Origin of the sequence: Staphylococcus canis, from assembly GCF_016238445.1 — a bacterium.
GTDB classification, from domain to species: Bacteria; Bacillota; Bacilli; order Staphylococcales; family Staphylococcaceae; genus Staphylococcus; species Staphylococcus canis.
Genome location: NZ_JABANU010000008.1, coordinates 1 through 57671 on the forward strand (window position 1 = coordinate 1; position 57671 = coordinate 57671).

Annotated in this window: 50 protein-coding genes, 1 tRNA gene and 2 pseudogenes (1 of these 53 running past the window's edge); 32 read left to right on the forward strand and 21 right to left on the reverse strand. The window is 33.6% G+C overall.

Going from position 1 to position 57671, the window contains the following annotated elements:
* Positions 1 to 349: transposase (locus tag HHH54_RS04190; protein ID WP_198617589.1), on the forward strand; the 349-nt coding region annotated here is incomplete at its 5' end.
* Between the two features lie 91 nt (positions 350 to 440).
* On the opposite strand, the pseudogene cch1 reads toward HHH54_RS04190, so the two are convergent.
* Positions 441 to 2223 (reverse strand): annotated as a pseudogene (gene cch1, locus HHH54_RS04195) (cassette chromosome replicative helicase).
* A gap of 124 nt (positions 2224 to 2347) precedes the next feature.
* Positions 2348 to 3775, reverse strand: coding sequence for a DUF6038 family protein (locus HHH54_RS04200; protein WP_198617590.1), 1428 nt, complete (start codon positions 3773 to 3775; stop codon positions 2348 to 2350).
* 116 nt (positions 3776 to 3891) lie between these two features.
* On the opposite strand from HHH54_RS04200, the gene HHH54_RS04205 reads away from it, so the two are divergent.
* From HHH54_RS04205 to HHH54_RS04250, 10 genes are all read left to right on the forward strand, one after another.
* Positions 3892 to 4656, forward strand: coding sequence for a DUF6414 family protein (locus HHH54_RS04205; RefSeq protein ID WP_198617591.1), 765 nt, complete (start codon positions 3892 to 3894; stop codon positions 4654 to 4656).
* Entirely contained in the window at positions 4646 to 5761 is a 1116-nt protein-coding gene (locus tag HHH54_RS04210) for an AAA family ATPase (protein ID WP_031590860.1), read from the forward strand. Before HHH54_RS04205 ends, HHH54_RS04210 begins: the two co-directional genes overlap by 11 nt.
* 161 nt (positions 5762 to 5922) lie before the next feature.
* On the forward strand, positions 5923 to 7146 hold the full coding sequence (locus HHH54_RS04215) for a hypothetical protein (protein ID WP_198617592.1): 1224 nt from the start codon (positions 5923 to 5925) through the stop codon (positions 7144 to 7146).
* Complete coding sequence (locus HHH54_RS04220) at positions 7118 to 7654, forward strand: helicase C-terminal domain-containing protein (RefSeq protein ID WP_198617593.1); 537 nt, start codon at positions 7118 to 7120, stop codon at positions 7652 to 7654. Before HHH54_RS04215 ends, HHH54_RS04220 begins: the two co-directional genes overlap by 29 nt.
* Before the next feature lie 37 nt (positions 7655 to 7691).
* Positions 7692 to 7880: a helicase C-terminal domain-containing protein gene (locus HHH54_RS11390; RefSeq protein WP_198617594.1), complete on the forward strand. Its 189-nt coding sequence runs from the start codon at positions 7692 to 7694 to the stop codon at positions 7878 to 7880.
* Between the two features lie 147 nt (positions 7881 to 8027).
* Positions 8028 to 8807 (forward strand): hypothetical protein, encoded by a 780-nt coding sequence (locus HHH54_RS04230; RefSeq protein WP_198617595.1) that lies wholly within the window; start codon positions 8028 to 8030, stop codon positions 8805 to 8807.
* Positions 8808 to 9390: 583 nt separating this feature from the next.
* Positions 9391 to 10365 (forward strand): DNA cytosine methyltransferase, encoded by a 975-nt coding sequence (locus tag HHH54_RS04235; protein WP_232796243.1) that lies wholly within the window; start codon positions 9391 to 9393, stop codon positions 10363 to 10365.
* Between the two features lie 9 nt (positions 10366 to 10374).
* Entirely contained in the window at positions 10375 to 11403 is a 1029-nt protein-coding gene (locus HHH54_RS04240) for a DNA adenine methylase (RefSeq protein WP_198617597.1), read from the forward strand.
* A gap of 88 nt (positions 11404 to 11491) precedes the next feature.
* Positions 11492 to 12607: an HNH endonuclease signature motif containing protein gene (locus HHH54_RS04245; protein WP_198617598.1), complete on the forward strand. Its 1116-nt coding sequence runs from the start codon at positions 11492 to 11494 to the stop codon at positions 12605 to 12607.
* 232 nt (positions 12608 to 12839) lie between these two features.
* The gene (locus tag HHH54_RS04250; RefSeq protein ID WP_198617599.1) at positions 12840 to 13358 is read left to right on the forward strand and encodes a transposase family protein; all 519 of its coding nucleotides are present in this window, start codon (positions 12840 to 12842) and stop codon (positions 13356 to 13358) included.
* A gap of 228 nt (positions 13359 to 13586) precedes the next feature.
* On the opposite strand, the gene HHH54_RS04255 is transcribed toward HHH54_RS04250, so the two are convergent.
* The 3 genes from HHH54_RS04255 to HHH54_RS04265 form a co-directional block, all read right to left on the reverse strand.
* On the reverse strand, positions 13587 to 14567 hold the full coding sequence (locus HHH54_RS04255; RefSeq protein WP_198617600.1) for a LacI family DNA-binding transcriptional regulator: 981 nt from the start codon (positions 14565 to 14567) through the stop codon (positions 13587 to 13589).
* A 121-nt stretch (positions 14568 to 14688) separates the two neighbouring features.
* Positions 14689 to 16101, reverse strand: a complete 1413-nt coding sequence (locus HHH54_RS04260) for a sucrose-6-phosphate hydrolase (protein ID WP_198617601.1) — start codon at positions 16099 to 16101, stop codon at positions 14689 to 14691.
* A 25-nt stretch (positions 16102 to 16126) separates the two neighbouring features.
* Positions 16127 to 17404 carry an MFS transporter gene (locus tag HHH54_RS04265; RefSeq protein ID WP_198617602.1) on the reverse strand — a complete coding sequence of 426 codons (1278 nt, stop codon included), beginning with the start codon at positions 17402 to 17404 and terminating at the stop codon, positions 16127 to 16129.
* 601 nt (positions 17405 to 18005) lie between these two features.
* Between HHH54_RS04265 and HHH54_RS04270 the strand changes: the two genes are divergently transcribed.
* The 5 genes from HHH54_RS04270 to HHH54_RS04290 all read left to right on the forward strand — a co-directional run bounded on the left by HHH54_RS04270 (position 18006) and on the right by HHH54_RS04290 (position 23632).
* Entirely contained in the window at positions 18006 to 18284 is a 279-nt protein-coding gene (locus HHH54_RS04270; protein WP_198617603.1) for a hypothetical protein, read from the forward strand.
* Positions 18285 to 18745: 461 nt separating this feature from the next.
* Complete coding sequence (locus HHH54_RS04275; protein WP_198617604.1) at positions 18746 to 20107, forward strand: SLC45 family MFS transporter; 1362 nt, start codon at positions 18746 to 18748, stop codon at positions 20105 to 20107.
* Between the two features lie 192 nt (positions 20108 to 20299).
* Positions 20300 to 21226 carry an ABC transporter ATP-binding protein gene (locus HHH54_RS04280; RefSeq protein WP_198617605.1) on the forward strand — a complete coding sequence of 309 codons (927 nt, stop codon included), beginning with the start codon at positions 20300 to 20302 and terminating at the stop codon, positions 21224 to 21226.
* Positions 21210 to 22025 carry an ABC transporter permease gene (locus HHH54_RS04285; RefSeq protein WP_198617606.1) on the forward strand — a complete coding sequence of 272 codons (816 nt, stop codon included), beginning with the start codon at positions 21210 to 21212 and terminating at the stop codon, positions 22023 to 22025. Before HHH54_RS04280 ends, HHH54_RS04285 begins: the two co-directional genes overlap by 17 nt.
* Positions 22026 to 22261: 236 nt before the next feature.
* Positions 22262 to 23632 carry a CitMHS family transporter gene (locus HHH54_RS04290; protein WP_198617607.1) on the forward strand — a complete coding sequence of 457 codons (1371 nt, stop codon included), beginning with the start codon at positions 22262 to 22264 and terminating at the stop codon, positions 23630 to 23632.
* A gap of 149 nt (positions 23633 to 23781) precedes the next feature.
* Here the strand turns inward: HHH54_RS04290 and HHH54_RS04295 are convergent, their stop codons facing one another.
* From HHH54_RS04295 to HHH54_RS04305, 3 genes are all read right to left on the reverse strand, one after another.
* Positions 23782 to 24714: a ketopantoate reductase family protein gene (locus HHH54_RS04295; protein WP_198617608.1), complete on the reverse strand. Its 933-nt coding sequence runs from the start codon at positions 24712 to 24714 to the stop codon at positions 23782 to 23784.
* A 27-nt stretch (positions 24715 to 24741) separates the two neighbouring features.
* A complete protein-coding gene (locus HHH54_RS04300; RefSeq protein WP_198617609.1) occupies positions 24742 to 25800 on the reverse strand; it encodes a PTS sugar transporter subunit IIC in 1059 nt (352 codons plus the stop codon).
* Between the two features lie 178 nt (positions 25801 to 25978).
* The gene (locus HHH54_RS04305) at positions 25979 to 26188 is read right to left on the reverse strand and encodes a hypothetical protein (RefSeq protein ID WP_198617610.1); all 210 of its coding nucleotides are present in this window, start codon (positions 26186 to 26188) and stop codon (positions 25979 to 25981) included.
* Positions 26189 to 26393: 205 nt separating this feature from the next.
* Between HHH54_RS04305 and HHH54_RS04310 the strand changes: the two genes are divergently transcribed.
* Entirely contained in the window at positions 26394 to 27356 is a 963-nt protein-coding gene (locus HHH54_RS04310) for a carbohydrate kinase family protein (protein WP_198617611.1), read from the forward strand.
* A gap of 292 nt (positions 27357 to 27648) precedes the next feature.
* Entirely contained in the window at positions 27649 to 29028 is a 1380-nt protein-coding gene (uhpT, locus tag HHH54_RS04315) for a hexose-6-phosphate:phosphate antiporter UhpT (protein WP_198617612.1), read from the forward strand.
* A gap of 90 nt (positions 29029 to 29118) precedes the next feature.
* Here the strand turns inward: uhpT and hptR are convergent, their stop codons facing one another.
* The 3 genes from hptR to HHH54_RS04330 are packed head-to-tail and all read right to left on the reverse strand — an operon-like array spanning position 29119 to position 32394.
* Positions 29119 to 29877 carry a response regulator transcription factor HptR gene (hptR, locus tag HHH54_RS04320; RefSeq protein WP_198617613.1) on the reverse strand — a complete coding sequence of 253 codons (759 nt, stop codon included), beginning with the start codon at positions 29875 to 29877 and terminating at the stop codon, positions 29119 to 29121.
* Positions 29870 to 31426 (reverse strand): sensor histidine kinase, encoded by a 1557-nt coding sequence (locus HHH54_RS04325; RefSeq protein ID WP_198617614.1) that lies wholly within the window; start codon positions 31424 to 31426, stop codon positions 29870 to 29872. The genes hptR and HHH54_RS04325 overlap by 8 nt, the downstream gene beginning before the upstream one ends.
* Entirely contained in the window at positions 31423 to 32394 is a 972-nt protein-coding gene (locus HHH54_RS04330) for an extracellular solute-binding protein (RefSeq protein ID WP_198617615.1), read from the reverse strand. The genes HHH54_RS04325 and HHH54_RS04330 overlap by 4 nt, the downstream gene beginning before the upstream one ends.
* Positions 32395 to 32599: 205 nt before the next feature.
* Between HHH54_RS04330 and HHH54_RS04335 the strand changes: the two genes are divergently transcribed.
* A tRNA-Lys gene (locus HHH54_RS04335) sits at positions 32600 to 32689 on the forward strand.
* 95 nt (positions 32690 to 32784) lie between these two features.
* On the opposite strand, the gene HHH54_RS04340 is transcribed toward HHH54_RS04335, so the two are convergent.
* Complete coding sequence (locus HHH54_RS04340) at positions 32785 to 34023, reverse strand: aminoacyltransferase (protein ID WP_198617616.1); 1239 nt, start codon at positions 34021 to 34023, stop codon at positions 32785 to 32787.
* Between the two features lie 467 nt (positions 34024 to 34490).
* Here HHH54_RS04340 and HHH54_RS04345 point away from each other — a divergent pair, with 467 nt between their 5' ends.
* Entirely contained in the window at positions 34491 to 34637 is a 147-nt protein-coding gene (locus HHH54_RS04345; RefSeq protein WP_269814013.1) for an SH3 domain-containing protein, read from the forward strand.
* Positions 34638 to 34696: 59 nt separating this feature from the next.
* Positions 34697 to 34843: pseudogene (locus HHH54_RS04350) on the forward strand (DUF1440 domain-containing protein); the annotation flags it as partial.
* Between the two features lie 52 nt (positions 34844 to 34895).
* On the opposite strand, the gene HHH54_RS04355 reads toward HHH54_RS04350, so the two are convergent.
* The 4 genes from HHH54_RS04355 to HHH54_RS04370 all read right to left on the reverse strand — a co-directional run bounded on the left by HHH54_RS04355 (position 34896) and on the right by HHH54_RS04370 (position 39589).
* Entirely contained in the window at positions 34896 to 35201 is a 306-nt protein-coding gene (locus HHH54_RS04355) for a monooxygenase (protein ID WP_198617619.1), read from the reverse strand.
* A gap of 101 nt (positions 35202 to 35302) precedes the next feature.
* Positions 35303 to 36694 (reverse strand): MFS transporter, encoded by a 1392-nt coding sequence (locus HHH54_RS04360; protein ID WP_198617620.1) that lies wholly within the window; start codon positions 36692 to 36694, stop codon positions 35303 to 35305.
* Between the two features lies 1 nt (position 36695).
* Positions 36696 to 37868, reverse strand: coding sequence for a M20 family metallopeptidase (locus HHH54_RS04365; protein WP_198617621.1), 1173 nt, complete (start codon positions 37866 to 37868; stop codon positions 36696 to 36698).
* 536 nt (positions 37869 to 38404) lie between these two features.
* Positions 38405 to 39589, reverse strand: coding sequence for an MFS transporter (locus HHH54_RS04370; protein WP_198617622.1), 1185 nt, complete (start codon positions 39587 to 39589; stop codon positions 38405 to 38407).
* A gap of 333 nt (positions 39590 to 39922) precedes the next feature.
* Here HHH54_RS04370 and HHH54_RS04375 point away from each other — a divergent pair, with 333 nt between their 5' ends.
* A complete protein-coding gene (locus tag HHH54_RS04375; protein WP_198617623.1) occupies positions 39923 to 41425 on the forward strand; it encodes an NAD-dependent epimerase/dehydratase family protein in 1503 nt (500 codons plus the stop codon).
* Between the two features lie 68 nt (positions 41426 to 41493).
* On the forward strand, positions 41494 to 41985 hold the full coding sequence (locus HHH54_RS04380) for a TspO/MBR family protein (RefSeq protein ID WP_198617624.1): 492 nt from the start codon (positions 41494 to 41496) through the stop codon (positions 41983 to 41985).
* Between the two features lie 960 nt (positions 41986 to 42945).
* On the opposite strand, the gene uptA is transcribed toward HHH54_RS04380, so the two are convergent.
* Positions 42946 to 43560: an undecaprenyl phosphate transporter UptA gene (gene uptA, locus HHH54_RS04385; protein WP_198617625.1), complete on the reverse strand. Its 615-nt coding sequence runs from the start codon at positions 43558 to 43560 to the stop codon at positions 42946 to 42948.
* A gap of 158 nt (positions 43561 to 43718) precedes the next feature.
* Between uptA and rbsR the strand changes: the two genes are divergently transcribed.
* From rbsR to rbsK, 4 genes are all read left to right on the forward strand, one after another.
* Positions 43719 to 44708, forward strand: coding sequence for a ribose utilization transcriptional repressor RbsR (rbsR, locus tag HHH54_RS04390; protein ID WP_198617626.1), 990 nt, complete (start codon positions 43719 to 43721; stop codon positions 44706 to 44708).
* 142 nt (positions 44709 to 44850) lie between these two features.
* On the forward strand, positions 44851 to 45732 hold the full coding sequence (rbsU, locus tag HHH54_RS04395; protein ID WP_198617627.1) for a ribose/proton symporter RbsU: 882 nt from the start codon (positions 44851 to 44853) through the stop codon (positions 45730 to 45732).
* Positions 45733 to 45744: 12 nt separating this feature from the next.
* The gene (gene rbsD, locus HHH54_RS04400; protein WP_198617628.1) at positions 45745 to 46149 is read left to right on the forward strand and encodes a D-ribose pyranase; all 405 of its coding nucleotides are present in this window, start codon (positions 45745 to 45747) and stop codon (positions 46147 to 46149) included.
* Between the two features lie 15 nt (positions 46150 to 46164).
* The gene (gene rbsK / locus HHH54_RS04405) at positions 46165 to 47073 is read left to right on the forward strand and encodes a ribokinase (protein ID WP_198617629.1); all 909 of its coding nucleotides are present in this window, start codon (positions 46165 to 46167) and stop codon (positions 47071 to 47073) included.
* Between the two features lie 77 nt (positions 47074 to 47150).
* On the opposite strand, the gene HHH54_RS04410 is transcribed toward rbsK, so the two are convergent.
* Positions 47151 to 47954, reverse strand: coding sequence for an SDR family NAD(P)-dependent oxidoreductase (locus tag HHH54_RS04410; RefSeq protein ID WP_198617630.1), 804 nt, complete (start codon positions 47952 to 47954; stop codon positions 47151 to 47153).
* Positions 47955 to 49143: 1189 nt separating this feature from the next.
* Here HHH54_RS04410 and HHH54_RS04415 point away from each other — a divergent pair.
* The 5 genes from HHH54_RS04415 to HHH54_RS04435 all read left to right on the forward strand — a co-directional run bounded on the left by HHH54_RS04415 (position 49144) and on the right by HHH54_RS04435 (position 55056).
* Positions 49144 to 50124, forward strand: a complete 981-nt coding sequence (locus HHH54_RS04415; protein ID WP_198617631.1) for a LacI family DNA-binding transcriptional regulator — start codon at positions 49144 to 49146, stop codon at positions 50122 to 50124.
* Between the two features lie 137 nt (positions 50125 to 50261).
* Positions 50262 to 51353, forward strand: coding sequence for a Gfo/Idh/MocA family protein (locus HHH54_RS04420; RefSeq protein WP_198617632.1), 1092 nt, complete (start codon positions 50262 to 50264; stop codon positions 51351 to 51353).
* Between the two features lie 5 nt (positions 51354 to 51358).
* The gene (locus tag HHH54_RS04425; protein WP_198617633.1) at positions 51359 to 52393 is read left to right on the forward strand and encodes a Gfo/Idh/MocA family protein; all 1035 of its coding nucleotides are present in this window, start codon (positions 51359 to 51361) and stop codon (positions 52391 to 52393) included.
* A 24-nt stretch (positions 52394 to 52417) separates the two neighbouring features.
* Positions 52418 to 53386 carry a sugar phosphate isomerase/epimerase family protein gene (locus tag HHH54_RS04430; RefSeq protein WP_198617634.1) on the forward strand — a complete coding sequence of 323 codons (969 nt, stop codon included), beginning with the start codon at positions 52418 to 52420 and terminating at the stop codon, positions 53384 to 53386.
* Positions 53387 to 53397: 11 nt separating this feature from the next.
* Positions 53398 to 55056, forward strand: a complete 1659-nt coding sequence (locus HHH54_RS04435) for a glycoside hydrolase family 13 protein (protein WP_198617635.1) — start codon at positions 53398 to 53400, stop codon at positions 55054 to 55056.
* Positions 55057 to 55122: 66 nt separating this feature from the next.
* Here HHH54_RS04435 and HHH54_RS04440 read toward each other — a convergent pair whose 3' ends face one another.
* The 3 genes in view from HHH54_RS04440 to HHH54_RS04450 are tightly spaced (at most 14 nt apart) and all read right to left on the reverse strand, a layout consistent with a single transcriptional unit that may run on beyond the window.
* Entirely contained in the window at positions 55123 to 55962 is an 840-nt protein-coding gene (locus HHH54_RS04440) for a sugar ABC transporter permease (RefSeq protein WP_198617636.1), read from the reverse strand.
* A 2-nt stretch (positions 55963 to 55964) separates the two neighbouring features.
* Positions 55965 to 57233, reverse strand: a complete 1269-nt coding sequence (locus HHH54_RS04445) for a sugar ABC transporter permease (RefSeq protein WP_198617637.1) — start codon at positions 57231 to 57233, stop codon at positions 55965 to 55967.
* Positions 57234 to 57247: 14 nt separating this feature from the next.
* Positions 57248 to 57671, reverse strand: partial view of an extracellular solute-binding protein gene (locus HHH54_RS04450; RefSeq protein ID WP_198617638.1) — the 3' end only. It continues 836 nt past the right edge of the window; 424 of the gene's 1260 nt are visible here — the last part of the coding sequence; its start codon lies off the right edge, out of view; the stop codon is at positions 57248 to 57250.

The window sequence follows — 57671 nt, forward strand, 5'->3', positions numbered from 1 at the left end:
GAAAAAAATTAGGAAGAACTTAAAGTGGGAGTACTTCAAAAATAACACTAAAAAATTGCTTTCAGATCCGGAAACTTCAAAAATCTACAGTCAAAGAAAAAATGACGTAGAAACATTTTTCGGAAACTTGAAGGCTAATTTAAGTTTCACTCGAATGTCTCTTCGGGGCAAAGAAAAAGTTGAAACCGAAATTGGAATTGCATTTATGGCAGTTAATATCAAAAAACTATCAACTCTACAAGTTGATAAGTTTTATTTAAAATTAAAACAGGAAGATTTTTCATTTTTCATCATGAAAATCTTCCTGTTTTCGGTTCTGAGACACATTAATGTCCCAGCCCCGATGTGATTAGTCATCAGTGCGATTGATTTCTTCAATCACTAAATCAGCGAGTAATGTGATGAATTCGTCCATATGAATAAACCTCCAAATATTTAATTTATAATTCTAAATCATCGTTAGCTTCTATTTCTCTGGCTTGATTAACAAAGTCATTAAGCAAATTTTTATTTGTATTATCAACGAATGGTGGTGGTATGCTAGGTTCTGTTTTAGAACTCAAACCAAACATTGAAGCATAAGTCATATCTAGCTTAAGATGGTAAAAGACAATAGTCTTCTTTTTACCATTAGAATCTGGGACACTACGTTTTGTTGTTTTACGGTTGCGGTCAGATTGGATATAACCTTTGTCTCGTAAAGCATCAATTACAATATTTACATCTTGGAATTGATTTTCATTCAACATATTTTTAAATACATTTTTCAGGATTTTAACTTGTATGTGGTCTTCTTTGAGTTCAATAAGTCCATAATTCTCAATCATTGTTGATAGCTTGGCATCCTCAGAGAATTTCCCCCGGTTTTGCGCTACAAACTGAACAATGACCTCGATAGATTTCTCTGCTAGTGAGCGTTCTGAAACTGACTCCAAGTGATAACTAACCAAGTATTCTCTTACTGCATCTATATCAATAGGTACTGCAATAACACGTTCGAATATCCGAGCAGATGTCGCAATCACTGCATAGCGTTTGAACATACGAATACCAGTATTACTCGTTTCATTTTTTAGTTGGTTTTTGAACCAATCATGTTCCGCATGAAACCATTTAATTACTTCGTCTTCACGTTTTAAAAGATATTCAGCTACTAATGGCATGATATGGCCATAATTGACCGATGTAGCCCTTTTAATTGCATCTGCATTGTCAGCACTCGTCGTAAAAGCTTCTGATATTTCAATGGTACGAACATTTAATCCATCATTACGTGCACTATTATTTAAAACACTGTGTTCTGCCGTACTTATTACTGACCCAATTTTTGAGTGCTTTGACATTACCATCAATATTAGAGCGTTGTCGGCCCTGTCCCTCTGCCAAACTGTACAACAATCCAGTATTGTCTTTGAAGGTTGCAGCTGACAATTCATCTAATACGATAGGCACACCAAAGTTACTACTTAAATATCCTTCAAGCGCGTTTCTAGTACCATTCCATGATCTAAACAGGGTATTACTGCCTTTAGTAGGGTTGCCGGCTATTGAAACAGCTAAAGCAGCTGCAGTCGATTTACCTGTGCTTGAATTTCCCATAAATGAGAAGATGGTTCCCGCAAACTCGACCTCATGTCTTGTTTTTAGGAACGCAGTAACTAATGAAGAAGCAGCAAATACTACTGCAAGTTCTAGTAGTAAGTTTCCTTTAACTTGTTTTAAGTACATCTCCCACCAGTCTTTGAAAGTACCTTTTGGTTGTAAATCATAGTGTGTTTCACAAATGATTTCATTAGCTTGAGATTGCTCTATTTCTTTTGAAAAGTATGGTTTATCCAATGAAATGACCATACCTTCATCAGACTGTAATACACCTACGCCGGTATATAATTTAGATAATGGAAGTGACTGGCGCATCGATTGTAACGCATAGCTTAATGATTTAATGTATCGTTCATTGATGTTGAAGCCGTACTTAATTAATCCAGGTAGCTTGAAAGATGTTAAGATATCTGATGCCTCAATACGTTCAATATTTTTTCCATCTGTAATAATCAATTTCTCAACCCCTGTAGACGGGTCGAGAAATTTATTTTCAATAATGATGGGACTAGACAATTGAATGATTTTTTCTACATCATTGTTACTTTTAGGTGGAATCACTTCATAAAAGCCATTTGAATTTAAAAAATATGGATATTGCTTGAATATGTTGTTAGTCATAAAAATCTCTCCTTTGCTATATAAGCATTAAATTTGTGTTGCTAAATACATTTTAAAGGAGAATTAAACGCAAATAAGGAGGTCGTCCATAAACAAAAAAAATGGACGACCTCCTTTGATAGTGCTATTCAAATTTTAAATTGTCTAAGGTTTCACTTAGAGTTTTTGCGATAGACCAACTAGATAAATCATTGACTTGTTTACTGACGATTTCGTCTTTAATTTGAGTAGATTTTATTTCTTCAAATAAGTGGAAAGCGTTCGTTAAATCGGTAATGTTTATTTTTGAAAGTGGCTCAATATCTTCATTAAATGAATATTTATCTAATAAAAGATGAATTCGATACAAGTCATTTAAGAAGCTCTCTACTTGATTTGGACTCATACCATCATCAATATAAGATTGGCGATTAGTATAAAATAGATTAGAAAATTTAGATAATGATAAATAAAATTCTTTATAAATATGGAAAAACTTATCGTTTGATATTAATGCCTTGGAGCTATTTATTATATTGTCTAGACGTGATTCAAAATTTTGTAAATCAAAAGTACTATTTTTATATTGATTTATAGTATTAATAATTCTTTGATAGTTAGAAAATAAGTCGTTTTCAATACTGAGAAAGTATCCATTAACGTTGAATGGGTATTTTACAATTTCTTTTTTTCTTAATTTTTCACGGATTTTCGATTCATCATTTTGTATATCATCAGTCACAATTTTATGATTGATTCTTTTATTCAAACTTGGAAGGTAGAGTTTGTTTAATATATCAATAATGAAAAAATCTAATAATTTGTTATCAGTACGTTCACTATACTCATCTATAGTTGGCTCATTTGATATATATCTAGCTACTTCATGATTTACATTTGAATACTTGGAATCATCAGGTTCTACTTGGTTGTATATAATAAAATTTTCGGGATTGTTTTCTTTATTATATTGATGAACTTTATATAGTTGCTTGAAGTTAAAATCATTATCAAATGTCATATTATCTTCCATTAATGTTTCAAACAGTAACTCGTCAATTCTATGTGCTAATTTTCTATATAATTTTGAACTCTTATCTAAATCTAGAGAATTTGTATAATTAAAAAATGAAGACAATGCATCATTACACTTTGACTGAGCACTAAGCCATTCTAAAGTGAAAGAATAGTTTTCAGATGCATAAATTTGCGCTTTTAATGCATCATTTTTAATATTATCAATTGAATCGCTGATATTAGTAATATAGCTAATAAATTGACTATTATTTTTCTTTAATGCCTCCTCTCTTAAATCTATGTCATCAAATTTTTTAGCAGATGTAGGAACAGGAAAGTCCTCAATAGTGTTTAGCAAAATTTTAAATAACTCTAATTCAAATAAGTTAAAACTGTAACCGCTATTGGTTGCTGATGGATTTGATTTGTACCTATTTATATCTAATTTATAAACGCGTTCGAGCTTATCCATACTATTCTTAAACATTTTTTCACTCAAGTTACATTCCTTCATTAAATCTTTTCCAGTAAAATATTTGTAATTTTCAAAATTCAATTTAATTCTCCTTTTTATCGTTATCATGCATGGATAATATGTACTTTACCAATATTATAAAGTACAATTAGAATTAACGATAATAGGAACATATGTTCTTTGGAGAGGGAGATTATATGAAACTTATTTATTTTGATGAAAGTACTGCAAGCGACTACTTGAAAATTATTCAAAATGGCAAAGAATCAAAACAAACAGTTGAAAAAAAGAAAAATCAAAATCAAACAAGTTTAGGAGGTAAATTTGGAATAGGACCTATGTTTTCTAAATTGTTTGAAAGTCTTTTTTCTGTAGAGGGACATATGGGAGGAAATTTAAATCGTACTTCCGAGAAATATATTGAAAAAACTTTAACCAATGCAATTTTAAGTGATTTTAAAAATTTAGCAGAAAATGAAGAAATAGGTATCACAAAATTTTCTGAGTATAAATTGAGTTATGTTGAGAATTCAATTGCACATTTTCAAACTATTTCACCATATTTAAGTATGGTAGAGGGAGATATAGTGTTAGATGAAGAAGTGTCAATTAATATTAATAAAATGCATGAGACTTTAAAATTAGGTAAGGGTTATTATGAGATTCTTGCTAAGAAGAACGATAATGAATACATCGTTAGATTTAATAATAAAGCTTTTGTAAATAATTATAACTTAACTGATTTGTCTCAAATGCAACTCACTTTATACGGTGTAAAAGTTGGACTAATTGATAAAAATCAACTTAATTTTCAAAATGCGATAAATTCACTTGGTTTTAAAAATGAGGTAGTAACTTCTATTTCAGAAGAACCAGTGAATTCTTCTTTTAATAATGAACAATCGATATTAGAAATGTACGATATTATATTGGCAGGGGTCGAGGTTGAAAATGAGTTATAAAATTAAGATAGTTATGGGACCAAAGTCATATTTAAATGAATTTCTTAATAAACCATATATAACTTTGGAAGATTACGTAATAAAAATAGACTCACTTACTAGAAATTTGGTTGAAAAATTTACAGATAATGATTATGAAGAAATCTTAAAAGATAAAATTATTCTTGCTAAAACTGAATCATATTCTGGAATTACTTCAGCTGCATTAAGCAATTTTATACAAATCGTTAACAAATCTATTGAATTTGGAAACGGAATTATTCTACAGAATCCTCCAAAATCTGTTATTAATCAGATTAAAAGTCATTTTGATGAAAATCAATATGCTTTTTGTGAATATAAGTATCCAAAACTAGATTTAGAGGTATTGTTAAATATTAAAGAGAGGTCAACTGAACAATTATTTGGTCAAGTTAATGCAATAAAGAGAATTTTAGCTTCACTATACAAACTTACTAAAGAATCTAGAAAACCAATTGTTTTGATGTTATACGGTCCATCAGGAGTCGGTAAGACTGAAATGAGCAAAATTATTAGTGAATGTATAGGCGGAGAATTATTTAGAAAACAGATGTCAATGAATAAAACCAATTATATGTTTGACTACATATTTGGTAATAATCACGGTGAGCCTAGTTTAGCTAGAGATTTATTAGAGCGGGAGAGCAATATTGTATTATTTGATGAATTTGATAAGGGAGTTAATGAAATAAATAGTGCTTTTTACCAATTGTTTGATGAAGGAATTTTTGAGGATTCTCAGTATGAAGTCAAAATGGGGAATTCAATAATTATATGTACGTCTAATTTTAAGGGAGAACTTCAAATAAGAAGAGAGCTAGGTGATCCAATTTATTACAGGTTTGATGATTTTATTGAATTTTCTGAGTTAAATAAAGAAGCTAAAAAAAGTATATTAACAAAAATTTTAAGTGATGAATTTATTAAGTTATCGGATAATGAAAAGTCTTTATTACCTAGTGAAGAAAGTTTATTGGAACAATATGTGATTAAGATAAATCAATTTACTAATTATAGACATATGCAGAAATTAGTTGAAAATGACATCAATTTAAGGTTAATAAGTACTTTGATGGGTTTTTAGTAACTTGCAAAGATATTTTATTAGGGTGAATGTACAATAAGGTATTGAATATATAAAGATATGGATAGACAAAAGAAATTAATGGAAAAAGAAAGTTCGACTTTTTATATACTCACATGCTACATTTATTGTAATAATACAATATGGTAGGAGTGTGAAACATGGAAATGAATCGCTTTGATATTTATAGAGAGTTATGGACAAAGTCTCGTACCGCATTTGCTGAGGAACATAATATCGATTTTAATGATTTGAAGAAAATCATTGAAATCCATAAGATTCCCTTACCTAATTCTAAGTATTTGTATGATTACAGAAGAGGTATTATTGGTCAGCTAGAACCTATAGAAGGTGAAGATTATTCAATTAAACTTGATGAGAAACTGAGCGAAAAAACTAAAATAACAAATAAATGGTCATACTTTGATGATGATAAAAAAGAAAAAATTTACAATGTATATACCGAATTAAAGATACCAGATAAGGTTAAACGTCATCATAAAATCATCACTAAACATAAAAACTACCTTACATCTGAAAGAAGAAGACAGAGGGAAGCGGAAATGAAGCCTTGGGGTTATTATCGCTCAGAGCCACAGAAGGTTTTGAATGCCTCTCATATCTCAAAAGAAGCATTAACAGACTTTTACAGACTTTGTGATACTTTATTTAAAGCTATAGATTGTTTAAATTATCAGATTACTGTTGATGAAGAATATATTTGTATTCATATACCTCGTAGAGACAAACAAGTGAAGAAAAGTGACTTGATGTACCTAAAGTTGAATGTATTTCATATAAAATTAAGGTTTAAAGAAAAGAAGAAAAGAGTCAAAAGAGATGATGATCGTTATTCTTCTTATGATTATCTCAATACTGGCTATTTCAAGGCTGAACTCATTGGAGTCTATCCTTGGAGTAATAACGTCTATGGTATTAATCGAGACTATCCTGGTACAGATGACCATAACACATTGATTAAGAAAATTTTTGAGAGAATATTTGAATTACCACAGTTATTGAATGATGCAGAGATTGAATATATTGAAAAGCAGAAAGAAGAGGAACGCAAACGAAAAGAAGCAGAACAATTAAGAAAAAGTAGGGAATCTGAATTTAATAATATCAAAACACTAATCAGTGATTACAAGTTACATAAAGAAATAAAAGCGTTAAGCGAGTATATTAATGAGTATAAGCTAAAGAATGCAACAATTGAAGAGACGATGTGGTATAAAGAGATACTTACATGGTTGAAAGACTCCAGTAAAGTTGAAAAAGCATTAGGAGATAGAAACCATGAACAAATAGTAAAATATTTATTAAATGAAATGAAAGAAAGCGATGTTGATTTCCATGATCCATCGAGTTATAGATGGTGGTGAGACAGTAATCATTGAAACAATTACAAATAAAACTGATAATGAAAATAGCTATGAATACATTAAAGAGATAATTGGTTTTAAAGGCTACGAGGAAGATATAAAGTATAAAGATTTTCCATATAAGGAAAGCAGACTCTACATACCTTCAAATTTACCAAAATTTAATAAACGTGATGATAAATATTATGAAGAAATAGGTAGACATATTTATGAATTGGCATACCAAAATAATGGAGGTACTTTGGTGTTATTTACTGCTAAAGACGATATTAATGGTGTATATCACGATTTATTGAAAAGAAAGTTTAGTAAAACTATTTATGTAGATAATGGTAGTAAAAGTCAAAATGAAATTATTGAATCATTTAAGAAAACTAAAGGTGTAATATTGGGCACGGGAGTATTTTGGGAAGGGATAGACTTAAAGAAAGAATTATTGACATTATTAATTATTGTCAGATTACCTTTTCCTACGATTGATCCAATCACAAAATATAAAAATCGCTAAATTAAATGATGATAATGAGACAGTTATAGTTCCTGAAATGATAATTAAGCTGAAACAAGGTGTAGGAAGGTTAATTAGAACGAAACAGGATAAAGGTTTATTAGTGTTATTAAATTCAAGAATGAATAAACCCATTTATAAGCATAAAAAAGCAGTATTGGATGCGTTACCAATTATAAATATGATCGATGAAGATGAAGTCAAAGATTTCTTGAATAACATTTAATGTAAGTAGCAATAGTCATTTATTATTTTTTAATACATAAAAAACCGCATCATTAACTGATACGCAAAAGTACCTAACAAAAGTAACAAAAAAATAGATTGCATGATATATTATAAACTTACTTATTAAATAAAGGAGAAATGGATAATGACGATGTTTCGTGAAGCACTCATATGGATAGTGCTTCTCATATTCAACTTAATAAACACGTTTTTAGCGTTTGTAGGAAAAACATCATTGTTCAAGGTTCCGCTTTGGAGTACATGGTTAGTTTGGGGAATAGTTACTATAATTGTAATAGGCGTTTTGCTTTTTAGAAAACATTTACAAAAAAAGCATCCACTCATTAATGAAAGTCTCAATAATAAAGATTTTGAAGCGGGAGAATTCTTTGTACAAATGCCTTTATATATCATTGAGAATCAAAGCAATGTGATATACGGTAACGAAACAATAACGTATAAACCCGTTTTTGTTAATATATTTCATAAATTATTGAGTCTCTTTGGTGTTCAAACAAAATATAGTCTATATATGACTTCTAGTGAGAACGATGTAAAAGTAATTCGTAAACATGTGGTAGCGAATAGACATCAATATACAATGTATTTGAATAATGAAGAAGTAGGTACACTTGAGATGAAACAGTTCTTCAAAAGTGGAGGAAAGCAACAACTTCCCTATACGTTTAATTACAATTCTGAGGTGTTTGATGTAAGCAATCCATTTTTTAGTAATGAAACCAAAATTACATTTGAGAATGACGTATTATTAACCGCAAAGCGTAGTTTTTTAGATATTTCAAAAAGTAAACTGACTAAAAAACGAGGAGAAAAACACACTATACACATTCACAGCACTAGAGTAGAGAAAGAAATATTAATAGCCATTTACTTACAATGCATGATCAATAAGCAAACACAATAAATTAAGTATAGCTATAGTATAAGTTGACCAGTATATTAGCGAATAAAGATTTTAGTACAAATATACCCTATTATCATAACGGCTAAAAAAGATAGTGAAGGTAATAAAACAAACCATATTGACATAACTATCTCTCCTTACTCATCATATTTTGTATTGAAAATCTAAACTTATAAGTAAAAGTGATAGATGATTTTAAATATAGTTTAACAAAAATAGTTTAAAATGAAATAACTCACAAAGGCAAATGATTTTGCTTGTTTAGTAATTCTTTAAGACTTATAACAAAAAGACGTTAATTAAAAAACCGCATCATTAACCGATACGCAGAAGCGTATCATAAATGAGAAAATATAAAATTGTCGTATTTTATTTTTAATTAAATAAATTATTAGAAAATAGTAAGAATTAAAAATAAATTTATTAGACAAGAGCGTATTAGAAAAGTAAACTTTTCTGAATAAAATTTAAGGTTGTCTCATTTCCAATTACTATGGGTTAATTTAAAGATTAATTAATAATTAGGTGATATTCACACACATTTGTGATAATATGGTATTTAATGGAATTAGGAGGCTTGTTAATGAACTATATTGAATTATTTGCTGGAGCAGGTGGTTTTAGCTTAGGCTTTGAGCAAGCAGGATTTGAAAATATATTTTCAATAGAATACGATGAAAAAATTGCTCAAACTTATTTATTAAATTTTCCTGAAAACCATTTAATAATTGATGATGTGAAAAACATAGATAACAATAAAATTTTGGAACTAATTCAAGGTAAAGAGGTTGATGTTGTAATAGGTGGTCCACCTTGCCAAGGTTTTAGTATGGCAGGTAAAAATGGTAGAACTTTTATCGAAGATGAAAGAAATGAATTGTTTAAAGAATTTGTAAGATTTGTTTCTATAATAAAGCCAAAAATGTTTGTAATGGAAAATGTAGCAAGAATGTTAAGTCATAATAAAGGGAAAACTGTTACTGAAATAAAAAACGCATTTAACGAGCTAGGTTATGATGTGAAATTTAAGGTGTTGAATTCTGAAAAATATGGGATCCCACAAAAGAGACAAAGAATCTTTTTTGTAGGAACTAAGGGACAAAAATTTAATTTTCCAGATTCTTATGAAAAAGAAATTACAATTAAAGAGGCTATCCATGATTTACCTTCATTAAAAAGCGGTGAAAAATCTAATATTCCAAATCATTTTGCGATGAATCATAGTAAACAAATGCTTGAAAAAATGTCCTATATTTCAGATGGTGGAGATCGATCTGAGATCCCAATTGAAATTCGTCCAAAAAGTGGAGATATAAGAAAATATATCAGATATAATAGTAATAAACCTTCAATTACAGTTACAGGAGATATGAGAAAGGTATTTCATTACGAACAGAATAGAGCGTTGACGTCTAGAGAACTTGCAAGGTTACAATCATTTCCTGATTCGTTCGTTTTTGTAGGGACAAGTATTATTATTCAACAACAAATTGGAAATGCTGTTCCCCCAAAATTAGGATTTGTAGTTGCAAATGAAGTGAGAAAAAGTTTGGAGTGAAAGTACTTTATGAAAGAATTCGAATTACAACCTAATATAAAGTTTCCTAAAATAAATTATATAGGAAATAAAGAAAAATTAACTCAATGGATAGTTGATAACTTTCCAACTGGAAGTGGTAGTGTGTTAGATTTATTCTCAGGAGGAAGTTCAGTTTCGTTTGAGTGTAAATTAAGAGGTTATAAAGTAATAAGTAATGATGTATTATATGCTTCCTTTGTTGTAGCAAAAGCCATAATTGAAAACCAAGCTCAAACTTTAAATTATAGACATATAGATGAAGCCTTAAAGATGAGTTTAAGCGTTGAAGATAAAGAAAAGTATGCTTGGTTAGATAATAAGTTGTATTTTTCCAATGAATTAAATGAATTAATAAAACTAATAGAATACTCTAAAAAATTGTGTAACTATGAAAAATATATATTTCAATCTTTGATACGTAGGGCTATGATTAGAAAATTACCTTATTCTAGAATGAATGTTCCTTGGGCTAGTATAGTGAAACTTAGAGATGAAAATTATTCATATAAAAAGTATGGAAGAAAGAGAGCTTATCATAACGAAAGTTTTTCTTATCATATGAAACAAAATATAGAGAATTATAATTTATCTATTTTTAATAATGGAAAAGATAACATAGCCATTCAGAAAGATGCACTAGATGCAATTGAAGTGATTGATTCTGTTGATGTTATTTATCTAGACCCGCCCTATCCAGGTACAATGAATAACTATGATAAATTTTACGGAGATTTTGATGAAATTTTTGATAAAAAGAAAGAGCATCTAGATTTAACTAACAAAAATAATTTTATAGAATCTTTAGAAACTATTATTATTAAAGCAAAAAGTAAAGCAGAATATATAGTTTTAAGTATTAACTCCAATTCAATACCTGGAATCTCGGAAGTTTCTCAAATGTTATCTAAGTATGGAAAAATAGAAATTAAAAAGAAAAAACATAATTATCAGGTAAGCGGAAAAGTTAATAAAAATAGCAATAATGAAAACTTACTAATATTACGTATAGAAAAATAAATTCACAAAAATACACTTATTTTTAATAAATTCCCCCTATTTTTTGATTATTTGATATAATATTGATAAAAAATAGGGAGATGTAATTATGAGTGCTGATAAAACTGTAAGTTCAATAAAAAAGCAACAATATGAAGATTATTGGAAATTAACTGTTGAGTATACAGATATACACAAAATGCGTTTTCGTAATACTTTAGAAATGATAGTTAATTATATAGATAATCATCCTGACTTAAAAATCGGATATGACAAAAAGTTTTATAAAGAGTTACAGCAATTAGTTGCATCAGTTTACCAAAAGGCAGATTTAGGATCAGTTAGAAAATCGATTAATCAAATGGTTAAGTTAGGTTTTGTAAAACCTTTTCTAACTGGTTATCATTCGGAAACAAGAAAGTTTTTAAAAGCTTCTTCTAATGAAGAAAGAGAAGTAATATTTTCAAGTGTGTATTATTCATCTGCTAATTTCCAATCATCAGTTACTAAAGATAATAGTCATTTGAAGCATATTAATTTCTTCTTAAAGACCTTAATGTATAAGAGAAATAAAGAATTGAATAAGGAAGAAATAGCAGCTTTAATGAGCTCAGATATACAAGCGTATAAAAATAAAGGATATATGAATGAAAAAGAGCTAAATGAACAAATTAAATTTGTTAACTTTAATAAATTTAAAGAAAGAAAATATAATCAAATTTCATATTTTTTGGATTTTTTAAAGTATGTCCCTGGAATTACAGTAGCAAAAAATAAGTCTGTTGTTTATTATACTGAAGATGCAAGTATACATTTATCTAATACTATCGACGTAAAAAGGGACCCCACTTTATTTAGATTGATGAAAGAAAAGATAAAACAAGAAAGTATAAATGTTTACGGAAGAGTACAATGTTACTTTACGAAAAAAGAACAAAAAGGTTTAGTGGTATCTCACATAATTAGATCTGAAGATGCCCTAAGAAATTTGGATATTGAAACAGCGTATGATTATAAAAATGCGTTACTATTAGATCCCAACTCAGATGCTTATTTCGATAAATATGATTTGACTTTTAATAATATCGGAGAGCCAAAATTTGGAAAATCGGTTCCCCAAGAATTTAAAGAAGAGAAAAGAGATTTAGTATTAGATGGTATAATATTAGAAGGTAGACAGGAATACTTAAAAAAACATAAGGATAAATTCCTAGAAAAAAATTAGAGTAACTTTTAAAAAGATATGATAAGAGAGTTTTCGTAATACACAGTAGAATTACTTTGGTACTAATTTATTATTAAAATTTTCAATAATAAATGGTTCTATAATAAATCGGACTGGTGGCATTTAAATTATAAATGTTGCTTGTCCGATTTTTTACTTTTTAGATGCAAAAAGACGCAATGACCTCTATTATTAAAAGTGCCTAAACCCAAATAAAGGAGATCATGCGTCCATGAATTATTTTATATTAAAAACACTTAACATTAAAGATGAAAACATACAATTTGAGGAAAAAGTTGAAAAATCGAAGTTTAAAGGTCGATTAAGCCTTTTCTATTACGGTGAACTTAGCTACACACCAAGCCATTGTGAGTGTTGTGGGGAGGAAAATGAACACCATACAGTTATTAAAGCAGGTAAAAAGCAATCTAGGATTACACTCCCTCACATATCTGAGTTACCTGCTTATCTCATACTTAAAAAACAACGTTTTTATTGTAAAGCTTGTAATACGTACTTTACAGCTCAGTCTCCTGTCGTTGATAAGTTTTGTTTTATCTCTAAAAATACTAAAATGGCTATTCTCAATAAGGCAACGGATATACGCTCTGAAGCTTCTATAGCGCAGGATTGTTCTGTATCACCTACAACTGTAGCACGTTTTATTGATGAAGCTGCAGAAAGTCTCTATCAGTCGCCACATCGACCATTACCGAAACATTTAATAATGGATAGATTTAAAAATATATAAGGTCATATGAGCTTTATATATGCTATTTCACTCATGCATCGTATAGAGGTAATTAATAATAGATCAATTTCATAAAAAGAGTCTTCTTTGGTTATAGAAATTAAGATTACTTTCGTAATGAAATACTTTTAAGTTCAAAACTATTCGCATCTAAAAAGATGTTAAGTAACAGCAAGTATTGCCTAACCTCTTTAATTGAGCTAACCCGTTCTACTTGATAAAGAGTCTTTATTTACAACTTTCCCTTAAAGATATGTGTATGGGTAAAACATATTCTTTCTTTGTTTTTTCATTATTTATACGTTTTACTAGAATTTCAATAGCCTTTTCAGCAATATCTTCGATTGGTTGAACGATTGTCGAAAGCTGAGGATTTAAATTACGTACTAAAGATGTACCATCATAGCCAATAATTTTTAAATCATCCGGTATTTTATAGCCAAGAGATTGAGCTAATTGATATATTTGAAGTGCATCTGTGTCATTTGAAGCGAATATGCCATCTAAATCCTCATATTCATCAAATATTTTTTTAAAGATATCTAGTTTAAGATTGTAATTCAAACTAAAGTCAACAGTATAAACAATAGGTTGTAGTCCGTGTTCTTTCATTGTATCTTCGTACGCCGTATTTCTTAAATGAGCAGGTGTATTTACGTCTACAGGACCATTGGTATGAATGATTTTTTTACAACCAAGATTAATTAATTTTTTAGTGGCTATCTTTCCTCCATTGTAATTATCTGATCGAATAGTAGGTATGTCCTCATTCATAACTCTATCTATAGCGACTATTGATAAATTTCGATTGTTATATTGTTCAATACCGAAATTATGTGTCCCAACGATTAATCCATCTATTTGATTCGATAATAACTGGTTAATGTAATGGGTTTCTTTTTCAGGGTCATTCATAGAATTTCCAATTATTACAATATATCCTTTTTCATAGAGTTTTTTTTCTAATTGAAAGGTAAGTTCACCAAAAAAGGGATTTTCAACTGTAGGAAATAATAATCCTATAATATTTGTTTTCTGTTTGAAAAGTTGTCTAGCAGCTGAATTTGGTTGGTAATTGAGGGTATTCATAGCACTATAAACTTTATTTTTTGTTTTTTGACTAATGTAGCCGCGATTATTTAATACTCTCGAAACGGTTGTTTTAGAAACTTCAGCTAATTTAGCGACATCATCGAGTTTTGGTTTCATGATATACTACTCCCCTATAATTTTTATACTTTAGATTTATTATGAGCTATTTTATATAGGAATGCGAATTAAAAAGTCAGACTAATTACCATTGAATATTAGACTGACTTTTTGATATTTGTTAGTCAAAAGTGATTACATTATTTTTTAATTCGAATACTTCAATCTCTGAATTGATAACATCTTTGTCTTTAATAAAAATTTCAGGAATTTCTTCGGTATAGTATCTTTCTGTGAAAACGGATTCACCATCATTAATAAATATTTCTATAGAACTTGTATCAACGTATATTTGAAGTTTGAGTTTATTTGAGTTCATAATAGTTGAATAACGGTAACTATTTAAATCGTTACGATATAATATAAATTTATTTTTATCATGATTGAAATTTAATGAAATAAGTTCGTCTTTAGAATCTTTCATCGCAAAAGTGAAATTTCTGTATGGAATACTTATATTGATTTCAAGATTTTTAGAATCACTTGAAATTATATAATGTTGAGTGTTTTTAACCTCATATTTGATCCCAGTATTTATGCGTAACTTTTTTAGCTCATCTACTGGCTTCATATATAAGTGATTATTTTTTAGTATTAATTCTCTAGGCAAAGTGAGCGCACCAGACCATCCGTCTTTCTTTTCAGGCATATGACTCTCCCACATTGCCATCCATCCGATAAGTATTCGACGATTATCTGGTGAAAGCATTGTTTGTGGAGCATAAAAATCATGGCCATGATCTAGTTCTTTAAATTCGCCTCTTGTGAACACTGTATTTTGATAATCTAAGTTTCCTATGAAATAACCATTTTGAAATAAGTTTAAATATTTTTCTTCTTTAGTTTGGATTCCCTGAGGTGAAAATAGCAACACATGGTGGCCATTAAGGTCAAATAAATCTGGACATTCCCACATATAACCCTCAGCACTTTGGTCTTTAGACTCGCTAACGGGACCTAAATACTCCCAATTTATTAAATCTTTAGATTTATACATGATTATACGACCAAGTTCTCTATTATTCTGACTTCCTATAATCATATAGTACGTATCTTGGTATTTCCAAACTTTTGGATCTCTAAAATGATGTGTGTTATCTTCTGGTGGTTTAGAGATGACAGCATTTTCACTATATTTCTTAAAATGAATGCCATCATTACTATAAGCTAGGTTCTGATTTTGCCAAAAATGGTCAGGATTATTATCTCCATAGTAATGATGACCGGTATAAAATAAGTATAAGAGACCATCTTTTTCAATAGCTGTGCCAGAAAAGCATCCGTCTTTATCTTCTAGACCCCCAGGTGTTAAAGCGATCGGTAACGTTTCCCAGTTCACAAGATCTTTACTTCGCGCATGTCCCCAATGCATTGGACCCCATTCGGGTTTAAAAGGATAGTGCTGATAAAAAATGTGGTAATAACCATCAAAATATGAAAAGCCATTGGGGTCGTTTATCCAACCTGATTTTGGCATAATATGATATCCTAATCTATAGCGATTATTTGTAACCTTTGCGTATTTCTGTGACATATAGCTAACTCCTTCTTTTTTAATTTTATTCTTTAACAAAAGGATCTCCGTTCACTTTTTCATTGTCTTTACGTAGAGTAAAGAATGCGAAAATTCCAGCTAATAACACAATGAATGAAATTATAAAAAATGTGGGTTGATAACCAATGTTATCTCTTAATATTCCAAGTGGACTTGAAAGTAAAACTTGACCTACTTGAGCAGAGACACAAAACCCTACCATATAAATAGTTGCTGATAATTTTGTATCGAAATGTAGTGTTATATATCGAAATATTGGTAGTATAAATAAAGGTACTTCTAAAGCGTGAAACATTTTGACAAAAGATACACTAACAGGACCTTGAGCGATACCACATAATCCTATACGTAGAAACATCACAGTAGCTCCTAAAAGAAGTGTGTTTCTAACACCTATTTTTGACATGATAACAGGTACAATCCCCATCATTAATGCTTCTAAAAAAACTTGTACTGAATTGAGTGTGCCATATGTTTGTTGACCAACACTAGGTGATGAAAACAACTTTGTGTAGAATTCTGGGAACATTTGTTGGTCGAAAATAGTATAGAAAGACCATGAAAATACAATGAAAATCACTATAGTCCATAAATCTTTTACTTTTATTATAGATATCATACTTGTAAAAGAAGGAACTGACTCTTCTTGATGATGATTAAGATTTTCTTTAATATTAATCTCTTCTTCTGATTTCCAAAAAACTAATGTAATTAATAAAATCAACCCGATTAATGAACCTAGCCAAAAATTTAAATGAGGATTGATAACAAATATAAACCCTGCAAATAATGCTAATAATGCATAACCAAATGACCCCCATGCTCTTGCTTGTCCATATTTAAAATAAAAAAGTCGACTGAATCGCTCTCCAACTGCTTCATAAACACCAACTGCTGCGAGAAAACCAAACGAGAGGAATATAGAGCCTAGTATAACACCTAACCAAAACATTGTTTGAATTAAAGGAGTATATATCCAAATGAAAAAAGGCCCTACAAAAGCTGAGCAAATTGAACAAAAGATAAGTAGTGATTTTTTAATTACCAGTTTATCCTGAATAAATCCAAAAATAAACATCAATATAAGTGTTGCAAAAGAATTAGCTGAAAATATAGAGCCTACTTGACTACCATTTAAGCCTAAACCATTTTCTTCTGAAGTAAGCCAAATTTGAAAAAAGGACCACCAAATACTCCATGATGCAAAAAATAGCATAAAAATTAAAGAACTTTGTAAATAATGTTTATTACTAAGGGTATTTAATAATACATTCTTTTTCATAAAAAAGCTCCTTTGTATTTTTTTGAAAGCGATTTCATTTAGTATTCTAAAATATTGTAGTTCTTTTACCAAATTATGTCAACCGGATGACATAAAAATGTAAAACAAAAAGCAAAGTCAAAAGATATTTAATATCCTTAAAAAAGATAATATATGAAAAATTCTAGATGTAAATTATATTAAGAGAGCCGTTAAAAATTATTTCATTTGATATTAGTGGCTATTTTAACTTATATTATTTCGAGTTGACGTCACAAAGTAAGGCACAGGTAATGCATTTGTTGAGAATGAATGAGTTAATAGAGGTCTTAGTATTTATAAAATGATATCGTTTGAACGTTTAACTAAAACTAAATATATTAAATAATAATTTTTCTTTTCATATGTTCATGAGGGTTACATCATTGATACTGTGATTCATATAGGAAAATAATTCAAGAATAAAACTAATTAAGTCTCTGAAGTTATTGAACATATTTCAATAGTATATGTGATAAATAAGGAAACAAAAATACTAGTTTAAGAGGCAGATAAAATCTTATCTGAGTTTTCTAACTTGTTCTTTGAGGTGAAAAATGTAAGTAAGAATGGTGTATTCTAAATGAGTGATATTCACTTTAATCATGCGGTTGTCCCTTTGAAGAATAGCATCAACCGAACGTTGAATACAGGTGTTGTGGTTTCTATGGACAGGAGAAGAACAAGATTAATAAAGCATAATATATATTGTTGGAATCTTGTCGTTTGTGATGAGGAAATGATTGTTCCGATTTCTGTACCTGTTAATATGGATAATTTATCGATAAACGATGAGAATAGAGCTTTAAATCATTACATTGAAGAAAGAAATGCAAAATATCATACGAAAATATTGATATAATGATGGTCTTTCATAACGTTGTAGATAATTATTTTGAGTTGCAAGTTAAAGCCACTTCTAATATTAATAAGAAATTAGAAGTGGATTCAAGAATGATTAACTGCACGATAAAGTATTGCTTAGAAAATGAAAAAAGATGTTTAGATTTTTATACCACTTTGGTCATCCTGTGGTAAAGATACACGAATATAAAGTCTTAGTGAATAAAAGTGAATTATTTTCTGAATCATAAAGTTATCGTATCCTTACTATCCTTGTTAAGATTTTGAGTCGTCTTAACAAGGATTTTTCATTTTTTACTGTTGTAAAAAAATGATGTCTATAAATAAAAATTAAACCTTGCTTAAAAATTAAGGAATGCTAAAATTATAAATGTAAACGATTACAATATTGATATTGGGAGTAACTATGTAATGATGAAATCAATTGACTATACCAAGTCATAAATGGGAGAGATAGAAATGAAAGGTACAGATAGCACGTATAATGTAAATAAGGGAGAACAAGGTATTACATTACCTTTTTTAAAAAAAGCAGTTATTTTTTCGATCACATTTGGTTTTTTTGGTGTAAATATGGCTTTTGCACTTCAATCCGCTATGATGGGGAGAATATTTCAAACGTTAGGGGCTAACCCTAATAATTTAGGATGGTTCTTTATTTTACCACCTTTAGCCGGAATCATTGTGCAACCAATTATTGGATACTATTCTGACAGAACTTGGACGAGATTTGGACGTCGTATGCCGTATCTGTTAGTTGCGGGTCCTATCGGCGCACTTGTATTAGTGCTATTACCTAATGCAGGGTCATTTGGGTTTGGATATGCGTCACTTATGGCTTTAGCTTTTGGCGCAATTATGACTTTATTTATGGATTTAACAGCAAATGCATGTATGCAACCGTATAAAATGATCATTGGGGATATGGTTAATGAAAAGCAAAGAGATATGGCATGGTCTTGGCAACAAATTTTCTCAAATTTAGGTGGTATTATTGCGACAATACTTCCATTTGTATTAACAGTAATTGGAATAAGTAACGTCGCGCCTAAAGGTGAAGTGCCAATGACTGTCAAAATAGCATATTATATTGCGGCAGCAGTGTTATTAATCGCTTCGATATGGACGGTTCTTTCTGTTAAAGAATATGAGCCTAAAACTTATAATTATTATCACGGTATTACAGAGAAAGATAAGCATGATAAATTAAACTTTTTACAATTATTAAAGATAGCACCTAAGCAATTTTGGCAAATTAGTGTCGTTCAATTTTTTAACTGGTTTGCTTTGATGTATCTTTGGACATATTCAACAGGTGCCATCGCAAAGAATGTGTGGAATGTGACAGATCCTTCTTCAGCAGGATATCAAGCAGCAGGAAATTGGTACGGGGTTTTATTCTGTATACAATTCTTAACTTCAGTAGCTTTTGGTTTTGTTATCGCAAAATCTAAACCATCTCAACGAAAATTTTGGTATAGCTTTGGTTTAGTTTTCGGAGGATTAGGTCTTATGTCCATATTCTTTATCCATAATCAATGGTTACTTATTATTTCATTTATGTTTATCGGAATTAATAATTTAACGATGAATACGCAACCATTTACATTGTTAACTGAAGCCATCGATGGAGAAAATTCAGGTGCATATTTAGGGTTATTTAACACAAGTATTTGTTTACCACAAATCGTAGCCTCTGTAGTCAGCTTTGGACTTTTCCCATTACTAGGAAGTTCAATGCCTGCCATGTTACTGTTTGCGGGTATAATGATGCTTTTAGGTGCAATTTCAGTTAAGTTTATTGATGCAAAATATGAGTAGTGTATTTGACTAAATATCTATATACATCATTATTTATTCTTAGCGTATTGGAAAAGATATGTTTGTTCGACTATACTATAAAATAAGAGCAATAATGTATGATTAAAGTGTTTTATAAGTAAGATTGTTTTTTATTTTATTTGTATCGTAACAAACCGTAAAAGGTAAAAACAAAACGTAAGGAATGATACGATGATTGCCAGATTATCAAATGTCAAAAAGGAAATCAAAGGCCGGCATATCATTGATGATATCACGTTTGAGTTAGAAGCGGGTTCGATTCATGTGATTTTAGGGCCTAATGGAGTCGGGAAAACGACAACGATTCGTTTAATGACGGGCTTACTTAAGCCAGATAGTGGAGACATCGAAGTATTACAACATAATAGTAAGCATCATGATTTTGATCGTGTGAGAAAGCATATCGGGGTACAAAATGATGGGAATCTTTATGAGAATTTGACTGTGCTCGATAATTTAAACTTGTGGGCTGAGTTCTATGAGGTCCCTAAAGACAAAAGAGATCGAAATATCAAAGAGTTATTAACATTATTCGACTTAGACGATAGAAAAGATTCTCAAGTCGGAACGTTGAGTAAAGGGATGAAACAAAAAGTCTCTATCATTAGAGCGTTAATTCATGAACCACAATTGCTCATTTTAGACGAACCGACGTCTGGTCTAGATCCGTCGACGTCAGAATTGTTAATCACACATATTCAAAAGATAGTGAGAGAAAAAGGAACGACTGTGTTCATGTGTACGCATCATTTACATGGACTTGAAGAAATTGCGGACCATATTTACATCATGTCTAAAGGGAACTTTATCGCTGATGGAGCGCCTAACGCTTTATTAAGAGAAGCATGGCCATATCACGAATTCGATATTGAAACGAGTGACATTCAAAAGACTGTCGACGCTCTTAAAGATACATACACATTAGACGCTAATGAGAAATCCATTCGAATTCGACTAGACCAATATCGTGATATTTCCCAAGTGATTCGATACGTATTAAACCAAAACATTGAAGTCTATACGGCTATTCCAGTACAACATTCTATCAAAGAATACTATTTGAAAAAGTTAGGTGATCTCAATGCGCATCAAGTTTAACCATGTCAAAACTATCATCAAAAAAGATTTATTGGAGATGAAAAAGGATACTGGCACGTTGGCACCACTCTTAGTTATTCCATTTATATTTAGTGTGGTACTCCCGCTTTTAATCATTTTAGGAGGAAGTAGTAATGCGATGCTGAATTTTATCGGCGGTGTACGCTTATTTACTGAAAAAGTTCCTAGTAGTATCTTACCAGCGGGATTAGATAGTAATGACAAAATTGTTTATGCGATTTTGATGTATTTCTTTGTCCCTTTCTTTTTGTTAATTCCGGTTATTATCTCAACGGTATTAGCGGCATCAAGTTTAACAGGAGAAAAAGAACGTAAAACTTTAGAGGGGCTATTGTATACGCCAATTAATAATAAAGAATTGATGCTCGGTAAAATTTTAGCTGCAATGTTGCCAGCAGTTATAATCACTTGGATAGCATTAATTGTGTACGGCATAATCCTTAATAGCTATTCATTTAAAAGCTTTGATCAACTGATATTTCCAAATACAAATTGGATCATTATTGGGGTATTACTAGCGCCTTTAATTACATTTCTTTCAATCACGTTAGTATTATTCATATCTCACAAAGTCAAAACAAGTAAATCTGCACAATCTGTATCAATGTTATTAATGTTGCCTATCATTGGGGCGTTAATCTCACAAGCAAGTGGTGCGATTTTATTCGGTTACAAATTATCGCTCATTTTATTTATCTGCTTACTGATTATTGATTTAATCGCATATGTGCTGGTTTCTAAACAATTTAATAAAGAAAAGTTTCTGACTAATATGTAAAGGGAGGCTTGAGCTACATTATTTGATAGATGCTGAATTAAAGCATATCAATAATGTAGCTTTTTTAGGTTGTGAAGTGTTTGTATCAATATATCGTTAAAATGATTATTTTCTAACAAGAAGAATTATGATAAAATATATAAAGCGCTTTCATTTAACTGAAAATTAGAATAATTTAAAAGGGGTGATTGTTAAATATACTGTGTGATTTTTCATCATTTAAGGGGGATTTTATAATGCAAGGGGATAGTGTTTGGTTAACAATTGTAGGTTTAATCATTATTCTTTCAATTGTTGGTTTATTAATTACTAAAAAAATTAGTCCAGTAGTGGGTATGGTATTGATTCCATCTATTGGTGCACTGATTTTAGGCTTTAGTGTTACGGATTTAGTGGATTTTTTTGATAAAGGTTTAATGCAAGTTATAAATGTTGTAATTATGTTCATTTTTGCCATTATTTTCTTTGGGATTATGAATGATAGTGGTCTGTTTAAACCACTTGTAAAGCGTTTGTTACTCTTAACGCGTGGAAACGTCGTTATAGTATGTATTATGACAGCGTTACTTGGAACAATCGCACAGCTCGATGGCGCAGGTGCGGTGACATTTTTGCTCTGTATACCTGCATTATTACCGCTTTATAAAGCTTTGAATATGAGTCGATACTTATTGATTTTACTATTAGCGTTGAGTGCTGCGGTAATGAACATGGTACCATGGGGCGGCCCTATGGCGCGTGTTGCAGCAGTATTAAAAACGGAAACGGTCAATGAGTTATGGTATGGATTAATTCCTGTACAAATTATAGGTTTCTTATTAGTCATGCTCCTTTCAGTATATCTAGGCTTTAGGGAAAAAAGACGTATCAAAAAACGTATTGAAAAAGGAGAAATTGAAGAAACACAGAATATTAATATACATAAATTAGTTCAAAACTATGTTTACGATCAAGAAGTTAAATTTCCAGTTCGAGGGCGCGCTAAAACGTATCCGTTTATCAGATGGATTAATACGATTTTAATATTAGTAGTAATATTTTTGATGTTAACGAATATAGCACCACCTGAATTTGCGTTTATGATGGGGACTGCGATAGCGTTATTAGTCAACTTCAAAAGTGTAGATGAACAAATGAATCGTTTAAAAGCGCACGCTCCGAATGCGTTAATGATGGCAATTGTGATTATCGGTGCAGGTATGTTTTTAGGTATACTTGATGAAACAGGTATGCTTGAAGCCATTTCAAAGAGTTTTATTTATGTGATTCCGCCTGTATTAGGTCCATATATTCATATTATTGTAGGGATCTTTGGTGTACCGCTTGATCTAGTTACAAGTACAGATGCTTATTATTTTGCAGTTTTACCGATTGTGAAGCAGATTGCTGCAGAATTTGGCGTATCACAAGTTTCTACGGCTTACTCTATGGTTATCGGTAATATTATTGGTACGTTCGTAAGTCCGTTTGCACCTGCTGTATGGTTAGCATTAGGGCTAGCAGAAGCAAATATGGGTACATATATTAAATACGCATTTTTCTGGATATGGGGATTTGCGATTACGCTTTTAATTATTGCGATATTAATAGGTACAGTAGCATTTTAATGTTTAACTAATAATATTACATTTAATATTTATTTTATTTTGCTATTTGCGTTTTATTTTGTAATTTATCTCGTTTTTCACTAATCTCATTAAGCACATTGTATCCATCATAAAAAGGGCCTGAGATGTTCAGACCCTTTTATTTCATATTATTGAATTTTCATTTCTAATTGGTGGATAAGGTGTGTAATCATTTCGTTTAATGGTGTAGGTACATTCACTTCTTTACCATAAGCAGCAATTTGACCGTTAAGGTAGTCGATTTCTGTTAAGCGACCTTTATTAAAGTCTTGGTGCATTGATGGGTAGTGAAGACCTTGTGTTTCTTTTGGATAAGTTGCTTCGATTTTGTCTAATAATGCAGTGCGATCAAGATTAATGTTTTTCGCTTTAGCTACTGCAACGATTTCATCGATAAGTGGTACAATCATATCTCTAGATTCTGAATAGCTGCCGAATTCATAAATTGTTTTATCTAAAATTGTACATAATGGGTTAAGTACACTATTTACTGTCGCTTTAGACCAGATTGATTTAAATACGTCGTCACTGATTTGTGCGTTTAATCCAGCTTCGTTAAGTACGTTTAAGATATATTCAGTACGCTCGTCTTTTTCACCATCAGCGCGTTGTAAGTCGATTGAACCTTCACCTTCTAATAATAGTTGACCAGGTCCACGTAAACCAGCTGTCCACATTGTTACAGCAAGATAAATTTGTGACATTGGTACATATTGAGATAAGCGTTCTTCATGACCTAAACCGTTCATCATACTTAAAATTGCTGTACCTTCGTGAATTGAACCTTGGTTTTGAAGTTGTTCTAACATTTTTTCTGAATGCATTGATTTTGTAAGAATAACAATTAAATCAAATGGTTCTGAAACGTCTTTTGTTAATACAGCTGGAACTTCTACAGTGTATGTTTTTGTTTCTGTTTGAATTTCCATACCTTTTTCATTAATGCGATTAACATGGTCTTCCCAGTTATCGATTAACGTTACATCATAACCAGCTTGTTTAATGTAAGTTCCAATACGTCCGCCCATTGCACCTGCGCCTGCGATTCCAATTTTAAACATAAATATACACCTCTCAAAAATTTTAAATTAATTATCTGGATCGAAAACAAAGATTTCCGAACTATATACTTTTAATACCCTAGAACATACATAATGAACAACTAAAGCTGAAATGAGCGGTACAACCACATATGCGATAAGACTAATGACTAAATTACCTATCACGCTGCCATCAAGTAGTCCCATTGATCTAATTGGCCCAATTAAACCAACTAAACCAAAACCTGCTGAGTCCGGTGTACCTTGAATATTTAACAAGGCACTCGCTAAACCAGAAATTGCAGCGGTAATTGTAATGGGTAATAAAAGGATAGGATAGCGAATCATATTTGGCATCATCATTTTCATAGCACCAAGCAATACCGCAATAGGTACACCAACTTTATTCACGCGCCAAGTCCCAACTGTTAACATAATGGCACTTGCTGCTACACCAATCGCAGCCGAACCTGCCGCAAGTCCTGATATCCCAATCGCAATACCAATGGCTACTGTTGAAACAGGGGAGATGATAATAATAGAGAATAGCACTGAAATAATAATTGACATGAGAATAGGTTGTGTATTCGTTACACTATTAATCAACTCACCCAGTCCAAGCGTAATCCATTTTGTATAAGGTAAGAGTAACAGTCCTGCTAAACCAGCCAATCCACCTGCAATAATCGGTAATAAAATAATATTTAAACTACCGAGTTTGTCTTTAATGATTAACATAATACCAACTGCAATCGCAGCAGTAATCATTGTGTTAATCAAGTCACCAATACCTAGTAATACCCATTGATTTTCCTTAAACACCGCAGCACCTGAACCAACAAAAGCAGCTGTCCCAGTAATAACCGTCTGCATAGGATTTAACTTAAACTGCATCGCAATTAAAACACCAGTAATAATCGGAATCGTAAATTGAATCCCTTGCACCACATATAACAGTGTGATGAAAAAATCGTGATATTGGCCTAAATATTTAAACAGGCCTCCTAAAATAGCGTTGGGAATCAATCCCACAACAATTGCTAAAGCAACCCCATTTAAAACATTAAATAAAAACGTTTTGGGCGTTAATCTCTTTGTAGCTCCCATAATACATCCTCCTAATTGTGAATACATTCACATTATCATAATAATTATAACTTAATTACTATGATTGTCAAACATATTTCGCAATTCATTAGAGGAAAATTTAATTAGCTTACAATAGATATTTTGAAAATTTAAATAATTTAAATTCAAAGATAAAGCAATGAGTAATGCACCAATCTTAACGATTGATACGCGATTCAATCAAACTCACCAATGATGCGTCAAGCATTGACATCATATTATCATTATCTAAATACTCAAGATAAAGTTCATCAAGAATGTCATCATCGTGAATATCATGAAAATAAGATACAATGGCTTTGAATACTGTTTCATCAGATGATTGATGGAGTGTTGATTGAATAGCATACCAAGATGACTGTGACATGGAGACCGCTCCTATATTAATTATTTTTAGGATATAATTAAAGTACATGTTCATAACAAAGTCTTTCGTTTTAAATCACAATAAAATCAAAGACTTTAGTATATAAATATTATACCACGATATTTAATGAAATTATATCATAAGAAACTATAGGCAATATATTTATTTAAGGAGAAAGCAATATACATTGAAAGAAGGGGTTTAAATGGCAAAGTTATATGCAATTGGAGAAGCGCTGATTGATTTTATTCCAACCACAAGAGATGTAGCACTGAAAGATGTAAAAGGATTCGAACCACAAGTAGGCGGTGCCCCAACGAATGTTGCGAGTAGGGTCGCAAAGCTTGGTGCTCCGTCAGCTTTGATTACACAATTAGGTCAAGATGCATTTGGTGATCGTATTCTTGAAACTTTAGAACATGAAAGTGTGGATACGACACTAATTAAGCGAACAACAGAAGCGAATACTGGGCTTGCGTTTGTCAGCCTTACAGCATCAGGAGAACGAGATTTTGCTTTTTATCGTAAACCATCAGCAGATATGTTGTTAGAACCACAAGCAGTTCAAGTCGACTTTCAACCAGAAGATATTCTCCATTTTTGTTCAGTAGATCTCGTACCGTCTCCAATGAAAGCAACACATGAGAAAGTGATTCAGCAGATGGAAGAAGCAAAAGGTACGATTATATTTGATCCAAATTTAAGATTTCCGCTATGGCCATCGAAAGACGAACTGAAAGAAACAGTATTAGAATTTCTACCTAAAGCGCATATTGTGAAGATTTCAGATGAAGAATTGTCATTTTTAACAGGAAGTGAAGATGAGTCATCTATCCAAAACTTAATACAAGGTAATACTGAAATCATCATTTATACAAAAGGCGCAAAAGGTGCTTCGATTTATACAAAAGAAGGAGAAATCGCGCATCACAAAGGCTATAAAGTAGAGGTTCAAGATACAACAGGAGCAGGCGATGCGTTCACAGGCGCTTTCATTTATCAATTGTTAGAAGCGCAAGATACTATGATGCCTTTTGAGTATATTCAAGAAAATGCTGAAAAAATGTTGTCTTTCAGTAATGCAGTTGCCGCGCTATCAACAACACGAAAAGGTGCGATTGAGAGCCTACCAATATTAGATGAAATTTCAAAATTAATAGATGAATAGATATCTTTTTCATTTTCAGCATGTAGCTTTTTGACTACATGCTTTTTTAGTATTCATTCTATTGATAAACCCTATTATAACAAGGTTTGAATATAACGGGGTAAGTGTGAGGGTTGTCTGAGGTTAGACATGCGGTATGGTTAAAATGTTATAGAGTGAACATGGTTTTAAACTAATTTTGGTGTTTAAAATTCTTGTTCAGTTTTTGGGATGATTTGATATTTTTAAGGATATTAAGCGCTTTCACTATCGTGTTATATTAATCGTAATCATAACGATAGAGGTGATTCAGATGAACTTTTTTAATATCCATAAGATTCCGAATCAAGGTATTCCGCTTTCGGTACAACGTAAATTATGGTTACGCAATTTTATGAAGGCTTTCTTTGTTGTGTTTTTTGCTTACATGGCAATGTATTTGATTCGCAATAACTTCAAAGCGGCGCAACCGTTATTGAAAGAAGATATTGGTTTAACGACGCTTGAGCTTGGTTACATTGGTTTAGCATTTAGTATTACATATGGTTTAGGGAAAACGTTGCTTGGTTATTTTGTTGATGGACGTAATACGAAGCGTATTATATCGTTCTTATTAATATTATCTGCAATTATAGTACTGATTATGGGTTTTGTGCTCAGTTATTTCGGTTCTGTAATGGGATTATTAATTGTGCTATGGGGACTTAATGGTGTGTTCCAGTCTGTTGGCGGCCCTGCGAGTTATTCTACCATTTCGAGATGGGCACCACGTACGAAGAGTGGTCGTTATTTAGGCCTTTGGAATACGTCTCATAATATCGGTGGTGCAATTGCAGGGGGTGTTGCACTTTGGGGTGCGAATATGTTTTTCCATGGTAACGTGGTCGGCATGTTCATTTTTCCATCTGTTATCGCACTAATTATTGGGGTTGTTACGTTATTTATTGGTAAAGACGATCCTGAAGAGTTGGGATGGAATCGTGCTGAAGAAATTTGGGAAGAGCCTGTTGATAAAGAAAATATCGACTCACAAGGTATGACGAAATGGGAAATTTTCAAAACGTACATATTGAAAAATCCTGTGATATGGATTTTATGTGTTTCTAACGTTTTCGTGTATATTGTGCGTATCGGTATTGATAACTGGGCGCCACTCTACGTGTCAGAGCATTTACATTTTAGTAAAGGTGATGCGGTCAATACTATATTTTATTTTGAAATTGGCGCATTAGTCGCAAGTTTACTATGGGGTTATGTTTCTGATTTACTAAAAGGACGCCGTGCGATTGTTGCGATTGGATGTATGTTTATGATTACGTTTGTTGTTTTATTTTATACGAATGCGACAAGTGTATTAATGGTTAATATTGCACTATTCGCGCTAGGTGCGTTAATTTTCGGACCGCAGTTACTGATTGGTGTGTCACTTACAGGATTTGTGCCTAAAAATGCAATCAGTGTTGCGAATGGTATGACGGGCTCATTTGCGTATTTATTCGGAGACTCAATGGCTAAAGTAGGGCTTGCGGCGATTGCTGATCCAACGCGAAATGGGTTAAACGTTTTTGGCTATACTTTAAGTGGTTGGACGGATGTTTTCATTGTCTTTTATGTTGCGTTATTCCTAGGCATGATTTTATTAGCAATCGTTGCGTATTATGAAGAGAAGAAAATTCGCAGTATGAACGTATAGAAAGGAAAAAGGTTCGGACATAATAGGGGTTCCAACAATCTCTATTTTTAATGTCCGAACCACTTTGTTTTTCAATCAATGCGGTGTTCTTCAATGATGTTGATGTATATAATCACTTGGGGACATGTGTAAATATTTTTTAAAGTGATAGCTGAACATTTTATATTCTGAAAAGCCGACTTGTTCAGCGATTTCGTAATGCTTAAAGTGTTGGTCTAAAAGTCTCAGAGATTGTAAAATGCGATACCGATTTAAATAATCAACAATTGAAATACCAACGTGTGCTTTAAACGTACGCATCGCATACGATTCACTGATATTGATATCTTGAATTAAGTCACTTATCGTTATTTTTTCATGATACTGTTGTTGAATCTGTTGAATGATTTGATTAACATAATATGCGCTATATTCTATTTTTAAGAGCGGTGTAAAGATATCGCTATGAGCTAAATCGCGTGTTTGAATGTGTGACGATTGCGCATGTAAACGTTTGGATAAGTTACTTAATAAAGCTTCCAATTGTGTATGGTCTACAGGTTTTAATAAATAATCTAAGACGTGATGTTGAATACCTGCTTTCATATATTCAAAGTCATCATAACTGGATAAAATGATGACTTCGCAGTCTAAATCCGCAATATCATCCAGTAAATCGACTCCATTTTTTCGAGGCATCCGAATGTCTGTAATGACTAGTTCTGGACGGTATTGTCGTATGAGTGAAAGGGCTTCAATGCCATCTTTAGCCGTGTAAATCGTATTAAATTGATATGCATCCCACGGTATCATGTGTTTGAGTCCTTCTCGTATAATACGCTCGTCATCACAAATAATCGCTTTAAACATCTTCATCCCTCCTTGAAATTGGAATACGATAGCAAATCAGTGTCCCGTGTTGTGATTTTGAAAACACATGCAAACGAGATTGTGTGCCATATTGCATCATAGCTCGGTGATGTAAGTGATTTAAACCCAAGTGCGCAGTCTCAAAGACATCTGTATATAAAGACGCACGCACGTCTTGTAATCGAGAAGCTGACATGCCTAATCCATTATCACAGACCGTGATGAAAAGGTTGTGACGGTTTGGTGTGAGGCGTATCGTGATATGTAAAGTCCCTTCATCTCTACCATGTTTTATCGCATTTTCGACTAAAGGTTGTAACATCATTTTGCCAATGGTATAGTGTAGCGTCTTTTCAGAAGCTTCTATTTTCAGCTGTATCATATCATCAAAACGAATATTTTGTATGGCTACGTATTGTTGAATATACTTCAACTCTTCCGCTATAGTGACTGTACGCGATTTCGTGCGTAACACGTAACGCAACATTTGAGATAATTGTTGAACCACGTTTTGTGCTGCTTTAGGTGATAACGGAATTAAATATTGTATGGTTTGCATTGTATTAAATAAGAAATGCGGTTGAAACTGACGCTCGATTTCTTTTAATTGAATATCACGTAAACGATGCTCAGTGTGCGCAATTGACTTTATGAGTTGTTCATTAGAATCAAATAAATCATAAATATAATGATTTATCGCTTCAAGTTCACTATGATGTTTTAGTGGTGTGTAATGCCCTAACTTTCGATGTTGTGCCGCATCAATTTTTTGAATAATCGCTTCGATATCTTCTGTTTGTCGTTGAGCCATTTTATTCGCACTGACATAGCCTAAAAGGACTAGAAGTATCAGAACAATACTCATGATTAGGAGTAAAGTCATTCCATCTTCAAGCGTTTCGTGTATATCTTTATAAATGATAAATTGATGTTGATGATTATTTAATGTTACAGCTTCATTTAAAAACCCAAATTGTGGACGTTCAAACTTGTCTCCTACGTTAAAACGATCGTCATTAGTGTACACAATATTATCGTAAGCATCGATAATTAAGGCGAACTGGCGCTCTTCTTTTTTCATCTTTTTGAATAAAGGCGTATGTGCCATATAGAGATTCAATTCATATATACCATTTTTAAAAGAAAGTCGTTGATGCTTAAGTAAATACATGTGTTGTGTATTGAACTGTTCATAATTGTTCGTGAAGCTTTGTTGATCGTTTGATAAATCATAATACAGCGTAACAGGTTGTTGATGAATAAAGTCTAATAATTCACGTTTTACAACGGTAATATCTTGATTGTCATTTAAATCTAAATGCTCAAAAATTGAGCGTTCTTTTTCGAAAAATGTATCAATTTGTTGCGTTGTATGTTGGATGTCCATTTGACTGGTATGAATATGGTGATGCATCGTGCGATGTTCAATCCAAATATAGACCGCATAAAAACTCACTAATCCAATAATGAGCACTAAAAACACTGGAAAGATGGTCGACGCGTATAATGAGCGTCTTAACTGACGTCTGTATGGTTTGTAAGGGGTCATTGAATCATCTCCAAAAACTGATCGTGCGGTTGAGAGGGTAATTTGGACTTAGGTAATAAAGGGATTTTATCAAATTGTGCTACTGCATCATTACGTGATTCAGAAATATCTTGTCGAATAGATTTGATGCCGAATTCAGAGACAAGTCGCTGTTGAATCGGACGACTGGTTAAGTAATGCACCAATTGTTCCCGCTTAGGGTGTGGATGTGCGTTATTAATTAAAGCAATACCATCAACATTCAACAACGTGCCTTCACGTGGGTAAATTATCGATATGGGATAACCTTTATCTTGCCACGTTCGTGCTTCTTGTTCATAACTTAACCCTGCATAATATTTACCTTTAGCGACATCATTAATGACTTTTGATGTTTTATCCAGTCGTACCGCTTGATTTTGAAAATGATGGACGTCTTGAATTTCATTAGACATACTATAAATCGCACGCATATGTTGGTAGCCTGTCGTTGTCGTATTCGGGTTTGAGTAAGCGACACGCGTGTTTAGAGCAGGATGATGCATTAAATCAGTGTATCCACGAATTGGAATATCTCCTTTTAAATCTTCATTCACTACAATAACAATTGGCATCAAAATAAAACTAGTCACGTAATCATCCTGTGATCGATATGATACGTATTGATGTGAAGCGGACGGCTCATGATAAGGCACAAAATCTTTTGGATGATCAATCATATCAGATAAGACCCCGCCTAGAAACACATCCCCACGTGTCATCGGACTTTCTTGATGTACACGTGATAATAACGTTTGAGTAGAGCCTTGTATAACCTCAACCTTCACATTTTCTTGTCGCTCAAAATCATTTAAAATGGGACGAATGAGATGCATCGGATACGGTGAATACACCTTCAAAACCTCTGACTGAACTTGACGCTGTTCAGTCGATGTACACCCACTCAAAATAATGAGAACACATAGCACCGCATAAATTTTATATTTCATAATATCTCATCATTTCTATGTATTTTTTTGTACTATAATTTTACCAATAATTGAGATATAAGTAATGTTAAAAATTAAGGACATTTTGAGGAACGGATTAATAGGAGAAGGAAAAACATTTAAAGTACGATGATGCAATAGATTTAAATGCAAAGTAATGTAGACATTTTAATAATAAAATGATACAATCAAAATAAACAAACGTGGAGGGATACCCAAGTCTGGCTTAAGGGGATTAATTTTTTAATTAATTAGGAGCTTATGGCTCGCGTTGGTTCAAATCCTTCTCCCTCCGTATCACTACAATAATATAACTTGAACATATATGGCCCTGTATTTTGACAATCAGTGAATTCAACATTGATTATTGACAATACAGGGCTTTAGTTATTATTTTTGTAAACGATGTATTTTATATAGTAGGGGATGAATCGGTTTGATAAAATCTCCTATAAATTCTTCGACGTGAGCGTTGAAACCTTCTTTAAATCTTTGTACGCCAAAGTCTTCAGCGTCTTCACTGAAATCACCAGTAATACCGTAGAAGTTATAACGGTTAATATGATTTTCCTTCGCAAATTTTATCATTTCCCATTGTAATCTATAGGCTCCCATATATGCATTATATTTAGGATTTGAACCACTAGAGAGGTAATACACTTCATGGTTATTGTATATGTAGAAAGCCGCAGCTAAATCTAGTTGTTTCCCATCTGTTTTTATTAGTTCTTGTGTTTTTTTAATTTTACGTTCTTGAGCTTCATATTGTTGAAGTTTTTGCTTATATTTATTTTTATTTTTCTTAGAATTCGGATTTTGCTCTAGACTAATCTCTATATTATGTAGTCGTTCTTTTAAGGTTTTTAAATGATCTTGTTGTTTTTTAAGTAAGTTATCTAGATTAATGTAGGCTAATTTAAGCATGCTATTATTTTTATACATTTTTTGCATTTCTTCAAAGTAAGCTTTACCTCTAAATGTAAATCCGTGTTTTTCCTCTGCCATTTTAAACAACTTAAAAAATCTATCAGTTTCTTCAATAGGTAAGGTTTTAACTTGTACATCCATTTCGTATGTTTTTTTGATATTACGTCTAGTTTGATAATCCATTTCTTCGAGTAACTTTTCTTCTGATTTATCTTTTAAATTTAAAACAGATAGCCAACGAATTTGGCTCATAGAGGAGTAACCTACAGAGTAACCTTGATGTCTGAATCCTAATACCTTTAATGTATTATATAATAATTTATTGTCATAAGAAGTTAAAATATTTCCTTTTGCATCTCTTATGTTCTCATGAACATAAGGATCTACTAATACATAGACACATCTATTTTTTCTTAAATATATTGATAATTGTTCGAAAAAAAACCTTACTAAATTAAGATCATGATAATTCATGACAGGACCGCGGTGCGTATAAAAATATTTAAAAAATTTAAGGCATCGTGCTTCTGTTAATAAGCAAGCAGCTAAAATATCACCATTTTCATTTTTAACACCCACTAAATGAACATCTTTTTTTACTAGATTCCTATACTTGTAATGATTGGAACTTTGAGTGTAATGTGAAAAGTTATTTTTAGTAAAAAATGAAAACTCTTCAACACTTAAATTAGTAAAATACATACAATACCAACTTTCTGAATGATTGTCTAACAGTAATATACTAAAAAATAAAGTATTTTTCAAAGTAATATTAATATCAATAATGACAAAATAACGAACTTTATATCACTATGTTTAATATCATAATACATTGTGTTATGCTACATATATAATTTTATATATTAGGAGGAGCTATAAATGAATAAAAACGATATATTTAGAAAGCTTTCAATAGGAGTATGTGCATTAAGTTTTGGAGTTTTTATATACACATATTGAAAATAACGTCGAAGCTTCAGAAGTTGATAAAATTAAGAGAGTAAGTATGTATAATACTTCATATGAAGTAATAGAAAGTAATATGAATGGTGAAAGCTTTTCTAAGACTATTGAGTAAGGGTCGAAATTAGAAAATAATTCATTAAAAAATGAAGCATCCCCAATTCAAGTAAAACCTCCAATAGAAAAAGATATTGATGAAAATAGTAATGATTTATTACGATGAAGTTATGAAGCAAGATGGACATGATTGGGTAGGGTATACGGCGTATAGTGGTAAGAGGATATACTTATCTGTGAGAACATGGAATAAATCTACTGGGGAATTAGGCCCTCTTTGGGGAGTAATTCATTAATAGATAATTGACTAAAATACCTTCATTAATTTGTATTTACATTTATCATTCGTTTAATTATTGTGATTATGCCTATTACTCATACTGTGCCAGCAATGTGGAATCAGCCTTTTCAAGAACACCTTTCTGAATTATTCGGCCATATTGTGTGGATGATTACAATTGATTATGTGCGACAATTATTTTTATTCAAATATCAAAATTAATACCAAAATCGCACTTTTATTGGAAATACTGTTCCATAAAAGTGCGGTTGGTTTAATTAAACTTAAATTGATTGATTTCAGAGAGTGGTATGTTAATGTTGAAAATTTTACCTTCTACATTGTGAATGCCGAATGAAGCGAGGCGTTCTGTATGCATGTTGAGGTATTTTTCTGCGTTTTCAACAGTGTCAAAGGCATAAATGCCGCCAGCTTCATGTGTTTCTTCATTTTCTGTCCAAATTTTCCATTGAAAGCCGTCTTCTTGGTTGATAGATTCTGCGATGTCTTTGAAACTAGAAGCCATCTCCTTACCAAATGGGCCTTCAAAAGGGAATGTTACTTGTAAAATCACTGACATATTGTCACTCCTCATTTTATGATCCTTATTTAAGTTTAAGTAATTTTACATGTTATAACAAATAAAACGAATAAATTATATATCTCAATTAATCATTATGTTTAATGATTGCGAGCGCGTGGGTTAGTTTTAGGGATAGCGATAAGAATTGCTGTGAAAGCAAATAAGCCGACGAAAATATTAATCCACAATGCATACATCGCGCCTTGATGGACATTTGTCGCAGCTACTGCTAAACCGTAAACGGTACCACTAATCGCAATACCAAATGCACCACCTAAAGATGACGCCATTTTATAAATACCAGAAGCTACACCAACTTTATCTTCTGGCGCATTAGCAACAGCTGTGTCTGTAGAAGGTGTCGCATAAAGCCCTAAACCAAGACCGAAACAGAGATAACCGATAATACAGCTGATAACGTAAAATGTCTCAGGTAAGAATGTCAGTGAAATTAATGCTACACCAATCACTACAATTAAAGTTCCGAGTAACATTGGTTTTTTGGCTCCCATTTTTTGAAGGAATTTTTCACCAACACGAATCATTAATAGCACCATAATAAGGTATGTAATAGATAACATTCCTGCTTGTAATGATGTATAGCCCAATCCTTGTTGGACATATGTGTTCGCAACAATTAAAGTTCCGGCCACACTATTGAGTAAAAAGTTAGAAATGACTGCCCCTGTATAAGGTCTGTTTTTAAATAATTTAAAGTCAATTAATGGATGACTTTCATGCTTTTCAACTTTAAGAAATAAAACGAGTGTCGCGATAAAGAGTAACAATAAACCATAAAAATAAATTGATGTATAGCCAATCGCCGAACCTTTTGTGATAAGAACGTTTAGACTTAATAACATTACGACTAAAATGATGAGTCCTTTAACATCAAATTTTGATGGTGATACATTTTCAGATTTAGATTCAGGTGTCCCTTTGATTAATAATAAAGAGAGTATCGCAACGATGATTGAGAAAATGAAAATCCAACGCCAACCTAATGTCGTCGCAACTGCACCACCAAAGAAAGAACAAATACCGCTACCACCCCAAGAACCGATTGACCAGAAACTTAGAGCGCGTTGACGTGCTTCGTCTTTATAATACGCTTTAACAATCGCGAGTGTGGACGGCATAATACATGCTGCAGATAACCCTTGAATAATACGACCAATAATTAGAAGTATCGGCCAGTTTGAAATGATAATTAAAAATGAACCGATAATACTCAGTACGAGCCCAATATTAGTCAATTTCACACGACCCATTGTATCGGCAAGCCCACCTGCACCGACGACAAACATTCCTGAGAATAGTGCAGTGATGGAAATCGCAATACTGATGGTACTAATATCTGTGTTAAAACTTTTTTGAAGCGGTGGAACAACATTCAATAGTGACTGAGCGAAAAGCCAAAATGTAATAACCCCAAGGACGATACCTAAAAGTAATTTATTATCACCATGATAATTTTGAGTCTCCTGCATATTATTTCTCCCCTTTTAAATAATCCAATACTACTGTACCAACAGCTTGTGCGGATGTGAGTAAGGACTTTTCACTAATATTAAATTTTGGATGATGATGTGGGTATGCTTTACCATCTTCTGGTGCAGCACCAACATAAATAAATGCGCTAGGTCGTTCTTTCGCATAGTACGCAAAGTCTTCAGATGGCGGTTGTGGTTCGCACTGTTCCACATCAAAATTGGCCTGTTGTAATGTCTCTGCTACTTTATTTGTAAAGTCTGGATCATTATATAAAGCCGGATAATCATCTTGATAATCAAGTTCACACGTCACACCGTACAATGCTTCGATACCGTGTGCAGTTGTTTTGAGTTCTTGTTCAATTTTAGCTTTAGTTTCATCTGTTAAGCCTCGTACGTCTCCTTCGATTTCAACACGATCTTTAATCACATTGAATTGCCCCTTACCATCGAAGGAACCGATCGTAATAACCCCTGTTTCAAAAGGACTTAACCGTCTAGAAACAATCGTTTGTACTGCGGTCACAAATTGTGCACCGGCAACAATTGCGTCGTTTGCAGTATGTGGAGAAGATCCATGTCCTCCTTGCCCAATGACATTTAATTTAAAGTAAGCACGTCCGGTTTGAACAAAACCAGGACGATAGAACACTTTACCAGTTTCCATCGTACTCATCACATGTACACCTAACACGTGATCAGCACCGTCTAATACACCGTCTTGAATCATACCAATCGCTCCACCAGGCGGTACTTCTTCAGCAGGTTGATGGATTACGACGATTTTACCTTTTAATTGATCTTTTATTTCCGCTAACGATTCTGCAAGTACTAACATATAAGCGGTGTGTGCATCATGACCACAAGCATGCATGACCCCTTTATTTTGAGAAGCATATGGAAGCCCTGTATCTTCCTCAATCGGCAATGCATCAAAATCAGCACGTATCGCAAGTGTTGGACCCGGATGACCAGAATCAATCGTTACTTTGATGCCTCGTTCTCCAACATTCGTTTCAACAGATACATCTTTATCTTTGTAAAAGTCGGCGATGTATTGAGCTGTTTGTGTTTCATGAAAAGAAAGTTCAGGATGCTGATGTAAATAGCGCCTAATTTCAATCATTTTTGACTCTTTTTCCCGTAAAACATTCATAAGTTGTTTATGCATGACAATCATCTCCTTACACATATAGTATAGAATATTTTGAGAATTTGTGTATAAGAAGTATACTAATAATCAAATATGAAGCGATACGTTAAAAAAATAATGAAACTCAATCAAAAATATATGTAAAAATGCAAAAAATAAGTGGAGAAAGAAAGCATTTATATATCACTCGTTAAAAGTTATAAGTAGGTTTGGTTTTATAAAGTGAAATAAGGAGCTGTGGTATTTTAGAAGGAAGATTTTCAGTAGAACTTTCGCTAAGTGCAAGTGTTAAATGAACAAATGCGCTCGCACGCATTTGTAAGAACCACTAACGTCTGGAGGCTTAATATGGTTGATAACCTTTAGATAAGAGACTCCATCCGAAGTGGTTCTTTAGAATTCATAGCGCTCTCTCAATGACCTTGTGCCATATGTGGTGGGAGGCTATAGACGGCATTTCGGAAGTAGGATTCTCGACAGAATTACATAATACGCTAAAATTAAAAACCAATTTTTGCGCATTATTCCATTCTGCTTGAATCCTAAACACTTCCTCAATGACCTTGTTTGAGATGTACGCCTTTTGGGATGAGTGTGGAGATGATGAAGGCGAGGATGGCGATGATTGTGAGTGTGCTGAACATGTAAAAGTAGTGTGTGAGTTTCTCGAGTTGTAGGGAGAGAATAGGTGCGATGGCTGTGCCTAGGAATAGGATGAATGTGTTGACTGAGATGTAAAAGCCTCTGTTTGAATCTGCGAGCATGCCAATTTTTGAGATAACGGAAGGGATCGCAATCGCTATACCTCCTACAAAAATAATACTTAATACGGTGATGATAATAATGTTAGATGTTAATGCCATGAATGGTAATGTGATGATTTGTGCGACGATTGATGCTTGTAAAACACGTTTTACACTGAATTTATCACTTAAACGTCCTGCTAATAAGGCCATTAACATGCCAATAATACCTAATAATTTCACTATAAAGTTCGTTGTAATATCGCCTTGAACGATTGACGATTCGATGTAGTCACTGAGTAACGTATACATACTAATAAAGTTTGTAAGTAATGTGAGTGAAACAAAAAAACAGCCGAGAATCGCTGTCTCTCTTTGAATGCCTTTAAAGTTGCCTAAAAAACGTGTAATTTTTACATTAGGATCACGATGCGGGCTTTCAGGCACTTGTTTAAATATAATAGCAACAAGGATGACGTATAAAATACTTAATACAAGGTAAGTAACACGCCAACTGTAAAATTCAGCTAAAATCTCACTTAAGTTTTGCCCGATAATCCCTGACAGCATAAAACTTGTACTGATGAAGCTAATTGCTGTAATTCGTTTTACAGGGGGATACATTTCTGTCGTATATGCGAGTGAAACAGGTGAGAATGCCGCCGCAAAAATTCCCTGTAAAATACGTAGCACAATAAATAATGTAAAAGTTTGTACAAAAAATAATAAACCAGAAATGATAAATAGACCTAATAATCCAATTAAGATGATTTTAATTCTACCAAATTTATCTGAAATCACGCCATATAGTAAACAACTGATAGAATAAGCAAGCGAAAACGCTACACCATTTAACGTTGCTGTAGATTCTGATATCCCAAAGTCTTTTGCGATAAAAGGTGCCATGGGAATGGCTGTATATAAACTACACATGACAACGATACCAGTAATGAAGAAAATCGTTGTTACACGATTATATTTGAATGTCTCTTCCATAACGTGCACCTCCATAAAACATACTATAGTAGTATGACATATTTTATTATTTATCTAAATGAATTTGCTTAAAATTTTATATTATATATATTTGATTATTAAGAATTGAAACACAATTAGCACAACGGTGTGAAAGCAGGTAGAAGACATTATTTATATAAATGGTTAAATAATTATTGATTTTGATTATTTCATTTATTATTTTTTTGAAATGGTTATGATTAAGAGTGCTCGGGTATACTAAATGCAAGGGTTGAGCACGTGAGTTATAAACTGAAATAAATTTGAGAGATGAATGCCGAGTGGAATCCATCTTTTATGGAGGCGACATTGATGCAAAAGGTATTGTTAACCGGGGCTTCTGGATATATCGGAAGTCACTTGATGCAGAAATTGAAAGATGACTATGAAATTATAGCGATTTCGAGAAATATTGAAAATAAACAAAATGAAGAGCATGTAACATGGAAATCTGCGGATCTTTTTGATTTGAGTGAGATTACAGAAGTGATGGAAGACGTGGATACTGCGATATATCTTGTACACTCAATGATGCCTTCAGCGAAATTAACGCAAGCTAATTTTGAAGATATGGATGCGATTTTGGCGGATAATTTTGCACGCGCAGCTCAAACAAATCATGTTAAACATATTGTCTTTTTAAGTGGTCTGATTCCAGAAACGGATACGTTATCTCCGCATTTAAGAAGCCGTTTAGAGTGTGAATCAATTTTAGGATCGTACGGTGTACCTGTAAGTACGTTACGTGCGGGATTAATTATTGGCGCAAAAGGAAGTTCTTATCCAATTTTGAAGCGACTCGTGGAACGTTTGCCGATACTTGCTTTGCCAAAATGGGCTTACAATAAAACGTTACCTGTCTCGATTAAAGATGTTATTCATGGATTATATCAAGTTGTAGCACGTCAACCTGAGGATAATGAATCGATTGATATCGGTGGGCCAAGACATATGACGTATAAAGCGTTATTTGACGAGACAGCTGAAGTACTCAATAAACGCCTTCCATCAATAGATGTACCAGTCATTCCGATTTGGTTAAGTAAGTTTTGGGTGAAACTCATATCAGGAGTACCTAAAGAAATGGTTTATCCGTTAATGGACAGTCTTATTCATGATATGGTACGTCGTGAATCTAAAATAGTCGATGGGATTTCAGTTGGTGAAGTGAGTTTTAAAGAGAGCGTACGTGTCGCACTTGAAGAGGAAGAAGCACATACGTCTCGTAAGCAATCGAAAAAACAATCGAAACGTGAAATTAAAGATGTCCGAGCTATTTCTCGAGTAGCGTTACCTCAAGATATGACGATGCATGATTTAGCTGAAATATATGCTAGATTTTTAAATACAATAACGTTAAATGTCGTTAATAGTCAATTTGATGAAGATAATTTCATCATTGCCGTTCCATTTTTGAATAAAGACTTATTACGCCTTCAAAAAGATCGTCGACTATCAGATCGTGAGCGTATTTTATATCGTATTGTTGGTGGAGATTTTGCATGTGATTCCAATGGTGGCAACGCAAGACTTGAATTCAGACGCTTACCTAATAGCGATGAATGTATTATCGCACTTCAAGAGTATGAACCTACATTACCATGGTGGTTATATAAATTAACACAAGCCAAAGTGCACAAAAGTGTGATGAATTTATTTAAATATAAAATTGAACACATGCATCAATCGAAAGGAGGGGATTCCATGAGAAAAATCATCGTACCTATTATCATCATTAGTGGTGTGATTTACCGTTTATATAACAGAAAAAAGGAAATCGCACGTGAAAACAACATGTCTAGCGCAGAATTATAATCATCCAGAACGATAATAAAAAGGCGACGATCTTTCGTCGTCTTATTTTAATATAAAGGAGGAAAAGTATGTCATTACGAACAAAACTCACTCAAACTGTGCGCACCCTTACCCCATTAATTGGCGGGCAACTCATTGGTAAATTCGCCGTACAAAACGCACGCGAGGATTATCAAAAGAACGTGAAACCACCATTATCACCACCAGGGTATGTCTTTCCAATTGTTTGGACATTACTTTATACAGGCATGGGTGTGGCGTACATGTTAGTCAGAAGGCAGTCTCAACGTCGCTCTATTAAAATATGGCACTATAGTCATCTTACGTTAAACTATGCATGGACTATTTTATATTTTAGATTGAAACTACGCTTTAGCGCACTCATTGAAAGCATTGCTTTACTCGGAACAGTGGTTGCTACAACCGTTTCATTCTTCAAAGTGCACAAACTTGCTGGGATATTATTAATACCTTATGCATTGTGGTGTGCTTTTGCGACATACTTAACAGCAGGAAACTGGTATCTTAATAAAGATAATCCAAAGTTCTCAGAAGATTAAATTTAAGACTACCGGTAGGCTAAATATATAGTAAATTAGAAAGTATAGCATAACAGTAATCCAGGAAGATAATTATTGATAATATATAAGTAAAAAAAGATTCCGAATGGCTCGGGATCTTTTTTACTTAACAACCATAAAATGATTACTTGTTTTTGTTAAAATACATTATCGTAATTACAATAGAATATATAAAAAGAAATAGCATTAAAAATGTTACCATGCAATCACCTTGCTTTCTTAAATGATTTTTAATTTAACTTTATTAAAGTTTAAGGAGTTTTAAAAATGAAAAATGCTTCGATTTTGTCAGGGGTAATTGTCTTGTTATTAATAGTTTGTGGTATATTGTTGAATTTGACCAATATATCTAGTGATGCCAACATTATCTATTCAACAATAAGTATAATAATTATTATCTTATTATTTTTTATCATTCCCAAAAATAAGTCTAAATAATAGTCTAATGTCTTAATTTTTATAATGACGTTTTAGTTTTCTATCACTACAAAATAAATATTTAAATATCGACTTAAATTAGGATACTCCAAATGTCTTTTCATAATATAGTTGTATTCTAATTTTTATTACTTGACCCTTTGATAACAAAGTAAAACGAGATCATTAATAATGCGTAAAACAGTGAGGAGACCAGATTTATGTATATATCAAACTGCAAAGGTGACACTAAAGCGAGGAAAGCACTAAGCACAAAATATAAGATGAAAAAACATACAAAAATAAAAAATCTTAAAATAACCCTCCCTTTCAAAGCTATCAATACAATTTTCACTTTACGTTACTGTATTCAAAATAACATTTGATATCTTATCATTCAATAATAACCCTAATGCACCCTCGTCTATAGTGATGTAAAATCCCCTCAATTCAATTTTTTCAAATCGTAATTAGAGGGGATATCGTCAAAAATATATGTTTTTATTTATGTGAATTCAATTATTACTTCACGCGTTGTCTGTTTTTAAAGAATATTCGATAGGCGATGTAAAGTGCGGCAATAATGATGACCACATACATCACGTAAGCGTACGTGTGTAAGCCTGCCATCAGTGCGTCGAAACTGTCACTTAATAAACGTCCTAATAAGATTAACCCGAAGTTCCAAATTGTTGTACCGAGCATCGATAAGATTAAAAATTGAAAGACGTTCATTTTATTGATACCAGCTGGAATAGTGATGAGGACACGAAGGACTGGGATAAAGCGACACAGTAATACTGCCCATGCGCCATAACGTTTGAACCAGTCGTTGGCACGTTTGACGTCTTTACTTTTGATTTTCATCCATTTCCCGCGATGATCGATGAATCGATAAATACTTTCTTCATTAATCAGACGACATAAATAATATAAAATTGAAAGTCCAATTAACGATGCGATTGTTGAAATAATAAATAACATTGGTATTGATAAATGTGATTTGACGGACATTAAACCGGCGAAGGTTAAAATGATTTCAGATGGGACAACAGGTAAGACGTTTTCTAATAAAATAAGTATGAAAATCGCTAAGTAGCCCCACTGACTAATAAAATGTGTAATCAGTTGTTCCATAAAGCGTTTAAGCTCCTTTATGTCAAAATGGTAAGTTGATTCGAGATGTCGTAAGTGTAGTTTACCACGTTATGTTGAAAAATATCATAATAATCCCTCACAATATCCCTATTTATGAATAGAGGTGGTATGATGAGAGTGTTAAGGGGGAAGAAACAGTGAAGAAAGTATCGATTAAAGACGTTGCGAAAGAAGCGGGAGTTTCACTGACAACGGTATCTCTAATTTTAAATCAACGTCCTAAAAAGTTTCCACAAACGACGGTGGATCGTGTGTTAGCAGCAAGGGATAAGCTTGGGTATATTCCAAATCAAAATGCGCAACAGTTACGTAAAGCGCATATTCGATTGATTGGGGTCATTATTCCGAGTTTAACAAATCCTTTTTTCTCTTCAGTTATTCAAAGTATGGAAGACCATAAGCCTGACCATGTGGATTTGTTCTTTTTAAGTACATCTGAAGCGCAGATTGAGGAGAATATCAAACATTTAGTTGAAAGAGGAATGGATGGCTTAATTATTGCACGATTTATTCATCATCCGGTAGATATAGATGCGTATCTGAAAAAACATCATGTGCCATATATTGTATTAGATCAAAGTGAAGACCATGATTTTACGGACGTGATTCGTACAAATGAATGGGAAGGTGGGCGACTTGCGGCGGAACATCTTGTGAAACTGAACCATAAACAGCTTGCGATTGTGCATCCTGAGTTGTTGATGGCTAATATGCATGAACGTGTGAAAGGTTTTGAGGCGTATTGTGAAATACATGGACAAGCGATGCCTTTAAAAATTGCGACGACATTATCAATGGACGGTGGTAAAGCGATTGTCCCCAAACTGATTGAAAGTGGTGTCACCGCGGCTTTTGCGATTAATGATGAGATGGCGATTGGGATTATGAGAGGATTAGCAGAACAAGGATTGCGTGTTCCTGAAGATTTTTCAGTTATTGGCTATGATGATATTGCGATTTCTCAATTTTTGACACCGGCATTAACAACGGTTGCACAACCTATGAGTCGTATCGGCGCAACTGCAATTCAATTGATGTTGAAAAAAATCAAATCACCTGAAGCGGAATTAGAAAAAGTAGCGCTAGAAAATCAATTAATTGTTCGAGAAACCACACAACGCATTTAGAAACAGTGTATAAAATGCTGAGATTATAGAATTTATGAAAATATTGTGAAAGCGTATACAGATGAAGGTAAACGTGCTAATATTAAATTTAGTAAAAGGTTTTACCAAAATTAAAATAGAGACTCTAAAATGAGGTGTTTATATGAATGTAGTAGCACTCCTTGTCGGTTTAGGACCACTGTTAGGTTGGGGATTATTCCCAACAGTCGCGTCTAAATTCGGCGGTAAACCCGTACATCAAATTATCGGGACAACGTTAGGTACATTGATTTTCGCTTTTGCTTTCGCGACAATGACGGCTCAACATTTTCCAACAGGGATGAATTTAGTCTTTTCTTTATTATCCGGTGCAGGATGGTGTTTTGGACAAATTCTCACATTTAAGGCATTTACATATATTGGCTCATCTAAAGCCATGCCTGTTACAACGGCATTCCAATTATTAGGTGCGTCATTATGGGGCGTGTTTGCTTTAGGCAACTGGCCAGGTACTACAAATAAAATTATTGGATTTACTGCACTCTTAGTGATTTTAGTCGGTGCATGGATGACGGTATGGCGTGAAGATAAATTAAGTCAAGACCGTGATAAGTTGAAAAAGGCTGTTGTGATTTTATTAATCGGTGAAATTGGATATTGGTTATATTCAGCTGCCCCTCAAGCGACAGATATTGGTGGGAAAGCGGCATTTTTACCTCAAGCTATCGGTATGGTGATTGTAGCGGTGATTTACGGTTGCTTATTTATTAAGAAAGACAATCCATTTACTGCTAAAGTGACGTGGCTTCAAATTATTTCAGGTTTCTTTTTCGCTTTTGCGGCATTAACGTATTTAATTTCAGCACAACCGGATATGAACGGACTTGCGACAGGGTTTGTATTATCACAAACTTCAGTTGTCCTTGCGACGTTAACGGGCATTTACTTTTTAAATCAACGTAAAACATCAAAAGAAATGTTCGTAACAATTATTGGATTAATCTTAATTCTTGTTGCCGCAACGGTAACGGTATTTATACGTTAAGGAGGAATAATCATGAAGAAAACACGTGTACTGAATAGTCATGTCTCACAAGCCATTGCGACAATAGGTCATTTTGATTTACTTTCAATTAACGATGCAGGTATGCCGATTCCAAATGATGAACGCCGTATTGACCTAGCGATCACAAAGGAATTGCCACGATTTATAGATGTTTTAGACGTTGTGCTTTCAGAAATGGAAGTTCAAAAAGTCTATTTAGCTGAAGAAATTAAAACGCATAATCCAGAACAATTGAAGCAGATTCAATCGTTATTACAAGACAATGTTGAGATTGCGTATATTCCACATACAGAAATGAAAGCATATTTGAGTCATCCGTTAAACAAAGGAAATATTCGTACAGGCGAAGTGACGCCATTTTCTAATATTATTTTAGAATCAAATGTCACATTTTAAGGGAGGTCATACATTATGGCACAAAAAGTTGTGATTTTAGGATCAACGAATGTCGATCGCTTTTTAACGGTAGAACGTTACGCCAAACCTGGAGAAACACTGCATGTTGAAGAAGGTCAACATAACTATGGGGGCGGTAAGGGTGCGAACCAAGCGATTGCGACAGCACGTATGCAAGCAGAGACTACATTTATTTCAAAAGTTGGACAAGACGGTATCGCAGACTTTATGTTTGAAGGCTTTGAAGCAGCGGGCATGAATACAGATTATATTTTAAAATCTGATAGTGCGGATACAGGACAAGCTTTTATTACTGTTGATGCTGAAGGGCATAATATGATTTATGTGTATGGTGGTGCGAATATGACAATTACACCAGAAGACGTTGAAGCAGCGGCGTCTGTCATACAAGAAGCAGACTATATCGTTGCGCAACTTGAAGTTCCAGTACCTGCGATTATTCGTGCGTTTGAAATTGCACGCGAACACGGTGTAACAACGATTTTAAACCCTGCCCCAGCGAGCACATTATCAAAAGAATTGTTAACACTCATTGACGTTATCATACCGAATGAATTTGAAGCGGAAATACTATCAGGCATTCCAGTTGAAGATGATGCATCGATGAAACAAAATGCAGAGTACTTTCTTGATTTAGGCATTCAAGTCGTATTAATCACACTTGGAGAACGCGGTACATATTACGCTACAAAAGACACATCAGGCCTTGTTGAAGCGTATCAAGTTAAGGTTGTAGACACTACAGCTGCAGGAGATACTTTTATTGGCGCATTTGTCAGTCGATTTGATCGTAATGCGATGAACTTAGAAGAAGCGATTGATTTTGCGAATAAAGCAGCATCTTATACCGTTCAAAAGTCAGGTGCACAAATTTCGATACCATGGCTGGATGACATTCAATAAACTGAAAACCACGAGAATTGGACGCAAAGGAGAAATCCTTAAATACGTCCCGTTCTCGTGGTTTCATTTATGTGTATTTATGATTGTGTATTGTGTGACGTTGGGTCGACCCATTTCGCTTCGCCACCAATAGATTGACCACCATCAATATGCATTGTTGTACCATTAATTCGACTCGCATAGTCACTCGCAAGATATGCTGAGAAGAAGGCGATTTCTTCAGGTTGGCCAATTTTACCAGTTGGTGTTGAGTTGATTTGGCGTAAGGCTTGAGGATGTTGGTCCTCCACAGCACTATTGACCATTGGTGAAGCGGTTAAGCCAGGCGCTAAGTTTACAGCACGAATGCCTTTATGCGCATAATCATAAGTTAACTGTTTCGTAAAACCATTAATTGCGTGTTTTGATGTGATATAAGCTGCATCACCTACACCCGCAATCGTACCTCCGATAGATGATACATTAATAAACGTACCTGATCCACGTTCTAAGAAATGCGGTAATAATAAATGCGTTAAGCGGTAAATACTTTTAAGGTTAATATTAAGAATGCGATCCCATTCTTCTTCATCAATTTCTAAAACCGGCTTAAAATTAGCAAGAATTGCGGCATTGTTGACACAAATATCGACTTTTCCAAACGTATCTAAAGCAGTAGATACTAATTTTTCTAAATCTTTCTTTTGACCAATATCCGCAACTACAGATAAAACTTCTCCATTTTCTGCTATAATCTCCTGTTCAACCGCATCAAGTTGCTCTTGGTTGATATCTGTAATCACCACTTTTGCACCTTGTTTCGCATACGCTAATGCTTGAGCTTTACCCAAACCACCCGCAGCGCCTGTAATGATTGCAACTTTATCTTCTAATAACAACATAATACATCCTCCTCCCTTTGTACCTCCCATTCTAACCGCTTTCATCATAGAACTAAAACAAAGCACATTATGAGGAAATAAATAGATGTTGGGAGTTTCACTAGTTGTTGACATTGGCTTATAATCACAATTAGTACTAGTTGGTCTCCCTATGTTATTCTTTACAATTTTATACGGACTTACTTCACTTATGAATCGAATAATCAATTGTTTTTTTGAATTTTAACTAGCTCATCACCTTCATATCTATATCCTAATGTTCGCATATGCAAAATTCTTGCTAACTTGATTATCTCAGGTAATAAAAAAATAAATATTATCGTTCCTATCTTGAATTTGCTCATTTGGTATTTGACCTCCTCTTGTTTATAGTTTAGGCATAGGGACTATAAATGCTTCAAATTTAGTATTAGATCACTTTAATTATAAAGATTTATATATCATATTATATATGAAAATAGAATGGATGAGGCATAATATTATAGATTTTGTTTTTATTCGGTAATTCCTTTATAGGTTGAGGGGTTTTTGCAATTTATCCTTATTCTCTAATTCCAGGACATATTTTTCACGTATTTAACTCCACATACGGTTAATAATATTGTTGAAGCAACGATAATCGAAATAATTTTCTATCTAATCATGAGTGCACATCTTTATATCACTAATTCGCATATCATCATTACCTTAACTAAGCGATTCTAATCAATAGTACCAAATTTATATATAAACAAATTTACTTATTTTATTGTTAGGATATTTTCCGAACTTTTCTCGCGTAATTTCTTTAAGAACGGCTATCATTATATAAAATGTTACATTTCTTTTTTTCTCTTTTCATTTTAGTCTCTTCCGTTTATAATGAAGTAAGGGGTTATCGCCCTTAACCAACGAACTTTTTGATGAGCTCATCTTTATCAAGAAGTACCCCGAGTAATAGGGGACAAGAACGTAATTATTTGGATTATTAAGCTTGCTACGGCTAACCAAAAAATCGAGAAGTACCCCGAGTAATAGGGGACAAGTAATGCTAAAAGACACCGTATTTTTAAAGTATGATGTCTTTTTTTATTTGAATGAATATCACTGCCATGGTTTTGTTAGAGGTTTCATTACACTGATTCTAAATCATCTGTGTATTTATGTTATATTAAAGGGGATGTATGTTTGGACAAAGGGGACTTTTATTATGGTAAGTGTGAAAGATGTAGCAAAGTTAGCGAATGTTTCGACAGCGACAGTGTCACGAGTGTTAAGTAATACGGGAAGAGTTAAGGCGCACAACCGCCAACGTGTGCTTGATGCAGCAGAAGCGTTAGGGTATCATCCTAATAATCTTGGTCGTCAATTAAGAAAAATGGAAACGATGACGATACTTGTAGTGGTTCCAGATATTACGAATTCATATTTTTCAGAGATTTTAAGAAATATTGAAAATATCGCACGTAGTAATGGGTATGAAGTAATTTTGGGGGATACGCAAAATAAAGAAGCAGATCTCTATTTTTCATATTTGTATGAGAAGAAGGTAGACGGCATGATAGTATTGACGTCATATTTAGATGTTCAGAATCTGGAAAAGCTTAGCGAACAATACCCTATTGTATTAGCATGTGAAAAGATTGAAAATAGTCATGTGGCTTCAGTGTCTATTGATAATATTGAAGGCGCTGCTGTTATGACGCGTCATTTAATCCAAAAAGGTCATACACGTATTGGTCACGTTGCGGGCCCTATGGATGGTCTTTTAGGACAGTATCGTGCTAAAGGGTTTCGTCAAGAGATGGGCGCACATGGCTTGAATGTTAATGAATCATGGATTTTTGAAGGAGATTACTCATTAGAATCTGGAATTAAGATTGGTGAAGCGCTGATGAATCTAGATGAGAAACCGACAGCGCTCTTTGTATCAAATGATGAGATGGCAATAGGGATTATGAAAGTGTTGAAAAAATATGGGTTACATGTACCAGAAGATATGGCGCTTGTTGGCTTTGACAATATCATATTATCTGACATTGTAGATCCAGGTTTAACAACATTTGCGCAACCTACAACGCAGATTGGTCAACTCGCGATGGAGAAGCTATTGAAGTTGCTTAAGGGTGAAAAAATAGAAGAGACAAGCACATTATTAGAAGGCTATTTACTAGAACGTCAATCTACATAAAATAATTGAAATGTACTGTGATGTAATCGTTTACACACCAGTGCATTTTTGTTATATTAAAATTGTAATCGATTACAAAATAAGTGCAAAAGCAATTATTTTGATGCGTAATGATATCAAAGACAGGAGTGCATCATATGACCATTAAAATTGGAGTGATTGGCTGTGGTGGTATTGCGACAGGAAAGCATTTACCAAGCTTAATCAAAGTAGAAGATGTGGAAGTTACAGCGTTTTGTGATATTGACGTGACGAAAGCACAAGAGGCTGCAGCAACATTTGGTACAGCTGAAGCTAAGGTGTATACCGACTATCATGAATTATTAAAAGATTCATCCATAGAGGTTGTACATGTGTGTACGCCCAATCATTTACATTGCGATATGACAGTCTCAGCGCTTGAAGCTGGTAAGCATGTCATGTGTGAAAAACCAATGGCTAAGACGACCAAAGAAGCGAAAACAATGATTGAAGCTGCTCAAAGAACTGGTAAGAAATTAACGATTGGTTATCAAAATCGTTTTCGAGCAGATAGTCAATATTTGCATGAAGTCACATCACGTGGGGATCTGGGAGATATTTATTTTGCGAAAGGTCATGCGATTAGACGTCGCGCTGTTCCAAATTGGGGTGTGTTTTTAGATGAGGAAGCTCAAGGCGGCGGTCCACTTATTGATATAGGGACGCATGCATTAGATTTAACACTTTGGATGATGAACAATTATGAACCAGAATCTGTGATGGGGTCAACATTCCATAAGTTAAGTGAAAAAGAAAATGCAGCAAATGCTTGGGGACCATGGGATCCAAAGGCATTCACAGTTGAAGATTCAGCATTTGGATTCATTAAAATGAAAAATGGTGCGACGATTATACTAGAGTCAGCATGGGCCTTGAATTCACTCGAAGTCGATGAAGCTAAATGTTCATTGTCTGGAACTGAAGGCGGCGCAGATATGAAAGATGGTTTGAGAATCCATGGTGAAGATTTAGGTACATTGTATTCTAAAAAGATAGAGTTAGAAAATAAAGGCGTCGACTTTTATGAAGGAGATCAAGTCGATGAAGCTGAGGAAGAAGCGAAAGCATGGATTGCTTGTATTAAAAATGATACAGAACCCGTTGTCAAACCGGAAGAAGCGATGGTAGTGACGCAAATTTTAGAAGGTATTTACGAATCGGCTAAAACGGGTAAAGCAGTCTATTTTAACGCGCACGAAGAGGAGTAATCATCATGGAGAAAGTAAAGGTTGGCATTGTTGGTGTCGGTGGTATTGCGCAAGACCGCCATATCCCATTACTAATGGAGCACCCACAAGCTGAAGTTACAACATTGTTTGATGTGCGCTTAGACTTAGCGGAACAAGTTGCTCAAACATTTAATATCGCACATGTTGCGACGTCTTACGATACATTATTTGATCAAGTGGATGCGGTAGTCATATGTACGCCGAATAAATTTCATTCAGAGATTGCAATTGCTGCTTTAAATGCAGGTGTACATGTCTTGTGTGAAAAACCAATGGCGATTTCTAAAAAAGAGTGCGATGACATGATTGAGGCCGCTAAAAAGCATCACAAAATTCTTACGGTAGCCTATCATTATCGATTTACAGATGTTGCGATAGAAGCCAAACGACGCATAGATGAAGGTGTTGTTGGGAGTCCTGTTGTATCTCGAATTCAAGCTTTAAGACATCGTAAAGTGCCTGGATGGGGTGTGTTTACGAATAAAGCGTTACAAGGTGGCGGTTGTTTAATTGATTATGGTTGTCATGTGTTAGACCTTGTTTTGTGGTTACTCCAAATAACGCAACCTACTGAAGTGTCGGGTCGTACATATAACAAGTTAAGTAAGCAACCACATCAAATCAATGACTGGGGCGAATTTGATCATGAGACGTTTAATGTTGAAGATCACGCTACAAGCTATATCGTGTTTGATAACGATGCGACGTTGCAGTTTGAATGCTCTTGGGCAGCGAATATTAATAGTGACAAATTAGATATTAGTATTTCCGGGGAGAAAGGTGGCCTTCAACTGTTTCCATTTGAAGTCTACGAACCTAGAAATGGTGAATACCTCATTCATCAACAAGATATAACGCTTAATGAAGATAAAGCAGCTGAGCGACAAACTGATAATTTTATTAAGAGTTGTCTCGGAATTGAAACACCTGTAGTGAAAATGGAAGAGGCAAGACGTGTCAGTCAAATCATCGAAGCCATTTATGAAAGTAATGAGAAAAAGCAAACCATACAACTATAAACATAAAAAGAGAGGCGTATTCCAATGAAATTAGGAGTATTTTCAGTATTATTTTACGATCGTAACTTTGAAGAAATGTTAGATTATGTAGCAGCATCAGGATTAGATATGATTGAAGTTGGAACTGGAGGAAATCCAGGAGATAAGTTTTGTAATCTAGATGAGTTATTAGAAGATGAATCAAAGCGTCAAGCATTTATGGAAAAAATTGAATCACGTGGCTTGCAAATTAGTGGTTTTAGCTGTCACAACAACCCAATTTCTCCTGATAAAGAAGAAGCACAACTCGCAGATGAAACACTTCGAAAAACGATACAACTTGCTGCTTTATTAAACGTACCAGTTGTTAATACATTTTCAGGCGTTGCAGGTAGTGACGACTCCGCAAAACGTGCGAACTGGCCTGTCACACCTTGGCCTACAGTGTATACAGAAATCTATGAATACCAATGGGAGCACAAACTGATTCCATATTGGAAAGATTTAGCAGAATTTGCGAAAGCACATGATGTTAAAATCGCAATAGAATTACACGCTGGTTTTCTCGTACATACGCCATACACATTACTAAAACTTAGAGCAGCGACGAATGAATATATTGGTGCAAACTTAGACCCAAGTCATTTATGGTGGCAAGGTATCGATCCAGTCGCTGCGATACGCATTTTAGGTAAAGAGAATGCGATTCATCATTTTCATGCTAAAGATACGTACATTAATCAAGATAACGTTAATATGCACGGTCTTACTGATATGCAACCTTATAATGACGTTGCAACACGTGCATGGACTTTCCGTACTGTTGGATATGGTCACAGTCCATACGAATGGGGCGAAATGATTAGTCAACTCATTATTCAAGGCTATGATTATGTTATGAGTATTGAACACGAAGACCCAATCATGTCAGTAGAAGAAGGATTCCAAAAAGCAGTAGAAAACTTAAAATCAGTGAATATTCAAGAAAAAGGGCCAGATATTTGGTGGGCTTAAAGGAGATTTAAATGGTGCAATTAGAGAATAAAAAATGGTGGAAAGAGGCCGTTGCTTATCAAGTGTATCCACGGAGCTTTATGGATTCTAATGGTGATGGTATTGGGGACTTAAGAGGTTTAATTGATAAGTTAGATTACCTACGCGATTTAGGAATTGATGTAATATGGTTAAGCCCAATGTATCCATCACCTAACGATGACAACGGATATGATATTAGTGATTACCAAGGTATTAGCGAAGAATTTGGGACAATGTCTGACTTTGATGAGCTACTTGAAACTGTACATGCTAAAGGTATGAAATTAATTTTAGATCTTGTAGTCAATCATACATCTGACGAACACCCATGGTTTATTGAATCTAGACAAAGTAAAGACAATCCTAAACGGGACTGGTATATATGGCGGGCACCACGTGATGATGGTTCAGAACCTACGAATTGGGAGAGTATTTTCAACGGATCGACATGGAAATATGATGCACAAACTGGCGAGTACTATTTCCACTTATTTAGTGAAAAGCAACCTGATTTGAATTGGGAAAATCCAGATGTGCGACGAGAAGTGTATGACATGATGAATTGGTGGTTCGATAAAGGCATTGATGGTTTTCGTGTCGATGCTATTACGCATATCAAAAAATCTTTTGACAAAGGAGATTTGCCGGTTGAAGCAGGTCAGCAGTATGCACCTGCATTTGAAGCCGCAATGAATCAACCAGGTGTCCTTGACTGGCTCAATGAGATGAAACGTGAATCTTTAAGTCGCTATGATATTATGACTGTCGGTGAAGCAAACGGTGTCACAACAGCGGATGCAGAAGATTGGGTAGGTCATGACAAAGGTGTCTTCAACATGGTCTTCCAGTTTGAACATTTAGGATTGTGGGATAGTGTATCTGCACAATTAGATGTTCCTGCGTATAAAAACATCTTAAGTCACTGGCAAAAAGGACTGGAAAATAAAGGATGGAACGCCCTATTTATAGAAAATCACGATCAACCGAGACGGGTATCAACGTGGGGGAATGATAAACAATATTGGTATGCTTCTGCCACAAGTCATGCGATCGTGTACTTCCTTCAACAAGGAACACCTTTTATTTATCAAGGTCAAGAAATAGGCATGACGAACTATCCATTTACGGATATTTCACAGTTCAATGATGTATCCATTAAAACTGAGGCTAAGCTTATTAAAGCGCAAGGTGGAGATACGAATGCAATTCTTGAAAAGCACCGATTAGGTAGCCGTGATAATGCGCGAACACCAATGCAATGGGATCGTTCTCCTAATGCTGGATTTACAACTGGAACGCCTTGGTTTCCTGTGAATCCGAATTATAAAGAGATTAATGTTGAGCAACAAGAAAAAGATCCAGACTCGATTTTAAATTTCTATAAAGATTTAATTCGACTGAAAAAATCAGATGATGTGTACACGTATGGAAGCTTTGAGTTAGTAGATGCGGATAATGAAAAAGTTTTCGCATACATGCGTCAACTTGAAGATAAAAAAGCCTTGATCGTAGGCAATCTCACTGATTCGCCCGCACAATTAGATACAGAAATTGATATCAGTAAAGGCAAAGTGCAGTTACACAATCATAATGAAGCAATCGACTTCAATCATATTAAGCCTTATGAAGCTTTCGTGATTGAATTCTAATCACGAATCGAAAATAAACACCCCTTACATTGCTGTGAGGGGTGTTTTATGATTGAATAATGTCGATTAACCTTTAGTTGCACCAGCTGTAAGTCCTGAAACTAAGAATCTTTGAAGGAATAAGAAGACTAACGCAATGGGTAAGGCAATCATTATGGCACCGGCCGCAAACACAGTAAAGTTATTGGCATATTGATCATTAATAAAGTTAAATAATCCAACTGCTAACGTATATTTCTCAGGGCTTCTTAATAATATTTTTGGCAGGATAAAGTCCATGAAAGGCCCCATAAAGTTAAACAGTGCAACGACTGCTAATATCGGTTTAGCGAGTGGTAACATGATCTGAACGAAAATGCGCATATGACTCGCACCATCTATTTTGGCTGACTCATCAAGTTCTTTTGGAATTGTGTCAAAGTATCCCTTAACTAAAAACGCATTCATTGGGATAGAACCGCCGATGTAAACGATGATTAATCCTAATAATGAATCTAACAGTCCGATTGTATTTAATAAAATATAAATAGCGACCATTGCCATTAATACTGGAAACATTTGTAAAATCAAAAATGTAATTAATCCATATTTCCGTCCGACAAAGCGATATCTTGAAAAGGCATATGCTGTCAATGTAACGAAGATGACACTGAATAATGCGTTCGCTGATGCGACGATTAATGTGTTTTTGTACCATGTTAAGTATTGACTGCTTTCATCTGTTAACAAGTATGCATAGTTCGCAAATGTCGCATTATTCGGTATCATTTTTGCCCCATATAAACTGGTTCCTGGGTTGAGAGAGATACCGAATGTCCAGAGAAGCGGATACAATATAATGACAAACATGAAGGCAATAAAACCATAGATACCGATTGCTTTTAACATTGATTTTTTCTTATTCATGTCTAAATGCCTCCTTCATCTTTAAAAGTACTAGTACGTCTGAATTGGAAGAATGCAATAATCGCAACAATAAATCCTATAATTAACGATACGACTGCCCCCATGTTAAAGTTGTTAAATTCAAACGTTAAACTGTATACCCATGAAATTAAAATATCTGTACTTCCCGCATTTTGCCCTGGTACAGGCGGGCCCCCTTTATTGAATAAGTAAATTAAGTTAAAGTTATTAAAATTACCTGCATATTGCATAATCAGTAAAGGTGCAGTAGCAAATAAAACGTGTGGTAACGTAATGTGTCTAAATTTTTGCCAACTTGAAGCACCGTCTATATCAGCCGCTTCATACCAGTCTGGCGATATACTTTGCAAAACACCTGTAAAAAGCGCGAATACAAATGGAAAGCCTAACCATGTTTGTATCAAAATCAAAGCAACTTTAGCCCAAAATGGATCATTCAACCAAGCAGGTGCAAACCCTAATAAGGGGGTTAAGATATCATTATTAATCGCACCAAACTCGTCGTTAAATAAGGCCGCAAATATTAAGATTGTGACAAATGAAGGAACGGCCCAAGGTAAAATCAATACAGTACGTATCAGTTTTTTGAACTTGACGACTGGATGATTAACGATAATTGCAAGAAATAAACCTAAAGCGATTTGTAATGTTGTCGCAACTAGCGTCCAAACAAGAGTCCATGTAATAACGCTAAAGAAAGTATTACGCCAAATATCGATGGTAAATAAAGTTTTAAAATTATCTAAACCGACCCATTCTAGTGTATGTCTAGGAGGAGCATGGTATAAGTTATAGTTTGTAAATGCCACAGCTCCCATAAATAATAATGGAAAAACAACGACAAATATTAATAAAAACATACCAGGTGAAATTAATAAGTATGGGAAAGTTTTATCCCATGAAGCGATGCGACGTGCTCTCGGGTCTTTAATTTCTTCACCACGGTTGAATCGTTGTGCGTTGCGATACGCATCAATAATGTTAAGAACATAGAGAAAAATAGCAAATAGTATTAATAACACTGAAATGATACCTTGAGCTAATAAGATTCGAGAATCATCAAGCTTAGGAATTGTACCTAATGTAAATAATCCCCAAAATCCTATATTTAAGAATTGATAAAACACTGAGATAAAACTGATGAAAAATATTAAAAAGATACTTCCTTTTATGAAGCGTTTATTATAAAACTGGCCAAGACCTGGAATGATAGAGAGCATGGCCGCTAATTTGGGATTGCGTTGTTTCATATTAAGACTCCTTTCTATTGATTTTCTTCAGGTTGAATGATTTCAATATTTTGTTGAATATCTTTATCTGCCGCTTTTAACGCAGTTTCAGGGTCTTGACCATCTGAAATAAACGTACTTGCGTTAGCCATAGGTTCCCAAACTTGTTGCATTTCAGGAATATTAGGCATAGGTTCAGCATGTTTAGCTTGTTCTTCAAATACTTTTAAGTTTGGATTTGAAGATTTAACATCTAAGCGTCCTGTAATTTCATTACGTGCATCAGTATATTTTTGTAACGTATCTTTGCTTGTAAGAAATAACATTAAATCTTTAGCCCAATACTTAGAGTGACTGTACTCTGAAAGGTACCATCCACGAACACCAAGGTAGGGTTTCATTGGAGCACCATTACTAATGGGTAACGTTGTCACACCAAGGTCGTCTCCAAGTGTTTCT

What these genes read in the sequence shown, in the direction of transcription:
- HHH54_RS04205 (WP_198617591.1), top strand. Translation starts at nt 3,892, where the DNA reads ATGAAACTTATTTATTTTGATGAAAGTACTGCAAGCGACTACTTGAAA.
- HHH54_RS04210 (WP_031590860.1), top strand. Translation starts at nt 4,646, where the DNA reads ATGAGTTATAAAATTAAGATAGTTATGGGACCAAAGTCATATTTAAAT.
- HHH54_RS04215 (WP_198617592.1), top strand. Translation starts at nt 5,923, where the DNA reads ATGGAAATGAATCGCTTTGATATTTATAGAGAGTTATGGACAAAGTCT.
- HHH54_RS04220 (WP_198617593.1), top strand. Translation starts at nt 7,118, where the DNA reads ATGATCCATCGAGTTATAGATGGTGGTGAGACAGTAATCATTGAAACA.
- HHH54_RS11390 (WP_198617594.1), top strand. Translation starts at nt 7,692, where the DNA reads ATGATAATTAAGCTGAAACAAGGTGTAGGAAGGTTAATTAGAACGAAA.
- HHH54_RS04230 (WP_198617595.1), top strand. Translation starts at nt 8,028, where the DNA reads ATGACGATGTTTCGTGAAGCACTCATATGGATAGTGCTTCTCATATTC.
- HHH54_RS04235 (WP_232796243.1), top strand. Translation starts at nt 9,391, where the DNA reads ATGAACTATATTGAATTATTTGCTGGAGCAGGTGGTTTTAGCTTAGGC.
- HHH54_RS04240 (WP_198617597.1), top strand. Translation starts at nt 10,375, where the DNA reads ATGAAAGAATTCGAATTACAACCTAATATAAAGTTTCCTAAAATAAAT.
- HHH54_RS04245 (WP_198617598.1), top strand. Translation starts at nt 11,492, where the DNA reads ATGAGTGCTGATAAAACTGTAAGTTCAATAAAAAAGCAACAATATGAA.
- HHH54_RS04250 (WP_198617599.1), top strand. Translation starts at nt 12,840, where the DNA reads ATGAATTATTTTATATTAAAAACACTTAACATTAAAGATGAAAACATA.
- HHH54_RS04255 (WP_198617600.1), bottom strand. Translation starts at nt 14,567, where the DNA reads ATGAAACCAAAACTCGATGATGTCGCTAAATTAGCTGAAGTTTCTAAA.
- HHH54_RS04260 (WP_198617601.1), bottom strand. Translation starts at nt 16,101, where the DNA reads ATGTCACAGAAATACGCAAAGGTTACAAATAATCGCTATAGATTAGGA.
- HHH54_RS04265 (WP_198617602.1), bottom strand. Translation starts at nt 17,404, where the DNA reads ATGAAAAAGAATGTATTATTAAATACCCTTAGTAATAAACATTATTTA.
- HHH54_RS04270 (WP_198617603.1), top strand. Translation starts at nt 18,006, where the DNA reads ATGAGTGATATTCACTTTAATCATGCGGTTGTCCCTTTGAAGAATAGC.
- HHH54_RS04275 (WP_198617604.1), top strand. Translation starts at nt 18,746, where the DNA reads ATGAAAGGTACAGATAGCACGTATAATGTAAATAAGGGAGAACAAGGT.
- HHH54_RS04280 (WP_198617605.1), top strand. Translation starts at nt 20,300, where the DNA reads ATGATTGCCAGATTATCAAATGTCAAAAAGGAAATCAAAGGCCGGCAT.
- HHH54_RS04285 (WP_198617606.1), top strand. Translation starts at nt 21,210, where the DNA reads ATGCGCATCAAGTTTAACCATGTCAAAACTATCATCAAAAAAGATTTA.
- HHH54_RS04290 (WP_198617607.1), top strand. Translation starts at nt 22,262, where the DNA reads ATGCAAGGGGATAGTGTTTGGTTAACAATTGTAGGTTTAATCATTATT.
- HHH54_RS04295 (WP_198617608.1), bottom strand. Translation starts at nt 24,714, where the DNA reads ATGTTTAAAATTGGAATCGCAGGCGCAGGTGCAATGGGCGGACGTATT.
- HHH54_RS04300 (WP_198617609.1), bottom strand. Translation starts at nt 25,800, where the DNA reads ATGGGAGCTACAAAGAGATTAACGCCCAAAACGTTTTTATTTAATGTT.
- HHH54_RS04305 (WP_198617610.1), bottom strand. Translation starts at nt 26,188, where the DNA reads ATGTCACAGTCATCTTGGTATGCTATTCAATCAACACTCCATCAATCA.
- HHH54_RS04310 (WP_198617611.1), top strand. Translation starts at nt 26,394, where the DNA reads ATGGCAAAGTTATATGCAATTGGAGAAGCGCTGATTGATTTTATTCCA.
- uhpT (WP_198617612.1), top strand. Translation starts at nt 27,649, where the DNA reads ATGAACTTTTTTAATATCCATAAGATTCCGAATCAAGGTATTCCGCTT.
- hptR (WP_198617613.1), bottom strand. Translation starts at nt 29,877, where the DNA reads ATGTTTAAAGCGATTATTTGTGATGACGAGCGTATTATACGAGAAGGA.
- HHH54_RS04325 (WP_198617614.1), bottom strand. Translation starts at nt 31,426, where the DNA reads ATGACCCCTTACAAACCATACAGACGTCAGTTAAGACGCTCATTATAC.
- HHH54_RS04330 (WP_198617615.1), bottom strand. Translation starts at nt 32,394, where the DNA reads ATGAAATATAAAATTTATGCGGTGCTATGTGTTCTCATTATTTTGAGT.
- HHH54_RS04340 (WP_198617616.1), bottom strand. Translation starts at nt 34,023, where the DNA reads ATGTATTTTACTAATTTAAGTGTTGAAGAGTTTTCATTTTTTACTAAA.
- HHH54_RS04345 (WP_269814013.1), top strand. Translation starts at nt 34,491, where the DNA reads ATGATTTATTACGATGAAGTTATGAAGCAAGATGGACATGATTGGGTA.
- HHH54_RS04355 (WP_198617619.1), bottom strand. Translation starts at nt 35,201, where the DNA reads ATGTCAGTGATTTTACAAGTAACATTCCCTTTTGAAGGCCCATTTGGT.
- HHH54_RS04360 (WP_198617620.1), bottom strand. Translation starts at nt 36,694, where the DNA reads ATGCAGGAGACTCAAAATTATCATGGTGATAATAAATTACTTTTAGGT.
- HHH54_RS04365 (WP_198617621.1), bottom strand. Translation starts at nt 37,868, where the DNA reads ATGCATAAACAACTTATGAATGTTTTACGGGAAAAAGAGTCAAAAATG.
- HHH54_RS04370 (WP_198617622.1), bottom strand. Translation starts at nt 39,589, where the DNA reads ATGGAAGAGACATTCAAATATAATCGTGTAACAACGATTTTCTTCATT.
- HHH54_RS04375 (WP_198617623.1), top strand. Translation starts at nt 39,923, where the DNA reads ATGCAAAAGGTATTGTTAACCGGGGCTTCTGGATATATCGGAAGTCAC.
- HHH54_RS04380 (WP_198617624.1), top strand. Translation starts at nt 41,494, where the DNA reads ATGTCATTACGAACAAAACTCACTCAAACTGTGCGCACCCTTACCCCA.
- uptA (WP_198617625.1), bottom strand. Translation starts at nt 43,560, where the DNA reads ATGGAACAACTGATTACACATTTTATTAGTCAGTGGGGCTACTTAGCG.
- rbsU (WP_198617627.1), top strand. Translation starts at nt 44,851, where the DNA reads ATGAATGTAGTAGCACTCCTTGTCGGTTTAGGACCACTGTTAGGTTGG.
- rbsD (WP_198617628.1), top strand. Translation starts at nt 45,745, where the DNA reads ATGAAGAAAACACGTGTACTGAATAGTCATGTCTCACAAGCCATTGCG.
- rbsK (WP_198617629.1), top strand. Translation starts at nt 46,165, where the DNA reads ATGGCACAAAAAGTTGTGATTTTAGGATCAACGAATGTCGATCGCTTT.
- HHH54_RS04410 (WP_198617630.1), bottom strand. Translation starts at nt 47,954, where the DNA reads ATGTTGTTATTAGAAGATAAAGTTGCAATCATTACAGGCGCTGCGGGT.
- HHH54_RS04415 (WP_198617631.1), top strand. Translation starts at nt 49,144, where the DNA reads ATGGTAAGTGTGAAAGATGTAGCAAAGTTAGCGAATGTTTCGACAGCG.
- HHH54_RS04420 (WP_198617632.1), top strand. Translation starts at nt 50,262, where the DNA reads ATGACCATTAAAATTGGAGTGATTGGCTGTGGTGGTATTGCGACAGGA.
- HHH54_RS04425 (WP_198617633.1), top strand. Translation starts at nt 51,359, where the DNA reads ATGGAGAAAGTAAAGGTTGGCATTGTTGGTGTCGGTGGTATTGCGCAA.
- HHH54_RS04430 (WP_198617634.1), top strand. Translation starts at nt 52,418, where the DNA reads ATGAAATTAGGAGTATTTTCAGTATTATTTTACGATCGTAACTTTGAA.
- HHH54_RS04435 (WP_198617635.1), top strand. Translation starts at nt 53,398, where the DNA reads ATGGTGCAATTAGAGAATAAAAAATGGTGGAAAGAGGCCGTTGCTTAT.
- HHH54_RS04440 (WP_198617636.1), bottom strand. Translation starts at nt 55,962, where the DNA reads ATGAATAAGAAAAAATCAATGTTAAAAGCAATCGGTATCTATGGTTTT.
- HHH54_RS04445 (WP_198617637.1), bottom strand. Translation starts at nt 57,233, where the DNA reads ATGAAACAACGCAATCCCAAATTAGCGGCCATGCTCTCTATCATTCCA.